The sequence below is a fragment of the Thauera sp. genome, from assembly GCF_035444905.1.
GTDB lineage: Bacteria > Pseudomonadota > Gammaproteobacteria > Burkholderiales > Rhodocyclaceae > Thauera.
This window is the reverse complement of record NZ_DAOMPS010000004.1, coordinates 111,204-155,124: the sequence shown is the minus strand read 5'-3', so window position 1 is coordinate 155,124 and position 43,921 is coordinate 111,204. Positions and strand designations below refer to the sequence as shown.

The window sequence follows — 43,921 nt, the reverse complement described above, 5'->3', positions numbered from 1 at the left end:
CTAACCGCAAATCAGAAGATGGCGCTTGAATCGTTCCGCGCAGCGGCGGGCACCTTCGGCGGTCTTGACGAACAAGGCAACTTCAACGGCCTGCATTTGAGCCAGTGGCGGCCCGTGTTCTACCGCATGAGTCCCGCCGATTCGGACGCAGCGAAGAAAAAGGCTTTCGAGCGCGCACGCAAAGACTTGATCGAACTTCAACGTATCGAAGTCGAAAACAACGTTTATCGGTTGGCAGGCGATACCGCACCGATTGAAGAAAAGTGCATTGCCGAAGTGTTGAAGGCCGCACGCGACAAGGCGACAGGACAGCGACAAACCGGCGACATGTCCCGCGTCGCATCCCTGCCGTTGGGGGACGACAGCGACACACTCCCTTTAGGGAGTGTCGCATGTCCCGCTGATGCGATAGCCGATTTTTCAAATGCCAACAGCCGCCCCATGTGGGCACCGAATTTCAAAAGGTGATCGTATGTTCAAGCCCGAAGCGTACCAACTCGACGAAGCGTTTTTGCGCGAAGTGAATCAAGCCCTTGACGCAGTAGCGCGCGAACTTGGCGGCGTGCCGACGCTGAAAAAGCAATTCGCATCGCATCTTTACTTCGAACGTAAAACCGTCTTCGACGTAGCCGCAGCCGCCTACAACGCAGCGCGCAAGGTGTATCCGTATGACGTATCAACGAAGGTCGCGCGCTATATCGCTATGGAATGGCCGAAAGACCCCGAAGTAGTCGCGCACCTGCTGGCGATGAACGAAGGGTTCGAAAGCGGCCAATACACCGTCAGCAAGTCGCAGTTTTTCGACTTCGTTTGCCGCTGCATCGAAGACATAAGCAAAGGCCGCATGGCGAAAGAAAGACGGCAAACCATCGTCGAACTGGCGACGCTTCTTTGCCAAGTTCAAGGCTGGAAATTTGAGGAACAGACCCATGAAAAATAGTACCGATTTGCACGCCGACGGCTGGCAAGGCCGCGTCACTGTTGAAGATGACGTGGAACCCCCCATGCCCAAGCAATACGCCCGCGCCAAGCTGGCGACTTCGACCGACGTAAGCCGGGAGCTTGCCAAGCTGTACCGCGAAGCCCGTAGCGGTCGAATCGACGTTGCCGACGCTTCGCGCCTTGCCAACATGCTTTCGATTCTGTCGCGCATCCTGTCGGACAGCGAACTTGAATCGCGCATCGAAGCTTTGGAACAACGCGGGGGCTTGCACTGATGGCACGCATCGGACTTAAAGCCCGGCTGTCGAAACTGGAAAAGCAACGTCGCAAGGCGTCGCCGAACCGGGTTCTTCACTACAACCCCGCCGACCTTGCAGGCGGCCCCGTAAGCGCCGACTTGCCCGTTCGTGTTGTCGGGTACTGGCGGAAGGGTGAAAACCCCGCCAGCGGGCCGCTAGGTGCCTTCGCGGGCCGGTTCGCCCTTATGCCCGACTTCGGTTCGGCTGCGGAATGGGAAGCGGCGGCGGAACGGCAGCAAAAGGAACTGTTGGCAACGGCCCGCAGCCGCACCAACGAACCGGCGACCGAAGCGCCCGATATTGTGGGCACCATCGCCGAAGACGTGCCCGCACCCATGCGCAAAGGCGAAAAGGGCGCGCGTTTCGTTGAACTGGCAGACGGTCGCACCTTCGACCGCACAACCGGCGAATTCGTCGAATAAGGGGGCTGATGACGCGAACCGTTCAGGCGTCGGCGCATTCCGCGCCGCAACCTTCGAAGGAATTTCACCATGAACCAAACGACCAACGCCGCAGCCCCGGCATACACGAACAGCCTTGTTCAGACGCCGCAAGCAAGCGGCTTTCTTGAACTGGCCGCAACCGAAACGGGCCGAAAAGCCTTCCTTGGCGACCCCGAAAAGTTCGACAGCGACGTAGGGCCGGACATTCTGAACGCACAAATCGCGCTGCGGGATGGCGTCGAAACCATCGCCCGACTGTTGAAGGACGAAACCCGCAACGAAGTTCAGCGGCACGAAGTCGCGGGCGTTGTTGCCGCGCGCACCGTGGAAGCCTTGGAAAAGTCGAAAGCCGCCATCGAGCGTCGGGCCGAACTGCTGTACAGCGACGGCGTAGCGCAGGCCGAACGGGAGTTTTCGCCCCGTGCCAGCCATGCCGCGCTTGAAAGCGAAATTCGCAGCTACATTCGGGAGCTTGCGAACAAGGCCGACGGCCCTTCAAAGATTCGTGCGGCCATGCTCGAAAGCAAGGACGTTGCCGCCGTCATCTTCCATTCGCCCGGCTTCCTTGTGGGCATAAACCCCGAAACGCATTCGAAGCTTCGTTTTGAAGCGACCGAAAAATGGTTGCCCGACGCTTACAAGCGCATGACTAGCAGCATTGCGCTTTCCGAACTTGCGCCGAAGTTCGCCAAGGCTGCGAACAGCGTTCGAAACAGCTTCTACAACCCCACACTTGCCGCGAAGGCTTCGACCCGCGTTCAGTTCTAACCGAACCCCAGTGCCATGGGACTTTTGCCCGGCCTTCGTGCCGGGTTTTTTTCGCCCGACTTCGGCGGTGTTCGGCAGCTTGACGGTTTATACGAAAGGCGATACGTGCGAAAATGCCCTGTTTAGTGCGGGCGCTTCCAGATCATCGGCCTAGGGTATCGAAAAAATTTGCGGGTATCCAAGCGGGTATCAATCCCTAAAGAATGGCTGAAAGCCCAATAGAATCAAGAGGATACACGCGATATGCTGCTGATGATCGACAACTACGACAGTTTCACCTACAACCTCGTGCAGTACTTCGGCGAGCTCGGGGCGCAGGTGAAGGTGTTCCGCAACGACGAAATCACCCTCGAGCAGATCGCCGCCCTGCGGCCCGACCAGCTCGTCATCTCGCCTGGCCCGTGCTCGCCCGCCGAGGCCGGCATCTCGGTGCCGGCGATCAAGGCCTTTGCCGGCAAGCTGCCGGTTCTCGGCGTCTGCCTCGGCCACCAGAGCATCGGTGCGGCCTTCGGCGGGCGCATCGTGCATGCGCAGAAGCTCATGCACGGCAAGACCTCGCCGGTGCATCACCTCGACGCCGGGGTGTTCCGCGGCCTGCCCAATCCGCTCACCTGCACGCGCTACCACTCACTGGCGATTGAACGATCCAGTCTGCCCGACTGTCTCGAAATCACTGCATGGACGGACGACGGCGAGATCATGGGTGTGCGCCACCGGACGCTCGACGTCGAGGGCGTGCAGTTCCACCCCGAATCCATCCTCACCGAATGCGGCCACGAGCTGTTGCGGAACTTCCTCGAGCGTGGCGACCGCATGCCCGCCGCAGCCTGAACGCATGGCCAGAGAGCACGACATGACAATCACCGCCCAGCAAGCCCTGCAACGCACGATCGAGCATCGCGAGATCTTCTTCGACGAGATGCTGTCTTTGATGCGCCAGATCATGGCCGGCGAGATCTCGCCGGTGATGACGGCCGCCATCCTCACCGGCCTGCGCGTCAAGAAGGAGACCATCGGCGAGATCACCGCCGCCGCCACCGTGATGCGCGAGATGTCGACCAAGGTCGTCGTCAGCCCGCCGCATGAGCACTTCCTCGACGTCGTCGGCACCGGCGGCGACGGCTCGCACACCTTCAACATCTCCACCGCCACCGTCTTCGTCGCCGCGGCGGCCGGTGCGCGCGTGGCCAAGCACGGCGGGCGCAGTGTGTCGTCCAAGTCGGGGGCGGCCGATGTGCTCGAGGCGCTCGGCGTCAATCTCAACCTGACGCCCGAGCAGGTCGCGGCCTGCGTCGAGGAGACCGGCATCGGCTTCATGTACGCGCCCAACCATCACAGCGCGATGAAGAACGTCGCCCCGGTGCGGCGCGAGATGGGTGTGCGCACGATCTTCAACATTCTCGGCCCGCTGACCAACCCGGCGGGCGCGCCCAACACGCTGATGGGCGTGTTCCACCCTGACCTGGTCGGCATCCAGGCCCGCGTCATGCAGCGCCTGGGCGCCCGGCACGTGCTCGTCGTGCATGGCCTGGACGGCATGGACGAGGTCAGCCTGGGCGCGGCGACCCTGGTCGGCGAACTCAAGGACGACAAGGTCACCGAGTACGAGATCCACCCCGAGGACTTCGGCCTGCAGATGGCCGGCACACGCAACCTGCGTGTGGCCGACGCCGAAGAATCACGCGCGGTGCTGCTCGGCACGCTCGAGAACCGCGAGGGGCCGGCGCGCGAGATCGTCGTCTTCAACGCCGGTGCCGCCCTCTACACCGCCAACCTGGTCGGTTCGATCGGCGCTGGCATCGTGCGCGCGCGCGAGGTGATCGCGAGCGGTGCGGCGCGCGCCAGGCTCGACGAGTTCGTGCGCTTCACCCGCCAGTTCGGAGGCGCGGCGTGAGCGACATCCTGAACAAGATCTGCGCGGTCAAGGTCGAGGAGGTTGCCGCTGCGTCGGCGCAGACCCCGCTCGCACTCCTGCGTGCCCAAGCCGAGGCGCAGGCACCGGCGCGCGATTTCGTCGCGGCGATTCGCAACAAGCACGCCGGCGGGCAGTCCGCGGTGATCGCCGAGATCAAGAAGGCGAGCCCGTCGAAGGGCGTGATCCGTGCCGATTTCCATCCCGCCGAGATCGCCGCCAGCTACGAGGCGGCCGGCGCCGCCTGCCTGTCGGTACTCACCGATCGCCGCTTCTTCCAGGGCGCCCCGGAATACCTGCAGGCGGCCCGCGCCGCCTGCGCGCTGCCGGTGCTGCGCAAGGACTTCCTCGTCGACCCCTACCAGGTCTTCGAGGCCCGGGCGATGGGGGCCGATGCCATCCTGCTCATCGCCGCCTGCCTCGATCTGGCCCAGATGCGCGACATGGAGGCGCTTGCCCAGGCGCTCGGCATGGCGGTGCTGGTCGAGGTGCACGATGGTGCCGAGCTAGAGCAGGCGCTGCAGTTGCAGACGCCCCTGATCGGCATCAACAACCGCAACCTGCGCACTTTCGAGGTCTCGCTGCAGACCACGCTCGGGCTGTTGCCGCGCATCGCCAGCGGCGCGGCCGGCCGCATCGTGGTCACCGAGTCGGGCATCCTGCGCGCCGCGGACGTCGCCTTGATGCGGGGCAACGGGGTGCACACCTTCCTCGTCGGCGAAGCCTTCATGCGCGCGGCCGATCCGGGCGCCGAGCTGAAGGCCTTGTTCGCGGGCTGATCGCGCGGCATGACGGCGCCGACGGACCACAGCGACCCCGCGCGCGCGCCACAGTCCAGGGCGCCGCGCCGCGCGCGCCGCTGGCTGGCGAGGCTGGCCGGGGCCTTGGCCCTGGCGGGCGTCGCCGTTGGCGGCGCGGCAGCCTGGCTGCTCGGTACCCAGTCCGGCCTCGATGCCGCGCTGGCGCTGGGGCAGCGCGCCACCGACGGCGCCTTGCGGGTAGACAAGGCGCGCGGCCGCCTGCTGGGCGGCTTCGAGGCGGCTGCGTTGCACTACCATACGGCCGCGATGCAGGTCGATGTGCGCGAGTTCGTCTTCGACTGGCAGCCCAGGGCGCTGTTCGAGCGCCGGCTGGTGATCGAGCGCCTGGCGGCGGCGCGCATCGATGTCGCGCTGGCGCCGTCGGACGAGCCGCCACGCGAGGATCCGCTGCCGCAGCCTGAGTCGCTGGAGATCCCGCTTGCCGTCGAGCTGCGCGCGCTCACGCTCGGCGCCCTGGCGCTGCGCGAGCTGACCGGGGCCGGGGCCGCCGTCGATGAAGGCGCTACCAACGAGGGGGGCGGTGATGAGGTCGCCGACGAGGACGGCGCTGTCGACGGGGCCGGCCCGGTGCAGGAGGCCGCCAAGGCCATCCAGGGCGCCGAGGACGCCGTCACCGATCCCGAGCGCGCGGCCAAGGCGGCGGCAGAGATCGCCGCCGGGCAGGGGCTGATACTGTGGGACTTCAGCGCGGCGCTCGACAGCGATGGCCGTCATCACCGCCTGCAATCGCTCGCGCTGAGCGTGGCACAGGGCCGGGTCGAACTTGCCGCTGGCCTCGATGGCCGTAGCCCCTTTGCGCTCGACGGTGCGGGCAGCTTCGTCGGCGCGGTCGAGGGGCGCGCCCTGGCGGCCCAGCTGGCCCTTACCAATACCCTGATCGAGCCGCGCCTGCGCGTGGACGCGCAGAGCGAAGGCCTCGAGGCGCGGCTCGAGGCCGATGCCGAGAGCTTCGCGCCGATGCCGCTGCGCCGCCTGTCGCTGCGGGCCGGCGAGCTCGACCCGGCCGCCTTCGCGGCGGGCGCGCCGACTGCAGCGCTCAGCCTCGAGGCCGAGCTGGCGCCCGGGGCGGACGGGCAGAGCCTGCTCGCCGGCCCGCTGCGCGTCGTCAATCGGCTGCCGCAAGCGGCCGACCTTGGGGGCCTGCCGCTGCTGAGCCTGGAGGGGGTGCTCGACTGGCGCGAACAGGAGCTGGCGATCGATGGACTCGACATTCGCCTGCCGGCCGAGGGGCGCGTTTCGGGCCGGATCGCGTGGCGCCCGCCGGTGACCGAGATGCCCGGCGAGAAGGGCGCAGAGGCGGTGGAAGAGGTGCAGGAGCCGGCTGACGGGGCGCAGATCCAGGCGGCGCAGGCGCCGGGCAAGGAGGCGGAGCGTTTGCCGGCGCAGCACGGCAAGGCGGCCACCGACATCGGTTTCGGCCAACTGGTTGCCGCGCTCGAACTGGCGGGCATCGATACTCGCGCGCTGGACACCCGCCTGCCGCAGCAAGTCCTTGCCGGGCGCATCGACGCCGAGGCGGACGAGATCTACCAGCACGCCCGCGTGGGTGTCGATGTCGGCAGCGCGCGCATCGATCTCGAAGCTTCGTTGCGGGTGGAGGCGCCGGGGGTGCAGCCCGCCGGGGAGGGCGGTGGTGCGTCGCCGGACGGTGCGGTGGAGGCCCATGCGGACGGAAACGTGGCGCCGGACGGCGCCGCGCCGCTGCGCCGATTCACCCTCAGCGCCGGCTTGCGCGGCGTCGAGCCGCGCGCCTTCATGCCCGAAGCGCCCGCCGCGCGTCTGAACCTCGATCTGCAGGCCGAGGGGGAACTGCCGGCCGCCGGCCTGCCGCAGGCGGCGCAGCTGCGCTTCGCGATCGTCGACAGCCTGCTCGAAGGCCTTGCGCTCAGCGGCGAGGGGCGGCTGCGGCTCGAGGGCGAGCGCCTGCCCGAGGTCGAGCTGGCGCTCCAGCTGGCGGGCAACCGCCTGCGCGCGAACGGTGCGCTCGGCGCGGCTGCCGACCGCCTCGCGCTGAATCTCGACGCCCCGGCGCTGGATGCGCTAGGCCTCGGCCTGGCGGGCCGCGCAGGGGTGCAGGGCGAGATCGGCGGTGCGCTCGAGGCGCCTGCCGGCACCCTGCAGTTCTTTGCCGAGGCGCTGCGCCTGCCGGGCGAAGTGCGTCTTGCCGGCATCAACGGCGTGGCGCGGCTGGATGCCGGCGCCGACGGCCCATTCACGGTGGCGCTGGGCCTGTCTGGCCTCGGCAGCAGCGCACCCGGCGCGGAGCCCCAGCCCGACTGGCTCGCCAGTGCCCGTCTGGCGGCCGAAGGCACGCGCGCGGCCCACCGCATCGAGCTCGAGCTGAACACGCCGCCGACCGAGGGCGTGGCCGATGTGCTGAGCGCACAGTTGCAGGGCGGCCTGGTCGAGGGCGAGGCCCTGCGCTGGAGCGGGCGACTCGTCGCCCTGCAGAGCGCGGGGCGGGTCGCCGCCCGCCTGCTCGCCCCGGCGACGCTGGAGCTTGCGGCGGACGCAGTGCGCCTGGGCGCGGCCGAGATCAATGCCGGCGACAAGGGTCGCATCCGCCTGCAGGAGACCGCCTGGTCGCCGACGCAGAGCGTGCTGCGCGGGGATCTCAGCGGCCTCACCCTCGAGCTCGAACCGCGTCGCGCCGACGGGCAGTTGCGCCGCGGCGCGGACCCGCTGGTGCTGGGCGCGCGCTGGGACCTGAACGTGGGCCGTACGCTGGACGGCGAGGCGCGGGTGTTCCGCGAGTCGGGCGACGTACGCATCGAGGGCGAACTGCGCACCCGCCTCGGCCTGGAGCGGCTCGAGGCGGTGCTCGTGGCGCGCGGCGACCGTCTCAATCTCAACCTTGACGTGCGCGGCAGCGAGTTCGGCAGCGTGGTGGGCGAGGCCGGCCTGCGCGCGCAACGCAGTGCCGACGGCATCTGGAGCGTGCCGCAGGAGACGCCGATCAGCGCCTCGGCCCGTCTCGACATGCCCTCGATCACCTGGCTTGGCCGGCTCGCGCGCGAGAACGTCGAGACCGCCGGCCGCATCAACGGGGCCTTCAGCGTGACCGGCACGCTGGCCGCGCCGGTCGCCAGCGGCACGGTGAATGGGCGCGAGCTCGGCTTCACCCTGATCGACCAGGGCATGATCCTGTCCGGTGGCGAGTTCGATCTCGCCTTCGACCAGGACCGCGTGCGCCTTACGCGCCTCGAGTTCGTGTCACCCAACCGCGTGCTGCCGCGCGAGAACCGCATCCCGCTCGCCCGGCTGACCGCCACGCCGGGCCGTTTCACCGCCAGCGGCGAGCTCGCGCTCGACAGCGGTGCGGGTGACTTCCGTTTTGCCGCCGACCGCCTGCCGCTGCTGCAACGCGACGACCGCTGGATGCTGCTGTCGGGCCAGGGCACGGCGCGCAGTACCTGGAGCTCGCTGGTGCTGGATGCGGATTTCCGCGCCGACGCCGGCTACATCGAGTTTGCCGAGGCGCTGCCGCCCAGCCTGTCGGACGACGTCGTCGTCCTCGGCCGCGACGAGGTTAGCGAGGGCGGTGGCTTCGCCCTCAATGCCGACGTCCGGGTGGGGCTGGGCGATGCCCTCTATCTGTCGGCGATGGGGCTGGAGACGCGCCTTGCCGGCGAGCTGCGCATCCGCCTGCAGCCCGAGCGGCCGCTGATGGCGGTCGGCACGGTGTCCACCGTCGGTGGCAGCTACCGCGGCTATGGCCAGAACCTGGTGATCGAGCGTGGGGTGGTGAACTTCCAGGGCCCGCTCGATGCGCCCGGGCTCAACATCGTCGCGCTGCGCAAGGGGCTGGAGGTGGAGGCGGGGGTGGCGGTCACCGGCAGCGCCAAGCGCCCGCAGGTGCGCCTGGTGTCCGAGCCCAACGTGCCGGACCCCGCCAAGCTGTCCTGGATCGTGCTCGGCCGGGCGCCCGACGCCGCGTCCGGCGCCGACCTCGGCCTGCTGCTGCCGGCCGCGGCCGGCCTGCTGGGCGGCCCAGGCGGCGGCATGACCGAGGAACTGTCGCGCAGCCTGGGCTTCGATTCCTTCTCGATCGGCCAGGGCGAACTCACCAGCACCACCCGGACCGGCACCAGCCGGGTGCTCGGCAGCGGCTCCACGGTCGCCAGCGGGCCGACCGTCTCCGGCCAGGTGCTGAGCCTGGGCAAGCGCCTCGGCCCCGACCTTTTCCTGTCCTTCGAGCAGAGCCTGGGTGGCGCCGCCACGCTGGTGAAGCTCAGCTACCAGTTGTCGCGCCGGCTGTCGGTGGTGGCGCGGGGCGGCACCGACACCGCGATCGACCTCAATTACGGTTTTTCCTTCCGCTGACGTCGTGTCCAGCCCCGCTGGGCGTACGATGGCGCAAACGTGGGCGGGAGCCGCATGGTCGCGCGCGCCGATGGAATGAACGCGCACATTCATGGTCTGTAGCGCTGGAACCCCTTTCCAATGGAGTGGCTGAATGACTGAAAACAAGCAAGACCCCGGCCTCGAGACCGCCATTTTCGGTGGCGGCTGCTTCTGGTGCCTGGAGGCCGTGTTCGACCTCGTCGACGGCGTCGACTCGGTGGTGCCCGGCTATTGCGGCGGGCATGTGGCGGATCCGGAGTACCGCCAGGTGTGCAGCGGCGGCACCGGCCATGCCGAGGTGGTGAAGGTCGACTTCGACCCGGCGCGGGTGAGCTACCGCGAGCTGCTGGAGACCTTCTTCCTGATCCACGACCCCACCACGGTCGATCGCCAGGGCAACGACATCGGCCCGCAGTATCGCTCGGTGATCTTCGTCACCAGCGATGAGCAGCTGCATGAGGCGCTCGCCTTCATCGAGGAGCTGGGCGAGCAGCGCGTGTATCCGAAGGCCATTGTGACCCGGGTCGAGCGTGCGCCCACCTTCTGGCCGGCCGAGATCGAGCACCACGACTACTATGTGAACCATAGTGACCAGCCCTACTGCCAGTACGTGGTCGCGCCCAAGATCGCCAAGTACCGCGGCAAGCTCGCCGAGCGCCGCGGCCGCCACGGCGGTTAGAATGCCGGCTTTCATCCAACGCAGGAGACACGCATGACCCAGACCACCACCGCCAGCGGCCTCGTCATCGACGAGCTCGAGGCCGGCAGCGGCGACACCGCCGAGAAGGGCAAGATGGTGTCGGTGCATTACACCGGCTGGCTCACCGACGGTCGCAAGTTCGACTCGAGCAAGGACCGTAACGACCCCTTCAACTTCCCGCTCGGGGCCGGCCACGTCATCCGCGGCTGGGATGAGGGCGTGCAGGGCATGCAGGTGGGCGGCAAGCGCAAGCTGACGATCCCGCCCGCGCTCGGCTACGGCGCGCGCGGTGCCGGCGGCGTGATCCCGCCCAACGCCACGCTGGTGTTCGAGGTCGAACTGCTCAAGGTGCTGTGATCGGGCCCGGTGTCGGCGGCGCCGGCGCCGGCTTGCCGGATCGGGTGTCAGGCCGGGGCGCAGCCGGTCCGGGCAAGGGCTTGAAGGGGCAGACATGAAACTCGACCAGTCGCAGCGCAACCTCCTGAACCTGTTGCAGAAGGACTCCACGCTCAGCACCCAGGTCCTTGCCGAACGCATCGGCATGTCGCCGACGCCGTGCTGGCGGCGGGTGAAGGAGCTGGAGGAAGCCGGGGTCATCCGCGCCTATGTCGCCCTGGTCGACCGTCACAAGGTGGGTCTGGGCACCTGCGTGTGGGTGCGGGTCAAGCTCAAGCAGCACAGCGCCGACGTGCTCGACCGCTTCGAGCGGGTGGTCAAGGGCTGCCAGGAGGTCGTCGAGTGCTACGAGCTGCTGGGCGAGACCGACTGCCTGCTCAAGCTCTACCTGCCGAACCTGGAGGCGCTGTCGACCTTCATGCATGACTTCCTGCTCAAGATCCCCGAGATCGACGTCACCCACTCGGCGGTCGCGCTGCGCGAGATCAAGAACGAAACGGCCCTGCCGCTGTAAGCGGTCAGGGCCGTTTTTCGGATCATCGCGCCTGTGCGGCGCGAGCCGGGTCAGAGATTGCTGACGAAGACGATCAACACGCCCACCGGTGCCACATAGCGCGACACCAGGTTCCACACGCTGAAGCCGAACTCGCCAAGGCCGAGCTCCTTGCGCACGCTGTCGCGGTCCAGGCACCAGGCGGCGAACAGGATCGCGCCCAGGCCGGTCAGCGGCAACATGAACTTGCTGGTGAGCTTGTCGAGCAGGTCGAACACGTTGAGGCCGATGATGGTCACATCGCTCCACAGGTTGAAGGACAGGAGCGCGGCGATGCCCAGCGCCCAGGTGGCGATGCCGGCGACCACGGTGGCACCGGCACGCGACAGTGGCGTGCGTTCTTCAACCAGCTCCACCACCGGCTCGAGCAGCGAGATCGCCGAGGTCAGCGCGGCGAAAGTCAGCAGCAGGAAGAACATCGTGCCCAGGATCGCGCCACCGGTGATGTTGCCGAAGGCGATCGGCAGGGTGACGAAGATCAGCCCCGGGCCGGCGGCCGGATCGAGGCCGTTCGAGAACACGATGGGGAAGATCGCCAGACCGGCGGCGATCGCGATCGTCGTATCCATGATCACCACGGTGCGCGCGGTGCGCAGCAGGTTGACGTCCTCGCCCAGGTAGGAGCCATAGGCCATCATGATGCCCATGCCCAGCGACAGCGTGAAGAAGGCATGGCCGAGGGCGGCCAGCACCACCTCGCCGGTGAGCTTGCTCCAGTCCGGGTTGAACAGATAGGCCACGGCCTGGCCGAAGCCACCGGTGGTCATGCCATAGCCGACGAGGATGAGGAGCAGTACGCCGAGCGAGGGCATCAGCAGCTTGGAAGCGCGCTCCAGACCACCGGCCACGCCCATCGCCACGACGCCGATGGTCAGCGCCATGAACACCGTGTGCCAGGTCAGCAGGCTGCCGGCGTTGGCGAGAAAGGCGGTGAAGGCATTGGCCACCGCGTCCTTGTCCATGCCGGTGAAGCCGCCCGTCATCACATCACCGGTGTAGGACAGGGCCCAGCCGCCAATCACGCTGTAGAAGGACAGGATCAGGAAGGCGCCGAGCACGCCGGTGACACCGATCAGCGCCCAGGCGCCGCTGCGGCCGTTCTTCTTCGCCAGCTCGCCCATGGTGTTGATCGGGTTCTTCTGGCCGCGGCGGCCGATCATCCATTCGGCAACCAGGATGGGCAGGCCGATCATGGCGATGCACAGCAGGTAGACCAGCACGAAGGCGGCCCCGCCGCTCTGGCCGATCATGTAGGGGAACTTCCAGATGTTGCCGAGGCCGACGGCGGAACCGGTGGCGGCGAGCACGAAGCCCATCCGCGAGGTCCATTGACCATGGGTATGTGCCTTGGCCATGTCATCGCACCCCGTTCGTGAGCAGGAGGGGGGGCAGCGGGTAGGGCACGGGCCGGGCCGGCCTGATGGGCCGCCGACCGCGCAGTGCGGCAGAGTGGGTCATGCTTGTCTCCTCAGTATTTTCGCGCTTGTGACGCGGTGGGCATGTGGCTTGTGGAAGGGGCGGATTCTAGACGTTTCGGTGCCTGCGACCCAAGTGTGGATCTCGAAGCATGTCGACACGCCTGCACTGCCTGCCTTCCCCAGTCATGCCCTGCCTTGTTTTGTCTGCGGCCATGGCTGGCAGCTTGGACGGCATGGATCGTAAATCCTGATGTGAGGAAAAATATTCCTTATATCGATCTCCCCAGCCGCTATAACGAAAAAACTTTCCACGCGAGCGCTCTAGCATTCCGGTCCATGACCCGCGCTGCGGGCCCAGCACCAAACACAACCCCACTCACGCACAGAGGAGACAACGTCGGCCCGTCGGCTGCCCGCGCCAACCGCGCTTCGCATGCCGACTGGCGACGGTTCACATCACCATGTCGAACACCTTGCCCAACGTCAGCCTCGACGACAAATACACCCTCAAGACCGGCCGCGCCTGGATGACCGGCATCCAGGCCCTGGTGCGCCTGCCGATGATGCAGAAGATGCGTGACGAAGCCGCCGGGCTGAACACCGCCGGCTTCGTCACCGGCTACCGCGGCTCGCCGCTCGGCAACGTCGACCAGGAGTTCTGGAAGGCGAAGAAATACCTCGAGCCGATGCACATCCGCTTCCAGGCCGGCCTCAACGAAGATCTTGCCGCGACCTCGGTGTGGGGTACGCAGCAGGTCACGCTCGACCCCAACGCCCAGTACGACGGCGTGTTCTCGATCTGGTACGGCAAGGGCCCGGGCGTCGATCGCACCGGCGACGTCTTCCGCCACGCCAACGCCGCGGGAACGTCGAAGCACGGTGGCGTGCTGGTGATCGCCGGCGACGACCACGCCGCCAAGTCGTCCACCCTGCCGCACCAGACCGAGCATGTGTTCAAGGCGCTGATGATGCCGGTGCTGGCCCCGGCGGGCATCCAGGAATACCTGGAATACGGGCTGCACGGCTTCGCGCTGTCGCGCTACTCGGGCTGCTGGGTGGCGTTCAAGGCGCTCACCGACACGGTCGAGACCTCTTCGTCGGTGGAACTCGACCCGTTCAAGGTGCAGACCCTGATTCCGTCGGCTGCGGACTTCCCGCTGCCCGACGACGGCCTCAACCTGCGCTGGCCCGACCCGCCGCTGGTGCAGGAGAAGCGCCTGCTGCACCACAAGCTGTATGCCGCGCTCGCCTACTGCAGGCTCAACCAGCTCAACCGCACCGTCATCGACAGCCCGAACGCCAAGCTCGGCATCATCACCAGTGGCAAGAGCTACCTCGACGTGCGCCAGGCGCTGGACGACCTCGGCATCGACGAGGCGAAGGCGGCCGCCATCGGCCTGCGCCTGTACAAGGTCGGCATGGTATGGCCGCTCGAGGCCGAAGGCGTGCGCCAGTTCGCCGACGGCCTGGACGAGATCCTGGTCATCGAGGAGAAGCGCCAGTTCCTCGAATACCAGTTGAAGGAAGAGCTCTACAACTGGAAGGACGAGGTGCGCCCGCGCGTCATCGGCAAGTTCGACGAAAAGGGCGAGTGGGCCTTGCCGCACAGCGAGTGGTTGCTGCCTGCCGCCGGCGAGCTGACGCCGGCGATGATCGCCCGCGCCATCGCCGGGCGCATCGCGCGCTTCTACACCTCGGACCGCATCAAGGCGCGCCTGGCCTTCATCGAGGCCAAGGAAGCCGCCCTCGCCAAGCCGCGCCTGGCCATCCAGCGCGTGCCGCACTACTGTTCGGGCTGCCCGCACAACACCTCGACCAAGGTGCCGGAAGGGTCGCGCGCCATCGCCGGCATCGGCTGTCACTACATGGCCACCTGGCTGTCGCCCGAGCACACCCAGACCTTCTGCCAGATGGGCGGCGAAGGCGTGCCCTGGGTCGGCCAGGCGCCCTTCACGACCACGCCGCACGTGTTCGCCAACCTCGGCGACGGCACCTACATGCACTCGGGCATCCTCGCCATCCGCGCGGCGGTGGCGGCGAAGGTGAACATCACCTACAAGATCCTCTACAACGACGCGGTGGCGATGACCGGCGGCCAGCCGCACGACGGCACCTTGTCGGTGCCGATCATCGCCCGCCAGCTGCTGGCCGAAGGCGTGGGTTCGGTGATCGTCGTCAATGACGGCACGCCGCGTGCCTATGGGCCGGCCGACCTGCCGCACGGCGTGCCGATCCGTCACCGCGACGAACTCGACGCCGTGCAGCGCGAGCTGCGCACCGTGCCGGGCGCCACCGCGATCATCTACGACCAGACCTGCGCCGCCGAGAAGCGCCGCCGTCGCAAGCGCGGCAAGTTCCCCGACCCGGCCAAGCGCGTCGTCATCAACGACCTCGTGTGCGAAGGCTGCGGTGACTGCAGCGACAAGTCGAACTGCATGTCGGTGGGCGCGGTCGAGACCGAGTTCGGTCGCAAGCGCTTCATCGACCAGAGCTCGTGCAACAAGGACTACTCCTGCGTGAAGGGCTTCTGCCCGAGCTTCGTCACCATCGAGGGCGGCAAGCTGAGGAAGGGTAAGGCGAGCGGCACGAGCGCGCTCGGCCGCCTTGCCGGTGAGCTGCCCGAGCCGCAGCTGCCCTCCACCGCTGCGCCCTGGGGCATCCTGATCACCGGCGTCGGCGGCACCGGCGTGGTCACCATCGGCGCCCTGCTGGGCATGGCTGCGCACCTGGAAGGCAAGGGCATCTCGGTGCTCGACATGGCCGGCCTGGCGCAGAAGGGCGGCGCGGTGTGGTCGCATGTGCGCATCGCCGACAGCCAGGCGCAGCTGCATGCGGCCCGCGTCGCCGCCGGCGAGGCCAACGCGGTGATCGGCTGCGACCTGGTGGTGGCCGCCAGCGACGAGTCGCTCGCCAAGATGCAGAACGGGCTCACCCGCGTCGTCATCAACCGCGACCAGACCAACACCAGCGAGTTCGTGCGCGGCTTTGCCGCCCAGGCGCGCAGCGGCAACGTCGGCGCCAACCCCGATCCGCAGTTCCCGGCGGCCTCGATGGAGGCGCAGATCGTCGACGCGGTCGGCGCGGACAAGGCCGAGTTCCTCGACGCCACCCGCATCGCCACCGACCTGCTCGGCGACTCGATCGCGACCAACCTGTTCATGCTCGGCTACGCCTGGCAGCGCGGCCTGGTGCCGCTGTCGCGGCAGGCGATCGAGCGCGCCATCGAGATCAACGGCGCCGCGGTCGAGGCCAACAAGGCCGCCTTCCTGTGGGGGCGGCGCGCCGCGGTGGATCTGAAGGCCGTCATCGAGGCGGCCAAGCCGCAGTTCGGTACGCCCGCGCACCACAAGCTGTCGACCAGCGTCGACGAGGTGATCGGCCGCCGCAAGGCCCATCTGACCGACTACCAGAACGCCGCCTACGCCGAGCGCTACATCAAGCTGGTCGAGCGTGTGCGGGCCGCCGAAGCGAAGGTCGCGCCGGGCATCACCCTGCTCACCGAGGCGGTGGCGCGCGGCTATCACAAGCTGCTCGCCTACAAGGACGAGTACGAGGTCGCACGCCTGTACACCGACAGCGACTTCCTCAAGCGCGTCGAGGAGCAGTTCGAGGGCGACTACAAGCTCGTCTTCCACCTCGCGCCGCCGACCCTGGCCGACAAGGATCCGCAGACCGGCGAGCTGAAGAAGAAGGAATACGGCCCGTGGATGCTGAAGGCGATGCGCACGCTGGCGAAGTTCCGCCATCTGCGCGGCTCGATGCTGGATCCCTTCGCGCGCAGCCAAGACCGCAAGCTCGACCGCGAGCTGATCGCCGACTACGAGCGCATCGTCGAGGAGATCATCGTGAACCTCGACCGCAGCAACCACGAGGCGGCGATCGAGTTGGCGGCCATCCCCGACCAGATCCGCGGTTTCGGTCACGTCCGCGAGCGCTACCTCGCCAGCGCCCGCAGCCGTCAGGCGGCGCTGCTCGAGGACTTCCGCCACCGCCGACCGGTGAGCGCGCCGGTGGCGACCAAGGCGCGCAAGACGATCGCGATCATCCCGGGCTGAGCCCGCTCCCGTTTCTTACCCCCGCCGTTCCACCGGCCCGCCACGAGTGGTGCCGGCGGGACGGTTCATACCCACGTTCCCATAAGGAAGGAGACACAACATGGCCGTATTTTCCCTGAGCGACTTTGCCGATCACGAGCAGGTGGTCTTCGTCAGCGACGACAAGAGCGGATTGAAGGCGATCATCGCCGTCCATAATTCCAACCTCGGCCCCGCGCTCGGCGGCTGCCGCATGTGGCCCTACGCCTCCGAGGAGGAGGCGATCCGCGACGTGCTGCGCCTGTCGCGCGGCATGACCTACAAGTCGGCGATGGCCAACCTCAAGCTCGGCGGCGGCAAGTCGGTGATCATCGGCAATCCGCGCACGCACAAGACGCCCGAACTGCTGGCCGCCTTCGCCCGTGCGCTCGAACAGCTGAACGGGCGCTACATCGCCGCCGAGGACTCCGGCACCAGCGTCGCCGATATGAAGTACATGGCGCAGTTCACCCAGCACGTCGCCGGTATCGTCGACAAGCCCTCGGATGAAGGCACGCGCAGCGGTGATCCGTCGCCCGCCACCGCCTACGGCACCTTCATCGGCATCAAGGCTGCGGTCAAGGAAAAGCTCGGCCGCGATTCGCTCGAGGGTCTGCGCGTCGCCGTGCAGGGCGTGGGCAACGTCGGCTTCGACCTCGCCCGCCAGCTGAAGGAAGCGGGCGCGCAACTGTGGGTCACCGACATCCACCGCGAGCCGCTGCTGCAGGCCGGCAAGGAACTGGGCGCCACCGTGGTTGCGCCCGAGGAGATCTTCGGCCTCGACGTCGATGTCTTCGCCCCCTGCGCGCTCGGTGCCATCCTCAACGACACCACCATCCCGCAACTGAAGGCGAAGATCGTCGCCGGCGCTTCCAACAACCAGCTCGCCGAGCCGCGCCACGGCGTCGAACTGATGAAGCGCGGCATCCTGTACGCGCCCGACTACGTGATCAACGCCGGCGGCATCATCGACGTCTATCACGAGCGCATCGGCTTCGACCGCAGCGCACTGCTCAAGCACATCGAGGGCATCCACGACAACCTGATGGAGGTCTTCGAGCGCGCGCGCAAGGAAGAGCGCCCGACCGGCGAGGTGGCGGACGCGATCGCGGAGGAGCGCTTCAAGCGCTGAATCGTGCGATCGGCGGCATGAAAAACGGCGACCCGCGGGTCGCCGTTTTTCATTTCAGCTGAACAGCCGCGTCAGGCTGCACGCTGCCTGCAGCGCATCGCACCCAGGCCGGCGAGGCCGAGGCCGAGCAGGGCGAGGGACGCGGGCTCGGGGACGGCTTGAGCAGCCCCAGGCCCGGCGGGTTCAGGGGTCGGCTCGGGAGCCGGGGGGGTGACGGCGACCGGGATGGCGTCACCGGTCAGGGTGACCCAATCGATCCGTGCGCCCTCGCTCCTCGGCCTGTCAAGCAAGAATCCGAGAAGCCCCGAATAGCCGACGTCCGTCCAGAAGCGGATGTCGATGCTTTGCTGGTCAGCCGCCGCAGCGCCAAGCCCGACGTTCGCCGTGCTCCATGCTCCGTTGCCACCCAGGCCGGTCGACCACAGGTCCATCCAGCTGCCACCGGCAACGCGCCAGCTCAGGTTGAGGGTGTCGCCCGCTTCGGAGGCGGTCAGCGGCGCCCAGGCGAAGGAGAGGAGGAGGTTGTCCAGTCCCAGCGTCGATACCGAGAAGGTGGCTGCCGCATCCGGCGAGGACGCGGTGCTATTCGAATGCTGGTGGACGTCGCGCAGCTGCAGGGCGTTGTTGCTGATTGCGACATCTTTGCCATTACGCTCGATTTCGCTCCATGCGGCGCCGACATGGTTGGAGTTCTTGCGATTGAAGTCGTCGCTGAAAACCGGCGCAGCGAACGCTGTTCCGGACAGGAGGAGGGTGGCGAGCCCGAGAGCGATTGCGTTCTTGTTCATGTGGAATCCTTGATTGTCAGTTTGCTCGTGAGCGGCGCGCGGCTGTGCGGGCGTGCAGTCACGAGTCGGTTCCTCGGGATGATGTTCCGCTTCAACGAGGCCTGCAATCGACTAAAGCATGTACCGTGCCTGCTAATTTAAGAGACTGAATTATATGTAAATTTGTCGTATTGCGATCCTTGCCGTGGGCCGCCCACTTCGCTCTGCGGTGAATCGGGCGTGTGACTGTAAAGCGCATCGACAAGCTGTCCGCAGCTTCTCATGAGAACGAATGCCGTCGTCCCGGTTTCGGTCCCGCCTCGTGAAGTGGATCACGTCGATGCCTGTCGCCTCGATGCTAGGGCTTGCGCCAGTTTCATCCGTTTGGCATTGATTGGCCATGCCAGAGCGGCATTCGTGTCGGGAATCATCGACAGCGATGTAAGAAATTCCGACGTTTTTGCTGAAGTCGATCGTCTTCGCTGGCGCCGACGAGAAGTGCCGGGCTGAATCCTTCAGCGCATCAAGGAAACCCCCAATTGACCACGGGTCCTTGTTTTTGGGCTTTTTCTCGACTTGGACTAATTCTTCTTCAGGTTCTCGCTGATTCTTGCGTTTCCTGATTCCCCGCTTATAGTGAATCGTCAGGTCGCGCGCACGACGCGTCCGACAAGGGCTTCGCAGCTTGCAGCAGACCTCCGCTTACAGGGTCGCCGGGACCCCGCAAACGATAAATAGGAGTCGTGCAGTGAGACACCACATCCTGGGCATGTTGTATTCGGCAAGGTATTCGCGGTTCTGTCTTGGTGGTCTGTTTCTGTTGTTGAGTCAGGCGGTATTTGCCCAGGAGAGCAGATACAACATGACGCGTGGCGTGACCGAGATCAGCCAGCGCGTATATGGCCTGCACATGACGATCTTCTACATCTGCGTGGTGATCGCCATCATCGTGTTCGGGCTGATGTTCTGGTCCATCGTGCGCCACCGCAAGTCGGCCGGCGCCGTGCCCGCCCAGTTCCACGGCAGCATGAAGATCGAGTTGCTGTGGACCGCGATCCCGGTGGTCATCCTCGTCGTCATGGCCATCCCCGCCACCCAGGCCCTGATCGCGATGGAGGACGCCTCGGAGTCCGATCTCACCGTGCTGGTCACCGGCTCGCAGTGGAAGTGGCACTACAAGTACCTCGACTACCCGATCGAGTACTTCTCGGTGCTCGCCACCCCGCGCGCGCAGATCGCCAACGAGGCGGAAAAGGATCCGCTCTACCTGCTCGAGGTGGACAAGCCGCTGGTGATCCCCACCGGCAAGAAGGTGCGCTTCCTGCTCACCGCCGACGACGTGATCCACTCCTGGTGGGTGCCGGCCTTCGCGATCAAGAAGGACGCGATCCCGGGCTTCATCAACGAGACCTGGACGCGGGTCGACAAGCCCGGCCTCTATCACGGCAAGTGCGCCGAGCTGTGCGGGCGCGACCACGGCTTCATGCCGATCGCGGTCGAGGTCAAGAGCGAGGCCGACTTCGAGGCCTGGACGGCCGAGCAGGTCGCGCTGCAGGAGGCGGCGCGGGCGGCCGATGCGGCGGCGGCGCCGATGAGCATGGAAGAGCTGATGGCGCTCGGCGAGAAGGTCTACGGCACGGCCTGCGCGGTGTGCCACCAGCCGTCCGGCGAGGGCTTGCCCGGCGTGTTCCCCGGCCTCAAGGGCAGCGCGATGGTCACCACCGACATCCCCGCCCACATCCACATCGTCGTCTTCGGCAAGGCCGGCACGGCGATGCAGGCCTTCGGCCGCCAGTTGAGCAGCAGCGAGCTGGCCGCGGTGATCACCTACGAGCGCAATGCCTGGGGCAACAACACCGGCGACATGGTGCAGCCGGCCGATGTGGCAGCCGCCATCCAGAAAGGGGAGTGAGCAATGAGCACAGAACACACCGGCGCGCTGCACCCCGGCCAGCATCTTGAGCACGAGCACAAGCCGCGCGGCATCACGCGCTGGCTGTACAGCACCAACCACAAGGACATCGGCACGCTCTACCTGCTGTTCTCGCTGGCGATGCTGTTCATCGGCGGCAGCCTGGCGATGGTGATCCGCGCCGAGCTGTTCCAGCCCGGGCTGCAGTTCGTCGATCCGCACTTCTTCAACCAGATGACCACCGTGCATGGCCTGGTGATGGTGTTCGGCGCGGTGATGCCGGCCTTCGTCGGCCTGGCCAACTGGATGGTGCCGCTGATGATCGGCGCGCCCGACATGGCGCTGCCGCGGGTCAATAACTGGAGCTTCTGGATCCTGCCCTGCGCCTTCACCATCCTGCTGTCCACGCTGTTCATGGAGGGAGGGGCGCCGGCGGCCGGGTGGACCTTCTATGCGCCGCTGTCGACCACCTACAGCAGCGACTCCACCGCCTTCTTCGTGCTGTCGGTGCACCTGATGGGCGTGTCCTCGATCATGGGCGCGATCAACATCATCGTCACCATCTTCAACATGCGCGCACCGGGCATGACCTGGATGAAGCTGCCGCTGTTCGTGTGGACCTGGCTCATCACCGCCTTCCTGCTCATCGCGGTGATGCCGGTGCTGGCCGGGGTGGTGACCATGGTGTTGACCGACAAGTACTTCGGCACCAGCTTCTTCGACGCCGCCGGTGGCGGCGACCCGGTGATGTTCCAGCACATCTTCTGGTTCTTCGGCCACCCCGAAGTCTACATCATGATCCTGCCGGCCTTCGGCATCGTCTCGGCGATCATCCCGACCTTCGCGCGCAAGCCGCTGTTCGGCTACGAGTCGATGGTGGTGGCCACCGCCAGCATTGCCATCCTGTCCTTCCTGGTGTGGGGCCACCACATGTTCACGGTGGGGATGCCGGTGGCGGCGGAGCTGTTCTTCATGTACGCCACCATGCTGATCGCCGTGCCCACCGGGGTGAAGGTGTTCAACTGGGTGGCGACCATGTGGCGCGGCTCGATGACCTTCGAAGTGCCGATGATGTTCGCGCTCGCCTTCATCGTGCTGTTCACCATCGGCGGCCTGTCCGGGCTGATGTTGGCGATCACGCCGGCCGACTTCCAGTACCAGGACACCTACTTCGTCGTCGCCCACTTCCACTACGTGCTGGTGACCGGCGCGGTGTTCGGCATCATCGCCGGCGTCTACTACTGGCTGCCGAAGTGGACCGGCGTGATGTACAGCGAGCGCCTGGCCCAGACCCACTTCTGGTGCTCGCTGGTGTCGGTCAACATCCTGTTCTTCCCGATGCACTTCGTCGGCCTGGCCGGCATGCCGCGCCGCATTCCCGATTACGCGCTGCAGTTCGCCGACCTCAACGCCCTGATGAGCATCGGCGGCCTGCTGTTCGGCCTGTCGCAACTGCTCTTCGTGTGGGGCGTGGTGCGCAGCATGCGCGGTATTGGAGAGAAGGCGAGCGATCGCGTGTGGGAAGGCGCGCACGGGCTGGAATGGGAGATCCCGTCGCCCGCGCCCTACCACACCTTCGACACGCCGCCGGTCGTCAAGTGAGCGTGCAGCGCCAGGAGGAATGGCCATGACGAGCAATGCAAGCCTGGTGCGCCGACTGCTGCTGGTGTGTGTCGCGATGTTCGGCTTCGGCTTTGCGATGGTGCCGCTGTACGACGTGTTCTGCCGCATCACCGGCATCAACGGCAAGACCGAGGGCGTAGCCGCGGCCAAGCCCACCGGCATCGACCTGTCGCGCGAGGTCAGCGTCGACTTCCTCGCGCGCAGCGATGCCGACATGCCGTGGACCTTCGAGCCGCTCACCGAGCGCGTGCGCATCCACCCGGGAGATCTGCAGATCGTCGAGTTCCAGGTCCACAACCTCAGCGGCGAGGCCGTGGTCGCGACCGCCGTGCCCTCGGTGTCGCCGGGCGAGGCGGCGCGCTACTTCAAGAAGATCGAATGCTTCTGCTTCGAGGAGCAGGCACTGGCGGCCGGCGAGACGCGCGCCATGCCGGTGCAGTTCTACATCGACCCCGAGTTGCCAGAACGCTTCAAGAACATGACTTTGTCTTATCGCCTGTACAAGAGCACCCACACCGCCAGCCGCTGAGAGGCCCGCACCCACGAAGGCTCGCGCGCACCGCAGCCCACGCACCCACGGAGGGATGAGCATGAGTACCACGCACGAGAGGTATTACGTGCCGCACGACAGCGGCTGGCCGATCTTCGGCGCGCTGGCGCTGCTGCTGATCGGCTACGGCGCCGCGTCCTGGCTGACGCAGGCCCATGGTAGCGGTGGTGTCTACATCTTCTGGGTCGGCATCGCGTTGCTGGTGGTGATGCTGTTCGGCTGGTTCGGCACCGTCATCCGCGAATCGACCAGCGGCCTGTACAGCGATCAGCTCGACCGGTCCTTCCGCCAGTGCATGGCCTGGTTCATCTTCTCCGAGGTGATGTTCTTCCTCGCCTTCTTCGGCGCGCTGTTCTATGCGCGCGTGCTGGCCGTGCCCTGGCTTGGCGGCGCCGGCAACAACGCGATGACCGGCGAGCTGTTGTGGCCGCAGTTCGACGCGGTGTGGCCGGTGCTGAAGACGCCGGGCGGCACCGAGACCCAGCACATGCCGTGGTCGGGCATCCCGCTCATCAACACGCTGATCCTGCTCGCCTCGTCGGTGACGCTGCAGGTCGCCCACACCGCCATCGAGCACGGCAATCGCGCGCGCCTGAAGCTCTTCCTCGGGCTCACCATCGTGCTCGGCGTGGTCTTCCTCGGCTTCCAGGTCTACGAGTACGTCCACGCCTACCGCGACCTCGGCCTGCGCCTGGACTCGGGCATCTACGGCAACACCTTCTTTCTGCTCACCGGCTTCCACGGCCTGCACGTCACCATCGGCGCCATCCTGTTGCTGGTGATCTGGCTGCGCATCGTGATCAAGGACCACTTCACCGCCGACAAGCACTTTGGCTTTCAGGCCGCGGCCTGGTACTGGCACTTCGTCGATGTGGTGTGGCTGAACCTGTTCATCTTCGTGTACGTGCTCTGAACGGGTGGCGGATGGCAGGGCGCGGTTCTTCAGTAGGGGCGCGGGTTGGGGGTCAGCACGCCGGTGGCGAGCAGCACGATGAGCAGCGCCATAACCGCCACCGAGAAATACACCCGGCGGCCCAGGTAACGCGACATGCGGGTATGCGAGCCGTCGTTCTTCAGCATCACGTAGAGCGCCTGGAACAGGCTGATGATCACCACGGCGAGCAGGATGACGAGCAGGATCTTGATGAACATGGCGAGGCTCCGGCGGGATGGCGATGAAGATTACAGCCTTCCGGCGCTGCTGGGTCATTCGCTGGCACTGGGCCCTGATCAGCCTGGCGGCGAGCGCGCTGCTGGCGAGCCTGTCGCTGTGGCAGCTGCAGCGCGCCACCGAGAAGACGCAAACGCTGGCGCGCATCGCGGCGTGGCAGGAGCAGGGCGCGGTCGGCCTGGCGCGGCTGGCGCAACTGCTGCAGGCCGGCCATGGGGGGGACGAAGGCGCGGTCGACGGCCTGCAGCTCGACTTCGAGGCACACTGGCTGGCGCCGGCCGTGTGGCTGATCGACAACCGCATCGTCGATGGCCGGGCGGGCTACGACGTCCTGATTGCGGTCGTCGATCGCAGCGACCCGCGTGCCGCGGGGCTGGCTGTGCTGCTCAACCTCGGCTGGGTCGAGGCGCCGGCCGCGCGCGACGCCCTGCCGCTGCCGCCCATCCCGACGCAACTGCGCGTGCAGGGCGTCTTCCGCACCGAGGTCGGCGGCCTGCTGCTCGGCACCAACCTCGAGGACCGCGACAGCTGGCCGATGCGCATCCAGCAGGTCGATGTCGACGCGCTGGCCCCGTTCGTGTCGGTGCCGCTCGTGCGCGGCGTGGTGCATCAGCAGCAGGGCTCGCCTTTCCATATCCACTACCGGCCGGTGGTGCTGCCTGCCGAGCGCCATCGCGCCTATGCCCTGCAGTGGGCGCTGCTGGCGCTGGCGGTGATCGTCGTCGCGCTGGCGGCCAGCCAGCGCAGGGAGCGTCCGCATGAGCAGCCGTAAGTTCATGGCCCTGTTCCTGCTGTGTGCCTTGCTGCCGCTGGCCGCGGCCTGGCTGGCGCTCGAGCAGGGCTGGTTCGCCGGCCACGCCACCAATCGCGGCCAATGGCTGGACCACGAGGTGCAGGTGCTGCCGGCTGCGCCGGCGGCCGATGCCCACTGGCGCCTCGCCTATGTGCAGCCGCGCGATTGCGATGCCGCCTGCGAGGCCGCCGCCGAAGCGGCCCTGCACATCCTGCAGCAGCTGCATGCCGGCCTCGGCCGCAAGCAGGAGCAGGTACGCCCGGTGGTGGTCGCCACCGCCAGTCCGACGGTGCTCGAACGCTTCCCGAGCGTGCGCTGGGAGGCGGGCGCGGCCGGCGCGGGTGGGCAGGTGGCCGCGCTCGCCGATGCGGCCCTCACGCGCCACATCGTGATCGTCAATCGCGAAGGCCTGGCCTTGCTGCGCTATGCGGTGGACGGCGACCGCGCGCACGCGGTGCAGGTCGCCACCGACATCCGCAGCGACCTGCTGCGTCTGCTCAACTACGACAGGAGTGGGGTATGAGGCGCTTCACCTGGCTGGTCAATCTCACCCTGGTGCTGACCCTGATGGTGATCGCGCTCGGCGCCTACACCCGGCTCACCGACGCCGGCCTCGGCTGCCCCGACTGGCCGGGCTGCTATGGCCGCCTCACGCCGCCGATGAAGGATGTTCACATCGAGGCCGTGCAGGCGCGCTTCCCCGACGCCCAGGTCGACCCCTTCAAGGCCCGCAACGAGATGGTGCACCGCTACATCGCCGGCCTGCTCGGCCTGTGCGTACTGGCGATCTTCGTTTTCGCCCAGCGCCTGCGCCGCGCCCGAGGCCTGAGCAGCGTGCTGTTGGCGCTGGTGCTGTTCCAGGCCGCGCTCGGCATGTGGACGGTGACGATGAACCTGATGCCGGTGGTGGTGGTGGCGCATCTGCTGGGCGGCTTCGCGCTGCTGTCCCTGCTTGCGCTGCTGCGCGTCGAGCTCGGCCGCGAGTCGGCGGCGGACGGGGGTACGTCGGCACGAGCGGTGGCCGAGCCTGTACCGGTCGCACTGCCGACGGCAGAGCCCCGACTCGGCGCGCTGTTTCCCTTCGCCTGCGTCGCATTCGGCGTGGCGCTGGCGCAGATCGCGCTCGGCGGCTGGACCTCGGCCAACTATGCGGCGCTGGTGTGCCATCAACTGCCGCTGTGCGAGAGCGGCTGGACCTCGCATTTCTCGCTGCGCGCCGCCTTCAGCCTGCCGCTCGGTCAGGAGACCTACGAGTTCGGCGTGCTCGAGCACGAAGCCCGCATGAGCATCCATGTGCTGCACCGCCTCGGCGCCATGGCCGCACTGCTGGTGATCGGCAGCTTCGCCCTGCTGTGCTGGCGGCGCGCCCAGGCGGCTGCAGTGCGCGGCCTGGCCCTCGCGCTCGCCGGCCTGCTGGCGTTGCAGGTGACGCTGGGCCTGGTCAACGTCATCGCCCAGGTGCCCTTGGCCAATGCGGTGGCGCACAACGTGGTCGGCGCCTGCCTGCTCGCGGTGCTGGGGGTGCTGGTGCGCCAGATCCAGTTGCGGCGTGTGGCGCCGAGGGCGGCGGCGAGCGCGCCGGCGCGGCTCGCCGCGCAGCGCTGATCCCGGGCCGGCGCGGCGGGCGAGGGGCGGGCCGAGGGGTGCGACGACGATGAGAACGAACGGGGAGACGAGCATGGACGGCAGCAAGCGCGAACGGGTGGCGATCGGTGCGTGTGCAGACTTGGCGGGCAGCGCGCGCGCCTTCTACCAGCTCACCAAGCCCAGGGTGGTGGCCCTGCTGGTGCTCACCGCCTGGGTGGGCATGATGCTGGCGAGCGAAGGCGTGCCCGATCTCGGCCTGATCCTGGTGGCCAGCCTGGGCATCGCCATGGTGTCGGGCGCGGCAGCGGCCTTCAACCATGTGCTCGACCAGAAGATCGACGCCCGTATGGCGCGCACCCGCCTGCGTCCCTTGCCCGATGGGCGTCTGAGCAGCGCGCAGGCGCTCAGCTTCGCCTTCACGCTGGCGGCCTCGGGCTTCGTGCTGCTGCTGGTCGCGGTCAATCCCCTTACCGCGGTGCTGACGCTCGCCGGGCTGTTCGGCTATGCGGTGATCTACACCGTGCTGCTGAAGCGGGCCACGCCGCAGAACATCGTCATTGGCGGGGTGGCGGGCGCGCTGCCGCCGGTGCTGGGCTGGGCGGCGGTCACCGGCACGGTGGGCGCCGAGGCCTGGCTGCTGATGATGATCATCTTCACGTGGACGCCGCCGCACTTCTGGGCGCTCGCCATCCACCGCGTGGATGACTACGCGCGCGCCGGCCTCCCGATGCTGCCGGTGACCCACGGCATCGATTTCACCAAGACCCTGGTGCTGCTCTATACCTGCCTGCTGCTGGCGGTGTGCCTGCTGCCCTATCTGGTGGGCATGAGCGGGGTGCTCTACCTGGCGGGCAGCCTCGCGCTGAACCTGCAGTTCCTGCGCCATGCCTGGCGGCTCAAGTTTGCCGCGCGGCCGGACACCGCGATCCGCACATTCCGCTTCTCCATCACCCACCTGATGCTGCTCTTCCTGCTGCTGCTGGTGGATCACTATTCGGCGTGGTCGTTGGGGTGAGTGGCTGTCGCCAGGGGTGGGCAAAGAAACGGCGCCGCAGGCGCCGTCTTGCTGAACCGATGGGGCAGGTCCAGGCTTTGACTCAGGCCTTCTGCTGACGGCGGCGCAGCGCGCCCAGTCCCGCCATGCCGATGCCAAGCAGCGCCAGGGTGGCGGGTTCGGGAACCGGGTTGATCTCGCGACCCAGTTTGGTCCGGATAGCACCATCGAAGTCGGCGAACGTGGCGGCCTGAAGGGCGAAGCCATTGGTCCCGCCGACGATGTTGGCGTTGTACCAGGCCAGGAGCGTCGCATCGCCGATCGCCAGGCCGTTGATCGTGCCAGTCACGCTCGCAAGGCCTGCCGCATTCAGGAAGGCGTCGCGTGCCGCCGAGGTGCTCGCGCCTTGGTTCGACGATCCGTCGCCTGACACGTCGATCACCCAGCGATCGCCTTCGAAGCCGTTGTTGCTGAACAGGGGGGTGGCGAAATTGATCGCGCTGCCCGGTGCCGTGCTGCCACTGAAAGCGCGAGCCGTACCCTGGATGGCAGTCGCGAAGGCGCTCGAACTGGCTGCATCGGTGAGGTGTGTCCAGCCGACGAGCTGGGCCTGCTGATTCTGGCTGGCCCATTCGATGTAGGTAACGGCGATGCCACCCGCGAGGCTGGCGATACGGCTCTGGATGAAGGCGTCGTTGAAGGCGTTGACGTAGCCGGTCTTCTGCAGGGCGTACTCGTTAGCGTCGACGCTGCCCGACACATCGATCAGCAGGGCGAGCTCGAGTGCCACGGGGGCTGCGTGCGCCGAGGAGGCGGCGCCGAAGACCCCGGTCGCAATTGCGCATGCGAGTACGATTTTCTTCAATTTCATGATTTCCTCTCCTTGTTCTTGCAAGCGATCAAAAGTTTGGAAACGACCACAATTTGTTTCCTATGCCTGTTCAAGCAAGAGAGATGCCATTAGTAATAATGCAATAAAAAACAAGGTCTTGTGATGATTATGGAGGTTTTCGGCGAGTGGAGGTGTAAAACTTCCCGACGTCCCATGAGGTTGGCGTCGATCAGGCGAGGGCTGCATGTCTTGAGCGGCAGATCGGCGCGGCCCACCCCGCAGCGCGGAGTGGGCCGCGCTGCTATTGAGGACGGACTTCGCGGCTCAGCCCGCGTCGGCCACAATCTCTAGGATCGCCGCGCCGTAGTGCTCCAGCTTGCGGTCACCGACGCCGCTGATGCCGGCGAGCTCTGCCAGCGTCTGTGGCCGGCTGATCGCGATCTCGCGCAGGGTGGCGTCCTGGAACACCACGTAGGCGGGCACGTTGCGCTCCTTGGCGGTGGCGAAGCGCCACGCGCGCAGGCGGTCGAAGAGCGTGGTGGGGAGGCCGTCCGGGATCTCGAGCGCTGCGCCGCTGCGCCGCTTTGCGCGACTGCGGCCGCGTTCGCGCTCGAGACGCAGGTGGAACTCGGCCTCGCCGCGCAGCAGCGGGCGGGCGGCGTCGGTCAGGCGCAGCGCGTTGTAGCGCTCGTGGTCCACGGCGATGAATTCGCGCGCCACCAACTGGCGGAAGATCGTGCGCCAGCGCTTCTCGTCGAGATCGCTGCCGATGCCGAAGGTGGTGATGTCCTGATGCTTGCGCTCGATCACCTTGTCGGTGAGTTCGCCGCGCAGCACGTCGATCAGGTGGCCGGCGCCGTAGCGCTGACCGGTGCGATAGACGCAGCTCAAGGCTTTGCGCGCGGCCTCGGTGGCGTTCCAGGTCTGCGGCGGGTGCAGGCAGTTGTCACAGTTGCCGCAGGGGGCGGAATCTTCGCCGAAGTAGGCGAGCAGGTGCTGGCGGCGGCAGGTGGTGGCCTCGACCAGGCCGACCAGCACGTCGAGCCGGTTGCGCGCGAGGCGCTTGAACTCCTCGCTCGCTTCGGACTCGTCGATCATCCGCCGCTGCTGCACGACGTCCTGCGCGCCCCAGGCCATCCACGCCTGCGCCGGCAGGCCGTCGCGCCCGGCGCGGCCGGTTTCCTGGTAATAGCCCTCGATCGAGCGCGGCAGATCCAGATGCGCGACGAAGCGCACGTCGGGCTTGTCGATGCCCATGCCGAAGGCGATCGTCGCCACCATGATCAGGCCGTCCTCGCGCAGGAAGCGGGTCTGGTGCTCGGCGCGCATCTCCTGCGTCATGCCGGCGTGGTAGGGCAGGGCATTCAGGCCCTGCTCCTGCAGCCAGGCGGCGGTCTCTTCCACCTTGCGCCGTGACAGGCAATAGACGATGCCGGCCTCAGAAGGGCATTCCTCGCGGATGAAGTTGAGAAGCTGGCGGCGCGCGTCGTCCTTGTCGACGATGGTGTAGCGGATGTTGGGGCGGTCGAAGCTGGCGACGAAACGCTGCGCGTGGGCGAGCTTGAGGCGCTCGGCGATCTCCTCGCGGGTCTGGCGGTCGGCGGTGGCGGTGAGCGCGATGCGCGGGATGGCCGGGTAGCGCTCGGGCAGGATAGAGAGCTGCAGGTACTCGGGCCTGAAGTCGTGGCCCCACTGCGACACGCAGTGCGCCTCGTCGATCGCGAACAGCGCCAGCCGGCCGGTGTCGCGCAGGTGGTCGAGCTGGTCGAGGAAGCGCGGTGTCATCAGCCGCTCGGGGGCGACGTAGAGCAGCTCGAGCGTGCCGTCCCACAGTGCGCGCTCCACGGCGCGGGCGCGCTCGGCATCCAGGCTGGAGTTGAGGAACGCGGCATTGACGCCGGCCTCGACCAGCGCGCTGACCTGGTCCTGCATCAAGGCGATCAGCGGCGATACCACGATCGCGGTGCCATGGCGCAGCAGCGCCGGGATCTGGTAGCACAGCGACTTGCCGCCGCCGGTGGGCATCAGCACCAGAGCGTCTCCGCCGGCCGCCACATGCTCGACGATGGCCTGCTGTTCGCCGCGGAAGGCGGCGTAGCCGAACACGTGCTCGAGCACCCGCAGCGCCTCGCCTGAGCCGGGCGGCGCGGCCTGCGCCAGGTCGTGGTCGGGCGTGGGGGGCGAGAGGGGGGAGGCGGCAAACATGGGCGCCATTTTACTGCTCCCGCAGCTTGGGCAGGGCCGCGGTTTGGCGGGACGCGGTCGCAGGACGCGGCGTGCGCGCCTGGACAAGAAAATCGTTTGTCGTGGACAAACTGAGTTCCGCTGCCTAATATTCGCGCAAGTCTGCGCTTCGCCCTCCCGGGTCGAATGCGCGCCCTCATTCCCTCTGCCCAAGGCCCGTGCCGACCGCCATGAACGACGCCGCCCGCTTCGAAGCCGCCTCCAGCATCGCCGCCGTCGAACGCGACACCGGGCTGCCCAAGGACACCCTGCGCGTGTGGGAGCGCCGCTACGGCTTTCCCGCCCCGGCGCGCGACGCCAACGGCGAGCGCCTCTACCCGCCCGAGCAGGTCGAGAAGCTGCGCCTGATCCGCCGCCTCATCGACCACGGCCGGCGTCCGGCAGGCATTGTCGGCGCCAGCACCGCGGAGCTGTCACGCATGCTCGAGGACTGCCTGTGCCCGGGCGACGGCGCAGCGGCCGAGCGCGACGACAGCCTGCTGCAGCTGGTGCGCCTGCATCGCAGCCTGGAGCTCAACGCCGCCTTGCGCCAGGCGCTGATGAAGCAGGGCCTGCAGCGCTTCGTCGCTGATACCGTGGCGCCGCTCGCGGCCGCGGTGGGCGAGGCCTGGATGCGCGGCGAGGTGGATGTGCCCGAGGAGCATCTGTTCACCGAGCAGGTGCAAAACGTGCTGCGCAGCGCGATCAGCGCCCATGCGGTCGCCGGCGCCCGCCCGCGGGTGCTGCTGACCACCTTTCCCGAGGAGGAGCACATCCTCGGCCTGCTGATGGCCGAGGCCATGCTCGTGCCCGAGGGCGCGAGCTGCCTGTCGCTCGGCACGCGCACGCCGCTGGCGGACATCCGCACTGCGGCGGTGGCAGGTGGCTTCGACATCGTCGGTCTGTCCTTCAGCATCGCCTACCCGGCCCGCCAGGCCATCGACGGCCTGCTCGAGCTGCGCGCCAGCCTGCCCCCCGCGGTCGCCATCTGGGCGGGCGGCGCGGCGGTGCGCGACAAGCACAAGCGCCTGCCGGGCATCCGCGTGGTGGGCGATCTCGACGACACCCTCGCCGCCTTGCGGGAGTGGCGCGCCGCCCACGCCTGAGCCCCGCTTCGGCGTGCAGCCGCGTCGCGCTCGGCAGGCGTGGTCGGTAAAGGGGTGACCCGTGGCCGCTCTCAGTGCGCGTTCACCGTCTCGGCGCCCGGCGTCTCGGCCTCGATCGCCTGCTGCGGCGTCAGGTCGCCATCCAGCACCGCGAGCATGCGTGCCGCCTTCGCCACCTGCTCGACGGCGCGCCGCTCCAGACTCGCCAGGCGCAGCCAGTCCTGCATGCTGCGGATGTCGATGCGGGCGTGGGCGCCCTCGAGCAGCAGCGCCTCCTTGAAGGCCTGGTAACGGGTCTCGGCCTCCTGCAGGCGCACTTCCACCGCCGCTGCGCTGAAGTCGTCGCGGCCGCCGTCGGCGTTGGCGGCCAGGTTCGCCGTGGCCTGGTGAAAGGCCTTTGCCGCGGCTTCGAGTTCCGTGCCCGGGGGGTGCCCGAGCACGGTCGCCAGGGCGCAGGCCTGGCGCACCGCGATGACTGCGCTTTCCTGGTACTGCAGTGCGCGCAGGCTGTGCGCCAGCGCTTCCACCAGCGCGGGTGGCAGGGTGCTCGCGCTGAGTTTGCGCACGTAGTTGGAGATGGCCGGGGCGAGGGCGTCGAGCGTGCTGGCCTGGCGCTCGATCCAGGGCTCGTCGGGCGGCACCCGGCTCACCGCGGTGAGCGCGGTCACCGCGAACGACTGCGTGCGCCCCAGCTCCATGCGCAGCGCGCGCAGGGCGAGGTCGGGCACGGCGAGCGAGGTGGCGTCGAGGTGGCGGGGGCGGGCGATCTCTTCTTCGCGGCTGCGGAAGCGTCCGGCCAGAAAGCGCAGCATCATGCGCGCCAGCGGGATCATCAGCAGCACGCCGAGCAGGTTGAAGGCGGTGTGGAACATCGCGATCGTCACCGCCGGCGTCGCCGGTTGCTCGAGCCATTCGCGCAGCACGCCGAGCAGCGCGATCAGCAGCGGCAGCATCAGGATCGCCACGGTGCCGGTGAGCAGGTTGAACATCACGTGCGCGGCCGCCAGCCGGCGGGCGTTGGAGGTGGCGCCGATTGCCGACAGGATGGCGGTGGAGGTGGTGCCGATGTTGGTGCCGATCACCATCGCGCAGGCGGCCTCGATCGACATCAGCCCGCCCTGGGCGGCGGTGATGATGACGGCGATGACGGCGCCCGAGGCCTGCATCAGCACGGTCAGCAGGGTGCCGATGCCGACCAGGACCAGCCAGCCGGTGAAGCCGGGAGCGATGTGGTCCTGCAGGTTCATCGTCGCGCCGAAGCCCGAGAAGGTGTCCTTGAGCACGTCGATGCCGAGGAACAGCACGCCGAAGCCGGCCAGCGCCTGGCCGAGCGCGCGCTGGCGCACCGTGCGCCCGGCCAGCATCAGCAGCGCGCCGACGCCGACGAAGGGCAGCGCGAAGGTGTCGATCTTGAAGCTGAAGCCCAGTGCCGCGACCAGCCAGGCGTTGAGCGTGGTGCCGACGTTGGAGCCGAAGATCACCCACATCGCGTTCTGCAGCGACAGCAGGCCGGTATTGACGAAGCCGATGCTGGCGACCGTGACTGCGGTCGAGGACTGCACCAGCGCCGTCATCGTCATGCCGGCGCCAAGGCCGCGCAGCGGCGTGGCGGTGCCGCGCTCGAGCAGGCCCTCGAGCGCGCGACCGGCGGCGAGCTTGAGGCCTTCGGTCAGCATGTGCATGCCGATCAGGAACAGGCCGATGCCACCGGCCAGGCCGGCGAAGACCGCGAAAGGGGTGAGCGCTTGGGTGTCCAGGGGAGGCTCCTCGGGAGGCGAAGGCCTGCAAGCCTAAACCCGCGGCGGCGGCTTGGGGAGGGGATTGTTGGCAGGGGCGAACAAGGGACGAGTTGCGCCGGAGCTCAAAGCAACTTCGAGTTTGTCCTGGACAAAACATTGACAGCGGCTGCGACCTGGCCTATCGTTCAATCGTTATTAACGCTTGTCCAGGACACAGCCATGAATGCCACACTGCTTACGAGGCGCGCCGGCGTGCTTTTCGCTGTTGCGGCAGCCGCTACATTCCCGATCCACGCCGGTTCTGCCGCGCAGGTCGAAGCGGCGCAAGGCAAGCCTGTGGCGCAGGCGCCTGACTTCGTCGTGGACACGCAGGCAGGCGCCCCTCTTGACCTGATGCTCTTCATGCATCGCGCCGACCTGCCCCTCCGCCCCCTCCCCAGCAAGCAAAAGGACAACTCATGAATGCCCCGGAAAAGTTCTTCCTGCCGACGTCCAGGCCAGCGCCGACCACCGTGCGCTCGCCATCCAGCGCGTCGGCGTGCGCGGTCTGCGCTACCCGATGTCGATCCGTGACGTCGACGGCAGCGTTCAGCACACGGTCGCCACCCTCGAGATGACCGTCGGCCTGCCCGCCGAGGTCAAGGGCACGCACATGTCGCGCTTCGTCGAGCTGCTCGAGGCCGAGCGCGAAGCGCTCGATCTCGACGGCCTGCGCGGCCTGTTCGCGGCCATGCTGGAGCGGCTCGAGGCCAGCAGCGGGCGCATCGAGGCGCGCTTTCCGTGGTTCATGAAGAAGACGGCGCCGGTGTCCGGCGTCGACAGCCTGCTCGACATGGACGCCTGCGTGATCGTCGACAAGGCCGCGGGCGGCGAGGCGAGGACCACGCTGCAGGCGGTGGTGCCGGTGACCAGCCTGTGCCCGTGCTCGAAGAAGATCTCGGATTACGGTGCGCACAACCAGCGCTCGCACATCACGCTCAGCGCCACCCTGCGCGGCGACCTCGGCCTGCGCGAGCTGGTGCGCATGGCGGAAGAGGAGGCCTCGTGCGAGGTCTTCGGCCTGCTCAAGCGCCCGGACGAGAAGTGGGTGACCGAGCGCGCCTACGACAACCCCAAGTTCGTCGAGGATCTGGTGCGCGACATCGCCCTGCGTCTGCGCGCCGATGCCCGCATCGCCGCCTGGTCGGTGCAGTCGGAGAACTTCGAATCCATCCACAACCATTCCGCGTACGCCCTGATCGAGGGCGAGAACGCGGCGGAGTGAGACCATGAAGCTGGGTGAGCTCGAGCGTCTCGGCACCGCAGGCCGCCGCGTGGCGGTGATCGGCGGCGGCATCGCCGGCCTGGCGAGCGCCTGGCTGCTGGCGCAGCGCGACGCGGTCACGCTGTTCGAGGCGGGCAGCTACGTCGGTGGCCATACCAACACCGTCGACGTCACCGTCGATGGGCTCACCCATCCGGTCGATACCGGCTTTCTGGTGTTCAACCGCCGCACCTACCCCAACCTGTGCGCGCTGTTCGCCCTGCTGCAGGTCGAGGCGGTGGAAACCGAGATGAGCTTCGGCCTCAGCCTGTCCCAGCCCGACATCGAGTGGGCGGGCAGCGATCTGGGCAGCGTGTTCGCGCAGCGCCGCAACCTGGTGCGTCCGGCCTTCCTCGGCATGCTGCGCGACATCCTGCGCTTCAACCGCGACACCACCCGCATGGCCCGAGAGGGCACGATGCCGGCGCTGTCGCTGGGCGATTACCTCGAGCTCGAGGGCTATGCCGAGTCCTTCAGCGACTGGTACCTGCTGCCGATGGCGGCGGCGATCTGGTCCTGCCCGACGCAGGCGATGCTCGACTATCCGCTCGCGACCTTCGTCCAGTTCTGCCACAACCACGGCCTGCTCCAGGTGTTCGATCGGCCGACCTGGATGACGGTGAAGGGTGGCGGACGCAGCTATGTCAGGAATATGCTCGCGCGCCTGGACGACGTGCGCATGAATGCCCCGGTGCAGCGCGTGGTGCGCAATGCCGATGGCGTCTGGGTGCACACCGCGCAGGGGCCGGAGCGCTTCGACGAGCTCGTCTTCGCCTGCCACAGCGACCAGACCCTGACCATCCTCGGCAGCGAGGCCACGGCCGAGGAGCGCCGCATCCTCGGCGCGGTGCGCTACCAGCCGAATGTCGCGCTGCTGCACACCGATACCGCGCTGCTGCCGCGGCGGCAGAAGGTGTGGTCGGCGTGGAACTACATGGCCGGCGAGGGTGCGCCCGATGCGCGACCGGTGTCGGTCAGCTACCTGATCAACCGGCTGCAGGCGCTGCCCTTCGAGACGCCGGTCGTGGTCTCGCTCAACCCCTTTGTCGAGCCGGCCGCCGACAAGCTGATCCGTCGCATCGAGTACGCCCACCCGGTGTTCGACCAGGGCGCGATCGACGCCCAGGCCGCGCTGCCCGGCATCCAGGGGCGTAATCGGAGCTGGTTCGCCGGCGCCTGGACCGGCTACGGCTTTCATGAGGACGGCCTCAAGTCCGCCATCGCCGTGGTCGAGGCGATGGGCGTGGAAGTGCCGTGGCGGCGCGGTCGCGCTGTCGCGGGGCCGGTGCTGGAGGCGGCAGTCTGATGCGCGCCGCCGTGTGCTTCGGCGCGGTGATGCACGAGCGCCACGTCGAGGCGCACAACCGCTTCGTCTATCCCACCGCCTTCCTGCGCCTGCCGCTGTCGCAGCTCGAGCGGCTGCGGGTGCCGCTGCTCGGGATCGAGCGCGCTAACGTCTTCACCTTCCGCAACCGCGATCACGGCGCGCGCGACGGCTCGCCCCTGCTGCCCTGGCTGCGCGGCCTGTTGCGCACGCGCGGCATCGAGGCCGTGTGCGATGGCGAGGTCGTGCTGCAGACCATGCCGCGCCTCTTCGGCTTCGTCTTCAACCCGGTCAGTTTCTGGTTCTGCCACGACCGTGATGGCGCGTTGCGGGCGGTGCTGGCCGAAGTCAGCAACACCTTCGGCGAACGCCACAACTATCTGGTGCACCACGGCGACCTGCGCCCGATCGTCTCCGGCGACGAACTGCGCGCGCGCAAGTGCTTCCACGTCTCGCCCTTCTTCCCGGTGCGCGGGGAGTACCGCTTCCGCTTCGAGCAGCGCGGCGCGGTGCATGCGGTGTCGGTCGACCTGTGGGACGGCGCTGCGCTGCAGCTCTCCACCCGCCTGTCGGGCCGCGCCGAGGCGCTCGACGGGCGTGCGATGGCGAAATGGCTCGCGCGCCAGCCCTTCATGACCCTGGGCGTCGTTGCACGTATTCATTGGCAGGCCCTGCGCCTTGCACTGCGGCGGGTGCGCTTCTTCCGCAAGCCGCCACCCCCGATCGAGGAGACCACCTGATGAACGCCCTGGACCATGCCCTGCAGCCGATCGCCGGTGTGCGCCTCACCCGCATGCCGCGCGCCACCCGGCTGTGCCTGGAGATGCTCGATCGCCTCGACGGCGGCGCGCTCGCGGTGGAGCTGCCCGATGGGCTGCGCCTGCGCGCCGGCCACGGCCCGCTCGTCGCCCATCTGCGCGTGCGCGACCATGCGGTGTTCGACGAGGTGCTCGCCCGCGGCGACATCGGCTTCGGCGAAGCCTGGATGGACGGCCTGTGGGACACGGAGGATCTCAGCGCGCTGCTGCGCCTGCTGTCGGCCAACCGCCACCGCCTGCAGGACGCGATCTACGGCCGCCTGCTCCGCCTGCTCGGTCATCGCCTGCAGCACCTGCTGCGCGCCAACACCCGCAGCGGCTCGCGGCGCAACATCGAGGCCCATTACGACCTCGGCAACGACTTCTACGCGCTATGGCTGGACCCGACCATGACCTATTCGGCGGCGGTGTTCGCCTCGCCCGAGGAGTCGCTGGTCGAGGCCCAGCTGCGCAAGTACCGCCGCATCCTCGACGAGCTCGGTGCCCAGCCGGGGCAGACCCTCCTTGAGGTCGGCTGTGGCTGGGGCGGCTTTGCCGAGGTCGCCGCCACCGAGTTCGGCTGCAAGGTGCTCGGCATCACGCTGTCGCCGTCCCAGCTCGCCTTCGCCCGTGAGCGCGCCGAGCGTGGCGGCTTTGCCGATCGGGTGGATTTCGCGCTGTGCGACTACCGCGACGTGCGTGGCCAGTACGACCACATCGTGTCGATCGAGATGATCGAGGCCGTCGGCGAGCGCTTCTGGCCGACCTACTTCGGCCAGCTCGGCGCGCTGCTCAAGCCGGGCGGTCGCTGCGTGGTGCAGGCGATCACCATCGACGACGCCCTGTTCGCGCGCTATCGGCGCGGCACCGACTTCATCCAGCGCCACGTCTTCCCCGGCGGCATGTTGCCCAGCCCGGGCGCGGTGGCGCAGCAGGCGCGGCGCGCCGGGCTGGCGACCGTCGGCGACTTCGCCTTCGGCCGCGACTATGCGCGCACGCTCGCCCACTGGCAGCGCAGCTTCGAGGTCCAGGCCGCCGCGGTGCGCGCGCAGGGCTTCCCGGAGCGCTTCCTGCGCATGTGGCGCTTCTACCTGTCCTACTGCGAGGCCGGCTTCGAGACCGGCGACATCGACGTGCACCACTACGTGTTCGTGCATGCGGACGGCGCTGGCGGGAGCCGCTGATGCCGGGCCGGGCTGCAGTCTTCTGCCGCCTGCTGGCGCCGGTGCTCGTCGCCGCCGCCATGCTGGCCGCGCCGCCCTCCCTCGCGCGCGAGCTGCCGCCCGCCTTGCAGGGCGAGCTGCAGCGCATCGGCGAGGGCGAGCTGCAGCGCATCGGCGAGGGCGAGCTGCGCTGGCTCGGCTTCAAGCTCTATGACGCGGCACTGTGGGCGAGGCCCGAGGTGGTGGCCGTACCGCCTGACAACGAGGCCGAGGCGGCGCAGGTGCTGGGCGCCGAGCATGCGCTGTCGATCCGCTACGCACGCGCGGTGTCGTCCGATCGCCTGGTCGAACTCAGCCTGGGCGAGATGCGTCGCCTTGGCTTCGATGACGAGGCACAGCTGGCGCGCTGGGGGCAGGCGCTGGCGCGCGCCTTGCCCTCGGTGGAGGCGGGCGAGACCCTGGTCGGCCTGCACCGGCCGGGCGAGGGCGCGCAGTTCTGGCACCAGGGCCAGCCCACCGCCGCGCTCGACGACGCCGAACTGGCGGCGGCCTTCTTCGCGATCTGGCTCGATCCGCGCACGCGCGAACCGCGGCTGCGCGCGCAACTGCTCGGCCTGGCGGAGCGCGGGCGATGAGCGCCGCCGCCGGCGCTGTACCAGACCCGGGCGCAGGCACCGATTCGCGCCGGGCGCTGCTGGCCTATGGCGCGCTCGGCCTGCCGCTGGCCTTCGCCGCGCTGCCGATCTACGTCCATGTGCCGCGCCTCTACGCCGAAGGGCTCGGCCTGTCGCTGGCGCTGGTGGGCGCGGTGCTGCTCGCCGCGCGCATCGTCGACGCGCTCACCGACCCGCTGATCGGCTGGGCCAACGACCGCCTGCCGCGGCGCCGGCTGTGGATCGCGCTGGCGCTGCCGGCGCTGGGCGCCGGCATGCTCGGCCTGCTCGTGCCGCCCGCGGAAGCCGGCCTCGGGTGGCTGTTCCTGCTGCTGGTCGGTGTCTCGCTGGCGTGGTCGGTGGCGACCATCGCCTACAACGCCTGGGGCGCGGAGGTGGCGCACACGCCGCTGCTGCGCACGCGCTACGTCGCCAGCCGCGAGGCCTTCGGGCTGGCCGGCGTGGTGCTGGCGGCCGCCTTGCCGGCGGTGCTGGCGCTGGGCGCTGACGAGGCGACCGGGCTGGCGCGCCTGGCCTGGCTGTTTCTGCCGCTGCTGGCGGGCTTCGGGCTGTGGACGTTGTGGCGTGCGCCGGCGCCGCCCGCCCGCACGCCCGCGGTCGGTGCAGCGGCAACCGTCGAGGGCAGGGCGGAGAAAACGGTGGCGGCCGGTGACAGCGGCCGGAAGGTCGTTGCGGGCGCTGGCCAGCGCAGCGCGGATCGGCCCGGGCAGGCGATGCCGCTGTGGGCCGGCCTGCGCGCCACCGTGCGCGACGTCCGCTTCGGCCGCCTGCTCGCGGTGTTCGCCGCCAATGGCATCGCCGCGGCGATCCCGTCGGCGACGGTGCTGTTCTTCGTCGCCGACGTGCTCGGCGCGGCCCAGCTCGCCGGGCTCTTCCTGGTGCTGTACTTCGCCGCCGCGGCGGCCAGCCTGCCGCTGTGGGTGCGGGTGTCGCAGCGCATCGGCAAGCTGCGCGCCTGGCTCGCCGGCATGGTGCTGGCGGTGGTCGTGTTCGCTTGGGCCGGGCTGCTCGGCGAGGGGGATGTGCTCACCTACGCGCTGATCTGCGTGTTGTCGGGGCTCGCGCTCGGCGCAGACCTCAGTCTGCCGCCCTCGCTGCTCGCCGACCTCGTCGCGCGCAGCGCGGCCGGTCGGGCGCGGCCGCCGCTGCAGGCAGGGGCGTGCTTTGGCTGGTGGAACTTCGTCACCAAGGCCAATCTCGCGCTGGCTGCGGGGCTCGCCTTGCCGCTGCTCGCGCTGCTCGGCTACGCGCCCGGTGCGCGCGAGCCGGGCGCGGTGGCGGCGCTGGCGGCGGTGTATGGCTTCGTGCCGGTCGTGCTCAAGCTGGGCGCGATCGTGCTGCTGTGGCGCTGGCGCGCCTGGATCGAGCCGGGCGTGCCGTCTGCCGACGGCCTGCGCAAGGCTCCTGCATGTGGGGGAGCGCAATCGTGAGACGTCTCTTGTTGTGGGTCGTGGCCGTGTTCGGCCTGTGGGGGTGTAGTACGGTGAATGTCGATCATTACCGCGCCGAGCAGCCAGTGCTCGAACTACGCGATTACTTCAACGGCACGCTCGACGCCTATGGCATGTTCCAGGACCGCTCGGGCAAGGTGGTCAAGCGCTTTCACGTGTTGATCGAGGCGAGCTGGGAGGGCGAAGTCGGCACCCTGGACGAGCACTTCACCTACTCCGACGGCAGCACCCAGCGCCGCGTGTGGACCATCACCCGCCTCGGCCAGGGGCGCTATAGCGGGCGCGCGGACGACGTCGTCGGCGAGGCCAGCGGGGAGGCGGCGGGCAACGCGCTGCGCTGGCGCTACGTGCTGGCGCTGCCGGTCGGCGACAAGGTGTACAACGTCGATTTCGACGACTGGATGTTCCTGATGGACGACAAGGTGATGCTCAACCGTTCGCTGATGAGCAAGTGGGGTTTTCGCCTCGGCGAGGTCACGCTGTCCTTCTTCAAGCGTGCGGACTGAGCGGCGAGTGAGGCGGGGGTGGCGAGTGACGGGGAGCATGGAGCTCCGAGGGCGGCGGCAATGACGGCGACGACGGTGATCCGGGCAACGCGCGGGCTCTTTTCCCCGCTCAACACCCCGATCCGCGACTGGCAGGGGCGACGGGTGTGGATCGTCGGCGCCTCCACCGGCATCGGCGAGGCGCTGGCGCTGGCGCTGGCCGCGCGCGGCGCCCGCCTGGCGCTGTCGGCGCGCAGTGTGCAGCGGCTGCAGGCGGTGCGCGCGGCCTGCGTCGAGCGTGGGGTGGCGGAGTCCGACTGCGTGATCGAAGCGCTCGACCTCGCCCGCGATGGCGACTTCGCGCGCGCCCAGGGCGCGCTGCTGGCGCGCTGGGGCGGCGTGGACCTGGTGGTGTTCAACGCCGGCACCTATCGCCCGCTGCGGGCCTGGGAGCTGAGCGCCGAGGCCGTGCGCGAGACGGTGGCGCTCAACCTGGTGGGTACGCTGTGCGGCGTCGGTGAGCTGGTGCCCGCGCTGCTGCGCCAGGGCAGCGGGGCGATCGCCCTGGTCGGCAGCGTGGCGGGCTACGGCGGTCTGCCCAAGGCCACCGTCTATGGGCCGACCAAGGCGGCGCTGATCAACCTCGCCGAGACGCTCTACCTGGACCTGTCGCCGCGCGGCATCGACGTCTTCCTGATCGACCCCGGCTTCGTCGCCACCCCGCTCACCGCCGCCAATGACTTCCACATGCCGGCCCTGCAGACGCCGGCGCAGGCCGCGCAGGCCATCGTCGACGGCTTCGCGCGGGGCGACTTCGAGATCCACTTTCCGAAGCGCTTCACCCGCGTGCTCAAGCTCCTGCAGTGGCTGCCGCGGCGCTTCTACTTCCCGCTCGTGCGGCGGGCGACCGGACTATGAGGGTGAAGCACATGGGCCTCGATGGCACGGACCTCGGCGGCACGGGGCCTGGGGCAAGCGCGGCCGAGGCCGTGGCGCGCTTCTACGAGACGCTCGCGCCGCACACGCTGGCCGGGCTCGACGCGCTCTACGCCGCCGACGCGCGCTTCAAGGACCCCTTCAACGAGGTCGTCGGCACGGCGGCGATCCGCCGCATCTTCGCGCACATGTTCGACACCGTGGACGCGCCGCGCTTCGTCGTCACCGAGCGCATCGAGCAGGGCGCGCAGGCCATGCTGGGCTGGGACTTCCACTTCGTGCTGCGCGGCCGGCCGGTGGTGGTCCACGGCGTGACCCACCTGCGCTTCGACGCCGGCGGGCGGGTGGTGCTGCACCGCGATTATTGGGACGCCGCCGAGGAACTGTACGAGAAGCTGCCGCTGCTGGGCACCTTGATGCGCGCACTGCGCAGGCGGCTGTCGGCAGACTGAGGCCTGGCTGCGAGGCGTTTGAGTGCACGTGGCCGGCGCACGGTTCCGGCTGGGCGCCTGCGTTCGGGTGGGCTCCAACGCCCGTGCGCCTTGATGCCGGACAAGCCGCTGAGGCGGCTGCGGCCGTTTGCCGCATCGGGTTCCGGCGCGCCGTCGATGGGTCTATCATCGGGCGCTGATTCACCCGTCACACAGGCAAGCCCATGTCGTTGTCCCCCATGTCGTCCGTCCTCGTCGCGCGCCTGCGCGCGTTCGTCCTCTCCGTGCTTGCCCTTGGCGCGCTCGCAGGCTGCGCGCCGGCCGAGCCGGTGTTCCGCAGCACCGACATCAGCGGCGCCGAGTACGGCAAGAACCTGCGCCTGACAGACCATCACGGCCAGCAACGCACGCTCGCCGACTTCCGCGGCAAGGTCGTCACCATCTTCTTCGGCTACACGCAGTGCCCGGACGTGTGTCCCACGGCGCTGGTCGGCATGAGCGAGGTGATGGGCCTGCTCGGCCCGGACAGCGATCGCGTGCAGGTGATCTTCATCACCGTCGACCCCGAGCGCGACACCCAGGCCCTGCTGGCCGAATACGTGCCGGTGTTCGATGCGCGCTTCCTCGGCCTGCATGGCACGCCCGAACAGATCGCCGCCGTCGCCAAGGACTTCCGCGTCTTCTACCGCAAGAGCGGCGACCTCGAGGGCCACTACACCATCGACCATTCGGCCGGCACCTACGTGTTCGGGCCGGACGGCCGGCTGCGGCTTTACATGAGGCACGGCGAAGCTCCGCAGGTGGTCGCGGCGGACATCAAGGCGCTGCTGGAGGGGAAGTAGGGCGCAGCGCATGCGCCGCCGGCGTGAACGGAAAACGGCAGCGTGTCGCTGCCGTCCTGCAACGTGGCGGGGCGCGTGACGCTCAGGCAACCGCGGCCAGCAGCCCGCGCATCTTCTGCATTGCCTTCGCCTCGATCTGGCGGATGCGCTCGGCCGACACGCCGTATTCGGCCGCCAGCTCGTGCAGCGTGGCGCTGTCGCCTTCGGTCAGCCAGCGGCGTTGCACGATCGCGCGGCTGCGCTCGTCCAGGCTGGAGAGCGCGTTGCGCAGGCCGCTGTCCTGCAGGTGGGCGAGCTCGGCCTGCTCGATGACCTCGGACGGCTCGGCGTGCGGGTCGGGCAGGTAGGAAATCGGGGAAAAGCGCTCGTCCTCGTCGTCGCTGCCGGCGTCGAGCGGGATGTCGCGACCACCGAGGCGGGTTTCCATCTCGACCACCTCTTCCGGTTTGACGTCGAGCTGGGCGGCGATCGCCCGGACCTCGCTTGGGTTCAGCGTGGCGCTGTCCTTCTTCATGCCGCGCAGGTTGAAGAACAGTTTGCGCTGCGCCTTGGTGGTGGCGATCTTCACCAGGCGCCAGTTCTTGAGGATGTATTCGTGGATCTCGGCCTTGATCCAGTGGATCGCGAACGACACCAGCCGCACGCCGCGGCTCGGGTCGAAGCGCTTGACCGCCTTCATCAGGCCGACGTTGCCTTCCTGGATCAGGTCGGCATGCGGCAGGCCGTAGCCGAGATAGCCGCGCGCGATGGCGACGACGACGCGCAGATGCGACATCACCAGTTGCCGTGCGGCATCCACGTCGCCCTCGTCACGCAGCCGCGTCGCCAGTTCCACCTCCTGCTGTTCGCTCAGCATCGGCATGCGATTCACGCTCTGGATGTACTGGTCCAGGCTGCCGGCGGCGGGAACGGGGAAGGTCAGGGCGTTTGACATGGGCTTGGGCTCTCCTTGTGCTGCGATATTAGCACTCGCGGCGTGAGAGTGCTAAGGGGTGGAGGGAGTTCCGGGGTGGGCCTCTTCAGTCCTTTCGGAGGACACCCAGTCCTCGATGCGCAAAGCAGCAATGCGCCTGAACTCGCGCGTATTGTGGGTTACCAGAGTGGCGTCTTCGGCCAGTGCATGGCAGGCGATCCACAGCTCGTTCGCGCCGATCGGTGTGCCTGCCTCCCTGAGGCGGGTGGCCTGTTCCGCGTAATGTCGGCAGATGGCGGGGTCGGCGGGATAGCACACCGGTACCTGGCGCGCCAGGGCGTTCAGCCGCCGCAGCACCTCCGTTCTGCGGGGGCTGCGCTCGGCGCCCTTCAGCAGCTCGGCCCAGGTCACGAAAGACATGCACAGGGTGTCGGTCTCCGGCAGAGCGTCGATGCGCTGCGCGATGCCGGACGGCTGGTTCTTGATCAGGTAGATCAGGATGTT

42 protein-coding genes and 1 pseudogene (1 of these 43 running past the window's edge) are annotated in these 43,921 nt (G+C 68.2%); 35 read left to right on the top strand and 8 right to left on the bottom strand.

What is annotated here, in order from left to right:
- The 12 genes from PLC66_RS03475 to PLC66_RS03420 form a co-directional block, all read left to right on the top strand.
- The coding region (locus PLC66_RS03475; protein WP_324537854.1) for a hypothetical protein at positions 1–468 on the top strand (468 nt) is incomplete at its 5' end.
- Positions 469–472: 4 nt separating this feature from the next.
- Positions 473–940, top strand: a complete 468-nt coding sequence (locus tag PLC66_RS03470) for a hypothetical protein (RefSeq protein WP_324537853.1) — start codon at positions 473–475, stop codon at positions 938–940.
- Positions 930–1,217: a hypothetical protein gene (locus PLC66_RS03465; RefSeq protein ID WP_202816932.1), complete on the top strand. Its 288-nt coding sequence runs from the start codon at positions 930–932 to the stop codon at positions 1,215–1,217. The genes PLC66_RS03470 and PLC66_RS03465 overlap by 11 nt, the downstream gene beginning before the upstream one ends.
- Positions 1,217–1,663 (top strand): hypothetical protein, encoded by a 447-nt coding sequence (locus PLC66_RS03460; protein ID WP_141679870.1) that lies wholly within the window; start codon positions 1,217–1,219, stop codon positions 1,661–1,663. The genes PLC66_RS03465 and PLC66_RS03460 overlap by 1 nt, the downstream gene beginning before the upstream one ends.
- 69 nt (positions 1,664–1,732) lie before the next feature.
- Complete coding sequence (locus tag PLC66_RS03455) at positions 1,733–2,452, top strand: hypothetical protein (protein WP_324537852.1); 720 nt, start codon at positions 1,733–1,735, stop codon at positions 2,450–2,452.
- A gap of 243 nt (positions 2,453–2,695) precedes the next feature.
- Positions 2,696–3,283: an aminodeoxychorismate/anthranilate synthase component II gene (locus PLC66_RS03450; protein WP_324537851.1), complete on the top strand. Its 588-nt coding sequence runs from the start codon at positions 2,696–2,698 to the stop codon at positions 3,281–3,283.
- Positions 3,284–3,305: 22 nt separating this feature from the next.
- On the top strand, positions 3,306–4,346 hold the full coding sequence (gene trpD, locus PLC66_RS03445) for an anthranilate phosphoribosyltransferase (RefSeq protein WP_324537850.1): 1,041 nt from the start codon (positions 3,306–3,308) through the stop codon (positions 4,344–4,346).
- Positions 4,343–5,143, top strand: coding sequence for an indole-3-glycerol phosphate synthase TrpC (trpC, locus tag PLC66_RS03440; RefSeq protein ID WP_324537849.1), 801 nt, complete (start codon positions 4,343–4,345; stop codon positions 5,141–5,143). Before trpD ends, trpC begins: the two co-directional genes overlap by 4 nt.
- A gap of 9 nt (positions 5,144–5,152) precedes the next feature.
- A complete protein-coding gene (locus PLC66_RS03435; RefSeq protein WP_324537848.1) occupies positions 5,153–9,508 on the top strand; it encodes a translocation/assembly module TamB domain-containing protein in 4,356 nt (1,451 codons plus the stop codon).
- A gap of 133 nt (positions 9,509–9,641) precedes the next feature.
- Entirely contained in the window at positions 9,642–10,208 is a 567-nt protein-coding gene (msrA, locus tag PLC66_RS03430) for a peptide-methionine (S)-S-oxide reductase MsrA (RefSeq protein WP_324537847.1), read from the top strand.
- Between the two features lie 33 nt (positions 10,209–10,241).
- On the top strand, positions 10,242–10,586 hold the full coding sequence (locus tag PLC66_RS03425) for an FKBP-type peptidyl-prolyl cis-trans isomerase (RefSeq protein ID WP_324537846.1): 345 nt from the start codon (positions 10,242–10,244) through the stop codon (positions 10,584–10,586).
- Positions 10,587–10,680: 94 nt separating this feature from the next.
- Positions 10,681–11,139: an Lrp/AsnC family transcriptional regulator gene (locus PLC66_RS03420; RefSeq protein ID WP_324537845.1), complete on the top strand. Its 459-nt coding sequence runs from the start codon at positions 10,681–10,683 to the stop codon at positions 11,137–11,139.
- Between the two features lie 50 nt (positions 11,140–11,189).
- Here the strand turns inward: PLC66_RS03420 and PLC66_RS03415 are convergent, their stop codons facing one another.
- On the bottom strand, positions 11,190–12,533 hold the full coding sequence (locus PLC66_RS03415) for a sodium-dependent transporter (RefSeq protein WP_324537844.1): 1,344 nt from the start codon (positions 12,531–12,533) through the stop codon (positions 11,190–11,192).
- Between the two features lie 524 nt (positions 12,534–13,057).
- Between PLC66_RS03415 and PLC66_RS03410 the strand changes: the two genes are divergently transcribed.
- On the top strand, positions 13,058–16,651 hold the full coding sequence (locus tag PLC66_RS03410) for an indolepyruvate ferredoxin oxidoreductase family protein (protein WP_324537843.1): 3,594 nt from the start codon (positions 13,058–13,060) through the stop codon (positions 16,649–16,651).
- A 100-nt stretch (positions 16,652–16,751) separates the two neighbouring features.
- Positions 16,752–17,801, top strand: a complete 1,050-nt coding sequence (locus PLC66_RS03405) for a Glu/Leu/Phe/Val dehydrogenase dimerization domain-containing protein (protein ID WP_324537842.1) — start codon at positions 16,752–16,754, stop codon at positions 17,799–17,801.
- 71 nt (positions 17,802–17,872) lie between these two features.
- Here the strand turns inward: PLC66_RS03405 and PLC66_RS03400 are convergent, their stop codons facing one another.
- A complete protein-coding gene (locus PLC66_RS03400; RefSeq protein WP_324537841.1) occupies positions 17,873–18,589 on the bottom strand; it encodes a PEP-CTERM sorting domain-containing protein in 717 nt (238 codons plus the stop codon).
- Positions 18,590–18,850: 261 nt separating this feature from the next.
- On the opposite strand from PLC66_RS03400, the gene PLC66_RS03395 reads away from it, so the two are divergent.
- The 5 genes from PLC66_RS03395 (at position 18,851) to PLC66_RS03375 (ending at position 23,566) form a co-directional block, all read left to right on the top strand.
- Positions 18,851–19,078, top strand: coding sequence for a hypothetical protein (locus PLC66_RS03395; protein WP_324537840.1), 228 nt, complete (start codon positions 18,851–18,853; stop codon positions 19,076–19,078).
- 352 nt (positions 19,079–19,430) lie between these two features.
- Positions 19,431–20,480 (top strand): cytochrome c oxidase subunit II, encoded by a 1,050-nt coding sequence (coxB, locus tag PLC66_RS03390; RefSeq protein ID WP_324537839.1) that lies wholly within the window; start codon positions 19,431–19,433, stop codon positions 20,478–20,480.
- Positions 20,481–20,483: 3 nt separating this feature from the next.
- Entirely contained in the window at positions 20,484–22,082 is a 1,599-nt protein-coding gene (ctaD, locus tag PLC66_RS03385) for a cytochrome c oxidase subunit I (protein ID WP_324537838.1), read from the top strand.
- Positions 22,083–22,107: 25 nt separating this feature from the next.
- Positions 22,108–22,632 carry a cytochrome c oxidase assembly protein gene (locus tag PLC66_RS03380; protein ID WP_324537837.1) on the top strand — a complete coding sequence of 175 codons (525 nt, stop codon included), beginning with the start codon at positions 22,108–22,110 and terminating at the stop codon, positions 22,630–22,632.
- A gap of 61 nt (positions 22,633–22,693) precedes the next feature.
- Positions 22,694–23,566, top strand: coding sequence for a cytochrome c oxidase subunit 3 (locus PLC66_RS03375; protein ID WP_324537836.1), 873 nt, complete (start codon positions 22,694–22,696; stop codon positions 23,564–23,566).
- 29 nt (positions 23,567–23,595) lie between these two features.
- Here the strand turns inward: PLC66_RS03375 and PLC66_RS03370 are convergent, their stop codons facing one another.
- Positions 23,596–23,805 carry a DUF2909 domain-containing protein gene (locus PLC66_RS03370; RefSeq protein ID WP_324537835.1) on the bottom strand — a complete coding sequence of 70 codons (210 nt, stop codon included), beginning with the start codon at positions 23,803–23,805 and terminating at the stop codon, positions 23,596–23,598.
- A gap of 23 nt (positions 23,806–23,828) precedes the next feature.
- Between PLC66_RS03370 and PLC66_RS03365 the strand changes: the two genes are divergently transcribed.
- The 4 genes from PLC66_RS03365 (at position 23,829) to cyoE (ending at position 27,219) form a co-directional block, all read left to right on the top strand.
- The gene (locus tag PLC66_RS03365; RefSeq protein WP_324537834.1) at positions 23,829–24,596 is read left to right on the top strand and encodes an SURF1 family protein; all 768 of its coding nucleotides are present in this window, start codon (positions 23,829–23,831) and stop codon (positions 24,594–24,596) included.
- Complete coding sequence (locus tag PLC66_RS03360; protein ID WP_324537833.1) at positions 24,583–25,140, top strand: redox-active disulfide-containing membrane protein; 558 nt, start codon at positions 24,583–24,585, stop codon at positions 25,138–25,140. The genes PLC66_RS03365 and PLC66_RS03360 overlap by 14 nt, the downstream gene beginning before the upstream one ends.
- A complete protein-coding gene (locus tag PLC66_RS03355) occupies positions 25,137–26,222 on the top strand; it encodes a COX15/CtaA family protein (protein WP_324537832.1) in 1,086 nt (361 codons plus the stop codon). Before PLC66_RS03360 ends, PLC66_RS03355 begins: the two co-directional genes overlap by 4 nt.
- Before the next feature lie 73 nt (positions 26,223–26,295).
- On the top strand, positions 26,296–27,219 hold the full coding sequence (cyoE, locus tag PLC66_RS03350) for a heme o synthase (RefSeq protein WP_324537831.1): 924 nt from the start codon (positions 26,296–26,298) through the stop codon (positions 27,217–27,219).
- Between the two features lie 82 nt (positions 27,220–27,301).
- Here cyoE and PLC66_RS03345 read toward each other — a convergent pair whose 3' ends face one another.
- Positions 27,302–28,069, bottom strand: a complete 768-nt coding sequence (locus tag PLC66_RS03345; RefSeq protein WP_324537830.1) for a DUF1194 domain-containing protein — start codon at positions 28,067–28,069, stop codon at positions 27,302–27,304.
- Positions 28,070–28,354: 285 nt separating this feature from the next.
- Positions 28,355–30,235, bottom strand: coding sequence for a DNA helicase RecQ (gene recQ, locus PLC66_RS03340; protein WP_324537862.1), 1,881 nt, complete (start codon positions 30,233–30,235; stop codon positions 28,355–28,357).
- A gap of 209 nt (positions 30,236–30,444) precedes the next feature.
- On the opposite strand from recQ, the gene PLC66_RS03335 reads away from it, so the two are divergent.
- On the top strand, positions 30,445–31,359 hold the full coding sequence (locus tag PLC66_RS03335) for a MerR family transcriptional regulator (RefSeq protein ID WP_324537829.1): 915 nt from the start codon (positions 30,445–30,447) through the stop codon (positions 31,357–31,359).
- Positions 31,360–31,430: 71 nt separating this feature from the next.
- Here PLC66_RS03335 and PLC66_RS03330 read toward each other — a convergent pair whose 3' ends face one another.
- Positions 31,431–33,041, bottom strand: coding sequence for a Na/Pi cotransporter family protein (locus PLC66_RS03330; protein ID WP_503012172.1), 1,611 nt, complete (start codon positions 33,039–33,041; stop codon positions 31,431–31,433).
- A gap of 276 nt (positions 33,042–33,317) precedes the next feature.
- On the opposite strand from PLC66_RS03330, the gene PLC66_RS03325 reads away from it, so the two are divergent.
- From PLC66_RS03325 to PLC66_RS03275, 11 genes and pseudogenes are all read left to right on the top strand, one after another.
- A complete protein-coding gene (locus PLC66_RS03325; RefSeq protein WP_324537828.1) occupies positions 33,318–33,560 on the top strand; it encodes a hypothetical protein in 243 nt (80 codons plus the stop codon).
- Positions 33,557–34,362 (top strand): annotated as a pseudogene (gene folE2 / locus PLC66_RS03320) (GTP cyclohydrolase FolE2). The gene PLC66_RS03325 and the pseudogene folE2 overlap by 4 nt, the downstream one beginning before the upstream one ends.
- Positions 34,363–34,366: 4 nt before the next feature.
- The gene (locus tag PLC66_RS03315; RefSeq protein WP_324537826.1) at positions 34,367–35,707 is read left to right on the top strand and encodes an NAD(P)/FAD-dependent oxidoreductase; all 1,341 of its coding nucleotides are present in this window, start codon (positions 34,367–34,369) and stop codon (positions 35,705–35,707) included.
- Positions 35,707–36,465, top strand: coding sequence for a DUF1365 domain-containing protein (locus PLC66_RS03310; protein WP_324537825.1), 759 nt, complete (start codon positions 35,707–35,709; stop codon positions 36,463–36,465). Before PLC66_RS03315 ends, PLC66_RS03310 begins: the two co-directional genes overlap by 1 nt.
- Positions 36,465–37,706 (top strand): class I SAM-dependent methyltransferase, encoded by a 1,242-nt coding sequence (locus PLC66_RS03305; protein ID WP_324537824.1) that lies wholly within the window; start codon positions 36,465–36,467, stop codon positions 37,704–37,706. Before PLC66_RS03310 ends, PLC66_RS03305 begins: the two co-directional genes overlap by 1 nt.
- Positions 37,706–38,320 (top strand): chalcone isomerase family protein, encoded by a 615-nt coding sequence (locus tag PLC66_RS03300; RefSeq protein WP_324537823.1) that lies wholly within the window; start codon positions 37,706–37,708, stop codon positions 38,318–38,320. Before PLC66_RS03305 ends, PLC66_RS03300 begins: the two co-directional genes overlap by 1 nt.
- The gene (locus tag PLC66_RS03295) at positions 38,317–39,789 is read left to right on the top strand and encodes an MFS transporter (protein WP_324537822.1); all 1,473 of its coding nucleotides are present in this window, start codon (positions 38,317–38,319) and stop codon (positions 39,787–39,789) included. Before PLC66_RS03300 ends, PLC66_RS03295 begins: the two co-directional genes overlap by 4 nt.
- On the top strand, positions 39,768–40,316 hold the full coding sequence (locus PLC66_RS03290) for a DUF3833 domain-containing protein (RefSeq protein ID WP_503012171.1): 549 nt from the start codon (positions 39,768–39,770) through the stop codon (positions 40,314–40,316). The genes PLC66_RS03295 and PLC66_RS03290 overlap by 22 nt, the downstream gene beginning before the upstream one ends.
- A gap of 60 nt (positions 40,317–40,376) precedes the next feature.
- Complete coding sequence (locus PLC66_RS03285; RefSeq protein WP_324537820.1) at positions 40,377–41,213, top strand: SDR family NAD(P)-dependent oxidoreductase; 837 nt, start codon at positions 40,377–40,379, stop codon at positions 41,211–41,213.
- A complete protein-coding gene (locus PLC66_RS03280) occupies positions 41,210–41,683 on the top strand; it encodes a nuclear transport factor 2 family protein (RefSeq protein WP_503012170.1) in 474 nt (157 codons plus the stop codon). Before PLC66_RS03285 ends, PLC66_RS03280 begins: the two co-directional genes overlap by 4 nt.
- A gap of 218 nt (positions 41,684–41,901) precedes the next feature.
- Positions 41,902–42,504 carry an SCO family protein gene (locus PLC66_RS03275; RefSeq protein WP_503012174.1) on the top strand — a complete coding sequence of 201 codons (603 nt, stop codon included), beginning with the start codon at positions 41,902–41,904 and terminating at the stop codon, positions 42,502–42,504.
- An 82-nt stretch (positions 42,505–42,586) separates the two neighbouring features.
- Here the strand turns inward: PLC66_RS03275 and rpoH are convergent, their stop codons facing one another.
- Both rpoH and PLC66_RS03265 read right to left on the bottom strand, forming a co-directional pair.
- Positions 42,587–43,438 (bottom strand): RNA polymerase sigma factor RpoH, encoded by an 852-nt coding sequence (rpoH, locus tag PLC66_RS03270; protein WP_324537818.1) that lies wholly within the window; start codon positions 43,436–43,438, stop codon positions 42,587–42,589.
- 51 nt (positions 43,439–43,489) lie between these two features.
- Positions 43,490–43,921 carry the 3' portion of a type II toxin-antitoxin system VapC family toxin gene (locus PLC66_RS03265; RefSeq protein ID WP_324537817.1) on the bottom strand. The gene runs 21 nt beyond the window's last position, so 432 of the gene's 453 nt are visible here — the last part of the coding sequence; its start codon lies beyond the right edge, outside the window; the stop codon is at positions 43,490–43,492.

What these genes read in the sequence shown, in the direction of transcription:
- PLC66_RS03470 (WP_324537853.1), top strand. Translation starts at nt 473, where the DNA reads ATGTTCAAGCCCGAAGCGTACCAACTCGACGAAGCGTTTTTGCGCGAA.
- PLC66_RS03465 (WP_202816932.1), top strand. Translation starts at nt 930, where the DNA reads ATGAAAAATAGTACCGATTTGCACGCCGACGGCTGGCAAGGCCGCGTC.
- PLC66_RS03460 (WP_141679870.1), top strand. Translation starts at nt 1,217, where the DNA reads ATGGCACGCATCGGACTTAAAGCCCGGCTGTCGAAACTGGAAAAGCAA.
- PLC66_RS03455 (WP_324537852.1), top strand. Translation starts at nt 1,733, where the DNA reads ATGAACCAAACGACCAACGCCGCAGCCCCGGCATACACGAACAGCCTT.
- PLC66_RS03450 (WP_324537851.1), top strand. Translation starts at nt 2,696, where the DNA reads ATGCTGCTGATGATCGACAACTACGACAGTTTCACCTACAACCTCGTG.
- trpD (WP_324537850.1), top strand. Translation starts at nt 3,306, where the DNA reads ATGACAATCACCGCCCAGCAAGCCCTGCAACGCACGATCGAGCATCGC.
- PLC66_RS03435 (WP_324537848.1), top strand. Translation starts at nt 5,153, where the DNA reads ATGACGGCGCCGACGGACCACAGCGACCCCGCGCGCGCGCCACAGTCC.
- msrA (WP_324537847.1), top strand. Translation starts at nt 9,642, where the DNA reads ATGACTGAAAACAAGCAAGACCCCGGCCTCGAGACCGCCATTTTCGGT.
- PLC66_RS03425 (WP_324537846.1), top strand. Translation starts at nt 10,242, where the DNA reads ATGACCCAGACCACCACCGCCAGCGGCCTCGTCATCGACGAGCTCGAG.
- PLC66_RS03420 (WP_324537845.1), top strand. Translation starts at nt 10,681, where the DNA reads ATGAAACTCGACCAGTCGCAGCGCAACCTCCTGAACCTGTTGCAGAAG.
- PLC66_RS03415 (WP_324537844.1), bottom strand. Translation starts at nt 12,533, where the DNA reads ATGGCCAAGGCACATACCCATGGTCAATGGACCTCGCGGATGGGCTTC.
- PLC66_RS03410 (WP_324537843.1), top strand. Translation starts at nt 13,058, where the DNA reads ATGTCGAACACCTTGCCCAACGTCAGCCTCGACGACAAATACACCCTC.
- PLC66_RS03405 (WP_324537842.1), top strand. Translation starts at nt 16,752, where the DNA reads ATGGCCGTATTTTCCCTGAGCGACTTTGCCGATCACGAGCAGGTGGTC.
- PLC66_RS03400 (WP_324537841.1), bottom strand. Translation starts at nt 18,589, where the DNA reads ATGAACAAGAACGCAATCGCTCTCGGGCTCGCCACCCTCCTCCTGTCC.
- PLC66_RS03395 (WP_324537840.1), top strand. Translation starts at nt 18,851, where the DNA reads ATGAGAACGAATGCCGTCGTCCCGGTTTCGGTCCCGCCTCGTGAAGTG.
- coxB (WP_324537839.1), top strand. Translation starts at nt 19,431, where the DNA reads ATGACGCGTGGCGTGACCGAGATCAGCCAGCGCGTATATGGCCTGCAC.
- ctaD (WP_324537838.1), top strand. Translation starts at nt 20,484, where the DNA reads ATGAGCACAGAACACACCGGCGCGCTGCACCCCGGCCAGCATCTTGAG.
- PLC66_RS03380 (WP_324537837.1), top strand. Translation starts at nt 22,108, where the DNA reads ATGACGAGCAATGCAAGCCTGGTGCGCCGACTGCTGCTGGTGTGTGTC.
- PLC66_RS03375 (WP_324537836.1), top strand. Translation starts at nt 22,694, where the DNA reads ATGAGTACCACGCACGAGAGGTATTACGTGCCGCACGACAGCGGCTGG.
- PLC66_RS03370 (WP_324537835.1), bottom strand. Translation starts at nt 23,805, where the DNA reads ATGTTCATCAAGATCCTGCTCGTCATCCTGCTCGCCGTGGTGATCATC.
- PLC66_RS03365 (WP_324537834.1), top strand. Translation starts at nt 23,829, where the DNA reads ATGAAGATTACAGCCTTCCGGCGCTGCTGGGTCATTCGCTGGCACTGG.
- PLC66_RS03360 (WP_324537833.1), top strand. Translation starts at nt 24,583, where the DNA reads ATGAGCAGCCGTAAGTTCATGGCCCTGTTCCTGCTGTGTGCCTTGCTG.
- PLC66_RS03355 (WP_324537832.1), top strand. Translation starts at nt 25,137, where the DNA reads ATGAGGCGCTTCACCTGGCTGGTCAATCTCACCCTGGTGCTGACCCTG.
- cyoE (WP_324537831.1), top strand. Translation starts at nt 26,296, where the DNA reads ATGGACGGCAGCAAGCGCGAACGGGTGGCGATCGGTGCGTGTGCAGAC.
- PLC66_RS03345 (WP_324537830.1), bottom strand. Translation starts at nt 28,069, where the DNA reads ATGAAATTGAAGAAAATCGTACTCGCATGCGCAATTGCGACCGGGGTC.
- recQ (WP_324537862.1), bottom strand. Translation starts at nt 30,235, where the DNA reads ATGTTTGCCGCCTCCCCCCTCTCGCCCCCCACGCCCGACCACGACCTG.
- PLC66_RS03335 (WP_324537829.1), top strand. Translation starts at nt 30,445, where the DNA reads ATGAACGACGCCGCCCGCTTCGAAGCCGCCTCCAGCATCGCCGCCGTC.
- PLC66_RS03330 (WP_503012172.1), bottom strand. Translation starts at nt 33,041, where the DNA reads ATGCACATGCTGACCGAAGGCCTCAAGCTCGCCGCCGGTCGCGCGCTC.
- PLC66_RS03325 (WP_324537828.1), top strand. Translation starts at nt 33,318, where the DNA reads ATGAATGCCACACTGCTTACGAGGCGCGCCGGCGTGCTTTTCGCTGTT.
- PLC66_RS03315 (WP_324537826.1), top strand. Translation starts at nt 34,367, where the DNA reads ATGAAGCTGGGTGAGCTCGAGCGTCTCGGCACCGCAGGCCGCCGCGTG.
- PLC66_RS03310 (WP_324537825.1), top strand. Translation starts at nt 35,707, where the DNA reads ATGCGCGCCGCCGTGTGCTTCGGCGCGGTGATGCACGAGCGCCACGTC.
- PLC66_RS03305 (WP_324537824.1), top strand. Translation starts at nt 36,465, where the DNA reads ATGAACGCCCTGGACCATGCCCTGCAGCCGATCGCCGGTGTGCGCCTC.
- PLC66_RS03300 (WP_324537823.1), top strand. Translation starts at nt 37,706, where the DNA reads ATGCCGGGCCGGGCTGCAGTCTTCTGCCGCCTGCTGGCGCCGGTGCTC.
- PLC66_RS03295 (WP_324537822.1), top strand. Translation starts at nt 38,317, where the DNA reads ATGAGCGCCGCCGCCGGCGCTGTACCAGACCCGGGCGCAGGCACCGAT.
- PLC66_RS03290 (WP_503012171.1), top strand. Translation starts at nt 39,768, where the DNA reads ATGTGGGGGAGCGCAATCGTGAGACGTCTCTTGTTGTGGGTCGTGGCC.
- PLC66_RS03285 (WP_324537820.1), top strand. Translation starts at nt 40,377, where the DNA reads ATGACGGCGACGACGGTGATCCGGGCAACGCGCGGGCTCTTTTCCCCG.
- PLC66_RS03280 (WP_503012170.1), top strand. Translation starts at nt 41,210, where the DNA reads ATGAGGGTGAAGCACATGGGCCTCGATGGCACGGACCTCGGCGGCACG.
- PLC66_RS03275 (WP_503012174.1), top strand. Translation starts at nt 41,902, where the DNA reads ATGTCGTCCGTCCTCGTCGCGCGCCTGCGCGCGTTCGTCCTCTCCGTG.
- rpoH (WP_324537818.1), bottom strand. Translation starts at nt 43,438, where the DNA reads ATGTCAAACGCCCTGACCTTCCCCGTTCCCGCCGCCGGCAGCCTGGAC.